Raw genomic sequence first — 57,671 nt, forward strand, 5'->3', positions numbered from 1 at the left:
CTTTGGAAGATATGTCGTTTTCGCAAGACCCTGCCATCAATATCAAACTGAAGGAATCTGCCAAGAGTCGTCTGGTAGGAACGCTGAAAGCAGGTGGCGGTATGGAGCAGAAGAAAGGGGAGCAGTTTGGTAAGCTGAATGTCTGGGAAGGCGAGATGTCGTTGATGCGCTTTGCCAAGAAAGCCCAGTCGCTCAATACCTTCAAGAGTAATAATATAGGTACGGATGTAACCGGTGAAGGCAATCTCCTCTTTTCGGATGATGGCACTGGAGCGATGAGAAATTCTTATAATCTGAAAGATTACGTGAATGTTACGCCCGACCAGCTGACGGATATTTCAGACAGCCGTGTGCGTAAGAACCAGACTCATGTTTTCACAACCAATAATCTCTGGGTATTAGGCAAAAATACAGATTTGTCTTCTCAGATTGTCTATACCCACGACCGTCTTCTTTCTTCTTCATTCAGTAATACCCAGTATTTCCTGAATGATTCAACCATTTATGATGTAGAGGATGAACAGGCAAAGCAGAAGCAGAACAGATTGGTTGCCGACTTTACGCTGACTTCGAATGGCGAAAAGTCGTATGTTGCCAATCAGCTTTCCACCGACCTGGCTTGGAATGATGTCATGATGGACATTGCCGGCTCTTATCCTAATCATCAGCAGGTCAAGATGCCGAAATATAAAGTATCGGACAAGCTGGAACTGTTGCATCGGAGTGGTAAGCGAACTTATACCTTTAACACGTATAATGCTTATATGGTGAATCCGCACTCTCTGTCTGTTGATAATTCGCAGCAAACGGCTTATCAAAGTGTTCGTTCGGCAGCATTCTTCAGTCATACCAATACTTCGCTCGGCTTTTTCCTCAAGCCTTTTACCGTAATGATGAAGGTAGGCTTGCAGGTATTGAGCAGAACGATGAAGAGTCATCTGGAGGGAGTACCTGATTCCCTGGGTAATATGCGCAATCAGTTGGGCATGACCTTCTTCCGTGCCTATGCATCGCCGGAGGCTGAGTATAACCAGGGTGGCTGGCATATCCGTTTTCAGATGCCTATCACCTTTACACCTTATTATTATAATGATAAGTTGATGGGAGCGAAAGAGAACGCCAGCAAGACACTGGTTGCTCCTCAACTCAGCGTGAGCTATTTCCTTACAGCCCGTTTGCAGGCTACGCTTTCCGGTGGAATCGCTCAGCGGGAAGTGGATGAACAGAATTTCTATCAGTGACTGCTGATGCGTGATTACCGTAATCTTTATACGGGTTTCGTGGATTATACCGCCGACAAGAGCAAGCATGTTTCCTTCAACATCAACTATAAGCGTCCTCTTGCTACCATCTTTGCCAATGCCTACATCCGCAAGAGCTGGTCTGACAGTCATCTTACGGTGGCTCGTGATTTTGTGGGTGATTATATCATCAACTCCTATTTCTCCAACAGCAGCAGTTCTGAAAACCTGATGGCTGGTGGAAAGGTAAGTAAGGGATTGGGATTCATGCATGGACTCGTTAGCGTAGGTTTTGATTATCTGAGGTTTGATGGCTTCCTGCGTCAGAACGATTCTCCTTCAGCCTATTCATCTGATAACTATATGTTGTCGGCAAAATGGAGTGGTCGTCCTGTGGATTGGTTCAATTTCACCTATGAGCTGAACTGGGATAAGGATAAGATGGTATTGAAGAATTTGGGTTTCGATTCTTCCTCTACCAATCTTGCCCAGAATCTCACTTTCAACTTCCAGCCATTGAAGTCATGGTTCATCAAGTTGCATGGAGAGCATTATCGCAATCAGATAGCAGATCATCAGCACAAGAATCTTACTCTTGCCGATGCATCTACCAGTTATGGCTTCAGAAATGGTATGGAGTTGAGCCTGACTGCGCTTAATCTTTTCAATCAGCGCACCTACGGCTATACTGTTTATTCTGGGTTGACCCGTACGAGCAAGGAGTATCAGTTGCGAGGTAGGACAATACTGATGTCTATATTCTTTCATTTTTGATGATGGAGGCAACAGTTCTGCCGTTTCTGAAAAGAATTTCCGGTAGATTTGGTTAAATATCAAAAATTATAAATGTAATTGTAATAAGAGTATTTATAATTTTTGTACCTTTGTACCCAAACGAAGAAAAAAGAATCAATGAGCAAAGGAAAATTAGCTAAGTTTGCGGATATGGAACGTTTTGAGAACGTGTTCCAGTATCCATATAGTGTTGTAGATGACGTGCCTTTCGATATGAAGGGCAAGTGGCGTGAGATGTATTTCCACAATGATAATCCTATCGTGCTGGAGTTGGGATGCGGCAAGGGTGAATATACCGTGGAACTTGCCAAGCTCTATCCAGAGATGAACTTCATCGGTGTGGATATCAAGGGCGCACGAATGTGGACCGGTGCCAAGAAGGCGATAGAGGAAGGACAGAAGAACGTGGCTTTCCTCCGTACCAACATCGAGATTATCGACCGCTTCTTTGCCGAGGATGAGGTGCAGGAAATCTGGCTCACCTTCTCTGACCCGCAGATGAAGAACCCTCGCAAGCGTCTTACATCTACTTACTTCATGAACCGTTATCGCCACTTCCTCGTGGATGGCGGTATCATCCATCTGAAGACGGACTCCAACTTCCTCTTCACCTATACTACTTATATGGTGGATGGCAACCATCTGCCTGTACTCTTCCGCACCGAGGACCTCTATCATCAGGAGGGTATCGATGAGGAAACACGTAAGATTCTCTCTATTCAGACCTATTATGAGAGTATGTGGATAGAGCGTGGCTTGAACATCAAGTATCAGAAGTTTGCCTTGCCACGTGAGGGTGAGCTGGTGGAACCTGATATTGAGATTCCGCTGGATGATTATCGCAGTTATCGCCGTGATAAGCGAAGCTCAAAGGATACAGCGAAGTAGATTCCTACAATGATTTGAATAAGCTTCCGCAATGCTTTGAATGCCTTTCCTCAAGCGTTATTGGCGTTTGAAGAATGTATCATAAGTATCTGAAAGAAGTAACTGAAGTTGTTCGAAGATACAATAGAAGTTGTTGGAACAGTAAGTATCTCGAAGCGCACAACAGTTGATATGCGGTCGCACATCAGCTGTTGTGCGCTTGTGTTTCAGCTGTTGTGCATGCGTAGAACAGCTGTTGTGCGGTTTTTTAATGGCAATTCTTATTGATTGTCTTTATTAATCAAGTTGACTACCACTTTTACCATTACATCTTTTTCCTCAGTTCTGCTTTCTGCAATCATCAGTGTCAGGGCAACGAGTGTGTTGTCGGCAATTCTCTTATGTCCATTTTCTGCATACAGAATGCCATTCTTCTCCATAAACCAAAGAAAAAGCATGGCCGCAATTCTCTTGTTGCCATCGCTGAATGAATGGTTTTTTACGACAAGGTAGAGCAGCATGGCTGCTTTTTCCTCTACCGAAGCGTAGAGTTCTTCACCGCCGAAGGTTTGGTAAATCTGACCTATGCTGCTCTTGAATGAATCATCCTTCTCATTGGCAAACCATTTACTGCCTCCAAACTTTTCTTTCAAAGCATTGATGGCTTCCATTGCATTTTCGTAGGTGGCATGGAACGGTTCGGCTTGAGTCGTCTTGTCTATGAGTAATGTCTGATAATCATATTTGTCGAGAGTATCCAGGGCATAAACATAGTCACTGATGACATTGAACAGTCCGTTATATTCACCTTCTGAAACCTGATCTTGTAATGTAATCGCACGTGACATCAAACGAACCACTTCTTTCAGTTCGTTGTAATTGTCTAGGCGTTTCTGGTTGATGGCATAGCCCTTGATAATGTATTGCTTCAAGATAGAGGTTGCCCAACGGCGGAAAGAGGTCGCATTTTTGCTATTCACTCTGTACCCTACCGAAATAATCATGTCAAGATTATAATAAGGAATATCACGAATGATTTGTCTCTTACCCTCAAAACGAACCTGTGCATTTTTTGCACAAGTTGACTTTTCGTCTAGTTCTTGACTCTTGTAAATGTTGCGAATGTGTCGTGTAACAGATGTTCTGTCAACAGCAAACAACTCTGCCATTTGGCTTTGTGTAAGCCAAACGGTATCATTCTCTAATTTTACATTCAGCTCTATGTTGCCCTCTGGGGAACGATAGATTTCGATGGAAGAATTTCTCTGCTCCATACCTTTCATTATTTAAATGTCCTTACCCTAGTACCCAACTTTTGGATAATTCGGCAAAGATACGATAATTGTTTGATTCCTACAAGGTTTTCTAGTATTTTTTTCTTCTTTTTGATGAAAATTGCGAAAGATTGAAATGGTTTTGTTTTAAGGAAAGTATCCGTTCTTGCGGGTTACTTTCTTGCCGTTATCGGCAAAAAATAGGGAGGATAATCGCTTTTTTCGTTGTTTCCTTGCCGTTATCGGCAAAAAGTGTTATATTTGCAGTCGAAATACAAATGTAAACTTGCCGATAAAATATGGATTATATATCAGTGAAAGAGTTTGCGCAGAAGTATGGGGTATCAGAACGAACTGCGCGTAATTATTGTGCTTCCGGGAAAATAGAGGGAGTAGTGTTGGTGGGAAAGACATGGAATATTCCTGCCGATGCAACCTTGCCTATGCGTAAATCCAAGAAACAACAGGTTTCTCCACTTCTTTCTATCCTTCGGGAACAGAAGGATATGAAGCTGAAAGGAGGCATTTATCATCGTACTCAAATAGATTTAACCTATAATTCCAATCATATCGAAGGAAGCAGGTTGTCGCATGAGCAGACCCGTTTTATTTTTGAAACCAATACGATAGGCATTACAGACCAAAGTGTAAGGGTGGATGATATCATTGAGACAACCAATCACTTCAGGTGTATCGATTTGATTATCGAACAGGCTGATGAGAAGTTGACCGAAGAGTTCATCAAGAAACTTCATCTTATTCTCAAGTCAGGAACTTCTGATAGCACAAAAGATTGGTTTATGGTGGGAGATTACAAGCGCTTTCCAAATGAAGTGGGGGGCATTGATACTTGTGAACCGAAAATGGTACACAAGGAGATGGTAAGATTGCTGAAGGAGTATAATGCCAAGAAAGAAAAAAAACTGGAGGATATTATCGATTTCCATCAGCGCTTTGAGTCTATTCATCCTTTCCAAGATGGTAATGGAAGAGTGGGGCGACTGATTATGTTCAAGGAGTGCCTAAGCAATGGTATCGTTCCGTTTATCATCACAGATGAATTGAAGATGTTTTATTATAGAGGATTGCATGAGTGGAATCACATTAAAGGTTATCTGATGGATACTTGTCTTACTGCACAGGACTTCTATAAGCGTCTGCTCGATTACTTCCAGATTAAATATCAGGACTAGTCTTAGGCTAGGGATATGTATAGTATGTTATTCTCTTGCTATATCTTTTGTTAAATCCGGGAATAATCTTGTTGAATTCAAGAAGAAAAAGGTGGAAATGCTTGGCGTTTCCACCTTATTTTATTAAATTTGCAGCAAGTTTTTGAAGAAATGCTGTAACTTCTGAGTACTGCATGAACCTGATGAAACGACTAACAGAACAGAAAAGTAATAACTAAATAAACGACAAAATGATGAACTGCAAGAAATTGGCTCTTACCATTGCGGCTGGAGCGGTAGCAACAACAATGATGGCGCAGTCAGCACCTCAGCTGAATGCCAACAACATCGACGAAGTAATCAAGGCGATGACCTTGGAAGAGAAAGCCCAAATCTTGGTGGGCGGTGGTAACGATGGATTCGTGGGCAGTGGCGCTATGCTCGGACACCAGAAGAAGTTCGTGCCGGGTGCTGCGGGTACTACTGTAGCCATCCCTCGTCTCGGCATTCCTACAACTGTTCAGTGTGATGGGCCTGCCGGTGTTCATATCGATGCTCATCGCGAAGGTGACAGCCGTAGCTACTTTGCTACCGGTTTCCCTATCGGAACCTGTCTGGCTTCTACCTGGAACACCGACCTGGTGCGCAAGGTGGGCGAGGCTATCGGTAACGAAACCCTGGAGTATGGCTGTGATGTTGTGCTCGGACCGGGTATGAACCTGCATCGCAATCCGCTCTGTGGCCGTAACTTTGAGTATTATTCAGAAGACCCAATCGTAACGGGTCTTATCGGAACTGCCTTTGTACAGGGTGTACAGAGCCAGGGCGTGGGTGTAAGTGCCAAGCACTTTGCCGTGAACTCTCAGGAAACTGACCGTACCAAGGTGGATGAGCGATTGAGCCAGCGTGCTCTCCGTGAGTTGTATCTGAAAGGTTTTGAGATGATGGTTCGCAAGAGCAATCCTTGGACTATCATGTCTGCCTATAATAAGATTAACGGTGTTTATGCCCAGGGCAACAAGGGCCTCCTTACTGATATTCTCCGCAACGATTGGGGATATAAGGGAATCGTGGAGACCGACTGGATTGGTAAGCGTGCCGACCTTCCTCTGGAACAGGAAGTTGAGGCTGGCAACGACCTGATGATGCCAGGTTATCCAGCACAGGTGCAGGATATTGTTGATGCCGTAAAGAATGGCAAGCTGGATATCAAGGATGTGGACCGCAATGTTCGCCGTATGCTCGAATATATCGTGAAGACTCCTCGATTCAAGGGATATAAATATAGTGGTGAGCCAGACTTGAAGGCTCATGCAGCCATCACCCGTCAGAGTTCTACCGAGGGTATGGTACTTCTGAAGAATGATGCCGCTCTTCCTATCCAGGGCTTGAAGACCGTGGCGCTCTTTGGTGTCAACTCTTACGACTTCATGTCGGGTGGTCTTGGCAGTGGAGCCGTTAATGTAGGCTATTCTGTAGATATGGTTACCGGTTTGAAGAATATCGGTGTGGCAACTACTCCTCAGCTTACAGAAATCTATCAGAATTATGTGAAGTATGCCAAGGCTAAGTTGAAGGCAGACAAGAATCCGATGATGTGGTTCCTGGATCAGGGTCAGCCTAAGCTCGATGAAATCGAGATTACCGAGCGTTGTGTGGCAAGCGAGGAGCCAAAGGCAGACGCAGCCATCATCACCATCGGCCGTCAGGCAGGTGAGGGAATGGATCGCCAGATCAATGGTGAGTTCAACCTCAGTCAGATAGAGCAGGATATGATTTTCCGTGTATCTGATGCTTTCCATGCCAAGGGCAAGAAGGTGATTGTCATCATCAACTCTGGTTCTGTGATGGAGACTGCCAGTTGGAGAGACCGTGTGGATGCTATTCTCGTAGCTTGGCAGCCAGGTATCGAGGGCGGTAACTCTGTTGCTGATATCTTGACCGGTAAGGTGAATCCATCAGGTAAGTTGACCATGACCTGGCCTATCGCTGCTATCGATCATCCATCTACTGCCAACTTCGCCATGGATTACGATATGTACACCTATAAGAATCTGCAGGATTGGAGCAAGGGTAATATCAAGGGTTACGACTATAGCAACCATGAGGAGGATATCTATGTAGGTTATCGCTACTTTGATACCTTCAAGAAGAATGTGGCTTATCCATTCGGTTATGGTTTGAGCTATACTACCTTCGAGTTTGGCAAGCCATCTGTTAAGGCTAAAGGCAACAATATCGAGGTAAGCGTAACCATCAAGAACACTGGTAAGGTTGCCGGCAAGGAAGTTGCTGAGGTTTATGTCACCGCTCCAAAGGGCGCTTACGAGAAGCCAGCCAAGGAACTCAAGACCTTCGGCAAGACCAAGTTGCTGAATCCAGGTGAGAGCCAGACTTTGAAGATGACCCTCGAAAAGCGCGATCTTGCCAGCTTCGATGAGGCCAACAGCCAGTGGAAGGTAGATGCAGGTAACTATCTCTTCAAGGTAGGTAGTGATGTAGAGAACATCAAGGGTACTGCTACATTGAAGGTGGCAGAATACACCGAGAAGACAAGCAATGCCTGCGCTCCTAAGGTTCAGTTGAACTATCTGAAGCAGAATAAATAATTTTTTCCGCAATTAAGGATTGTGTGTTAATAAGAAAGCCTATCACTTGATTGATTGTCAAGTGATAGGCTTTTTACTAATTAGGAATCCCATTAACGACTAAGTTTACTTTGGCGTTGGATGGTATTTTCGGTTTAACCTTGATAAAGTAACATAAAGGTAATGCCATTTCATTGTGCATGCCGCATTCACAGTAAACAGTAATATTATTGTTGTCTTCTGTATATTCTATTTTCTGAGGTTTGATGCTTGTATAATAACAATATGAAATTATACTATAATTTGAAAAGTCGCCTTCAAGTTCCTTGTTTAGGGTACTTTCCCAGGTGACCAGGTATTGTTGTATGTAATTCTTTAACTCTTCCTTGCTGTTAATAACAGTTTCTGGTGTACTTAAATCTCTGTAGTGGGTCGTTTCGTACACCCCTGTAATTCTGTAATCTTCTTCATCACTGCTACAACTTGTCAGACAAAAAATGGCAATGATTGCGAAAAGTGTGGATAATGTTCGTTTCATATGCTTTGTTATTTAAAAATTATTGCAAATATATCATTTATTTCATAAGAATGTATCTTTTTGTGATGTTTTTTAAGGAAAATTATATTTTTATTTATAATTATAGTATTGCGTTAATAAGGTTCTAGAAATCTGTACCCCTATAGGAATCTGGAAGATTGGAGAAAGGGGCAATATCAAGGGAACTGCTACATTGAAGGTGGCAGAATATACGGAGAAGACAAGAAGACTGGCAAAACACCAACAGAATGGCGCATAGAATGCCCCTAAAAGTGCTTATAATAGCCCAAAAGTTGTTTTTTTTAGGACTTTTGGGCTGTTATAAGCACTTTTTTATTATCTTTGCACGCAAAAAGCAATAAAATATGTTGATAGGAAGAGAACAAGAGCAAGAGATGCTGCATAAAGCTTACGAGTCAGATAGCTCACAGTTTGTTGCAGTGTATGGTAGAAGACGTGTGGGCAAGACCTATCTAGTCAGAGAGTGTTTTGCGGATAAATTCGTTTTTCAACATTCTGGTGTTGCAAAAGCAAGTACAAAATTGCAATTGCGTTATTTTAAGGAGTCGCTACTAAAGAGCGGATTCCCAAAGGCTCGTTTGCCCAAAGATTGGATAGAGGCTTTTTCGATGTTGGAGCAATTGATAGAGCAATCAGAAGCTGAGAAGAAAGTAGTTTTCATAGATGAAATACCTTGGATGGATACTCCTCGCTCAAATTTCATTACAGCATTGGAATACTTTTGGAATAGTTTTGCCTCTGCACGCAAGGATGTCCTTTTGATTGTTTGTGGCTCTGCTACATCCTGGATTATTAATAAGGTGTTGAAAAATCATGGCGGTTTGCATAATAGAGTAAACCTCCGTATATCTTTACAACCTTTCACTTTGCACGAATGTGAACTGTATGCCAAAAGCATCGGTATGCGCACAACCCGTTATGAATTGCTGGAATATTATATGGTATTGGGTGGTGTTGCTTTCTATTGGTCTTTGTTGGACAAAGGAAAGAGCGTGGCTCAAAATATAGATAGCCTATTGTTCTCAATAACAGGTCAACTACACAATGAGTTTAACGAGTTGTATGATTCTTTGTTCAACAATCCTGAACCTTACCTGAAAGTTATCAACGTCTTGGGAACCATCAAGGTGGGAATGCCTCGTACAGAACTGCTAGAAAAGATAGGATTGTCGAGTGGTGCCAATATCACTCGAATTCTTGACGACTTGGAAGCATGTGGCTTCATCCGTAAATACAATGCTTTTGGCAAGAAGCGGAATGATACTATTTATCAGCTGATAGACAACTTCACATTGTTCTACTTCAAGTTTATGAAAGACAATAAAGGTGGCGATGAGCATTTCTGGTCGCATAGTTATTTGTCGCCTGTGAGATACACATGGGTTGGCTTGGCGTTTGAGCGAGTATGTATGCAACATGTAAATCAAATCAAGCACAAGTTAGGCATTAGTGGTGTCTTGACAAGTGTTTCTTCCTGGTCTGTCAAAGATGACCCTGTTTATGGTCAAGGTGCGCAAATTGACCTGTTGATAGAACGTGCAGATAATGTAGTGAATGTTTGCGAGATTAAGTTCTCGCAAGATAAATATGTCATTAGTCAGGACTATAGTCGGAATTTAGCACATAAGATAGAGCGTTTCTTGCAGACCACGAAGACCAGAAAGACTTTGCATCTCACAATGATAACAGTAAATGGTCTTGCTCATAATGAGTATTGGGGGATGGTGCAGAGCGAAGTCGTGGCAGATGACTTGTTTCATGAATAAAAAAAACGGCAAAATACCAACAGAATGGCTGTTTTTTCTATAAGGTTAAAAGATAGCGTGATTTTACAAAAAAGTGGCGATATCTTTTACCACAATTAATCTGTAAAGATATCTCTTTGTAGATTTCTCGGCATCTCTTTTCCTATCCTCAAAAGCAAAGAACTCCCGTCTCTTTTCTGAGATGGGAGTTCTTGTTTAGAAGGAATACTGGGCGGAAATCATCAGTTCGCGAGGGCGAAGATAATAGCTGTCAGTCAATGTACTGATGCCGCTATAGATGGTTTCCATATAGTTCTTCTTGTTGAAAAGGTTTCGAAGCTCTGCAGAAAGGCGGAGCTTTTTCATTCTCCAAACTGCCGATGCATCGCCAAGGAGGGTGTTTAGGTGGTTGCCCTCTTGCAGTTCATTGCGATAATGTACGAGCGAGAAGGAGAGGTCTACATGGCTGATGGTAGCGGTGGCAGATACGCTTTGACGCCAATTAAATAACGATGAGTTCGCCATTTTTTGACGTTTCGAGTTGTAAAAAGAGAATTCTCCCTCATAGCTAAAGGCACACCAGGACGGCGAGAAGTCGATGCTAGGCTTCACAGTATAGTTGTCGGCGGTGTAGCTGATGGCTTTGCCGCTGCTGTATTGCTCACCCTTGCTGTAGTTGTAACTGCCCTCCAGGCGGGTCTTCAGATGAAGGTCGTAGAAACCCTTGGAGATATAGAGCGAACCTCCGATGTTGTTGCTCTTGCTGTCCTGCTTATATAATGAGGTATAGTATTTGCCATCCACGATGCGTAGGTCGGATGCCGTGTTCATCCAGTTTTTGCTGGCATTGACCGATGCGCTGAAGAAGATTTCCTTGATAGGGCGCTTGTAGTCGTAACTCAACTTACCATAAAGAGAGCGGGTTATCGGAATGATGTCGCTCGAAGTGTACCAAGAGCGATAACTTTTGCGATATTGCTTTATGGCGTAGTTGGTGGCATTGCCTGTTCCTGTACTGTATCCTGTGTAGATAGTCAACTCTCTACGGAAATCCAATTTCTTATATAAGTAAAGGTAGGGTGATATGGTAAGTAGAGTTTTCTGTGGATAGGTGAAGCGTTCCCAGATGAAATCGGGAGAGAACGACATACGGAACGTCTCGGTCTTGTATTGCCAGTAAGGGGTGAACTTCCCTGTGATGTTAAGGCTGTTTTTGCCGATTTCATCGTGGCTGTTTCCGATGAATCCGTTGTTTTTGCCGATTTTATCGCTTCTTTCCTGATATTTCGCATAGATGTTGTTGAGGTCGATACTCATTCTATATTCCTGTGTCCAGTGGAAGCGATTCCTCATCCACTGTAAGGCGTGGGCAGTATGCCAAAGGTTGGTGCGGATACGATTGCGGTCGTCATTAACGTAAAGGTCTGCCACACCATGGTGATAGTCGGCAGTGCTGCGCCAAGAGAGTTGGCTTTTCTTGAAGACGAAGAGGCGGTAGATACTTGCCGAGAGGTCGAGCTTTGGGATGCGGACACGTTGGGTAAGCGTGTCGTTGATGTTTGACAAACCATCGTTTTGTGCTGCGCTGAGGCTGATGCTCTCGTTGCCATAATGCTCAGCCTTGTTTACCTTGTTCTCCCATTGCAGATTGAAGGCATCGCTGATCATCGTCTTGTGGTTGTGCTCCGTGGTAACTGTGGGAGCTTCGCCGCCGAGGTCGTAGATACTCATGTTCTCTCGCTCTTGTCTGGTTACCGTACGAAGATAGTTGGCTTCTATGCGAGTCTCTGCATCGTCCTTGTTCTTCTTGATATGGTTGATGGAGTATTTTTGCGAGGTGTTGAAGCGCAGGCGTTCTTCATCGATAGGAGCGTCAAGCGATGGTACTGATATCCATGATGGAAGGGAGGCAGGAGCCAGACGATTGCTGTAAGATGCAAGTTGGTTAAGTGCATAGCCGAGATTTTTGCCTGTTCTGTCGTATTCTGCATCATACATCATCTGTTTCTTCTTGCCAATTTGCATGATATTGATGCTTCCGCCTACGTGGGACGGATGCCCTACGAGCATGTAAGGCTTGAGGGTGGGCATCAGTTTGTCGCGAGCACTATCTTTCAGGGCGATGTTCATCGCTACATTATCTGTAAAGGTCTTGTTCTGGAGCGCCTTGATAGGCTGGTCATGCTCGATGACTTCGGCCTTTTTCACATCTTTTGCCTTGATGTTTTCTTCTAGCTGGTTGTATTTGCCACCAGTCAGGTCGAGTCCTTCCACGGTGAATCTATTGATAGGTTTACCATTGTAATTGATACGGCCATTCTTCTCTATATCCACGCCTGGCAGCTTTTTCAATACATCCTTCAGACTGTTGTCTCGTTCGTTGGCAAAGCGGGTGAGATCGAAAGATATGGTGTCTCGACCTGTGATGCGAGAGCCTTTCACCTGTACTTCCTTCAAGACAAAAGCTGTTGAAGCCATACTGATGATGGTTTCTTTTCCCGATGAAACCGCCGTTTTTTGCTTTTTATAGCCCATATAGGAAGCTTGCAGCATATCGCCAGTTTGCTTTTGTGCTATGGGAATCAGGAAAGTTCCGTCTTCCTTGCTGCGTGTAAACTTCAAGGGCTTTCCATTGCGCAGCAGAGTAACTGATACGTTGGCCAGGCGGTTGTGTGTAAGTGAATCTTCCACATAACCGCTAATCTTCTCTTGGGCAAACGCATGGCAAGCCATGAATAGAATGGTGAAAAGAACTATTATTTTCTTCATCTTTTTTTCTCTCTTTTCTATTTTACCTTAGACACTTATCTTGCTGATGTCTTTAAGACGTTTGTCTGGCAAAAAAGTAAACTGCTAATTATCTTTCAATCGGATTGTATGGCTCAGCACGCTTGGAATGCTTCAGGATATTTCCTTTTTCATCCTTGATCTTTACAATTGCAGCATACTTGGCATCTTGAAGCAGATAGCCGATAGGGTCGGCATAGTATTTTTTGTAAATGGAGGTCAATGATTTGCGGTCGATAGGCTCGAAAGTCTTACCTTTATAATAGATAGGTATGGAGCCTTTGCCTGTTGTGAGTCCTACAGCTGTAAATCCATAATCGTTCTCGGAGTCGTGAACCTTGAGAATCAATCCCGGCAGTCCGCTCAGCTTCCAGGGACCATTGTCAATAGGGATGTCTTCCGTGTACCATGCAATCCATGTTCTACCCTTAAACTTGGCAATAGCCTGGTGGCACTCGTAACCGCAGATGGAATCGATGCTGTCAGTGAGTTGCCAGTCTATCGGTTCCATCGGTTCAATGCACACATATCTGTCGGCTGCAAAGAAATCGAGATAGGCAGTCTTGCCCTGTTCTGGATAGTTCTTATATACTTTCCAATTAATCTGTCCGCCATTACCGGAGAAATTGACTGGTATTCCTTTTGCCATATTTGCGGAGATGGTAGAGTCTCTTTGGAATATCGGATAACTGTAGAATGCGGAATACTTGTTGCCAATCTGCAAGAGCATTTTCTCTTCGATGCGGCCAATGAGGGTGTCGGTCTTGGTATATTTCTTTTCGTAAATATACTCGGCATTATATACTACCTGATACTTTACCTGATCAATGGAATCTCCCATGCCAATGCTTGATTCATCGAACAGGTTTACTGTTTGAGCTTGGAGCATGCAAGCATATAATGCAAGCCATGCTATTAATAATACCTTTTTCATAATCTTCGTCTATTATTCATTATTTTATCTGTTTCTTTCGTTTTTGTGATGCAAAGGTACTGAGATCATCCGATGAAATCGATGATTTCTGTTACTGAGTTATTACTTTTGCTTCTTTTCGCCTATTATTATTTTATTACTCTTGCCTTTGTTTACGGATTTTTCAGTAACTTTGCCGTCAAAATTCAAAAGATTAGGAAAGTATGAACAGTAACAGTAAGCTGAAAATAGTATGGATGGTATGTGGAGTAGCAATCGCATTGTTGTTCTGCACGCAGGCTTATTGGCTCCATCTTCAATGTCAATATAGCTTAGACCAGCAGGTAGAGCAATTCAAGAGGGATTGTGATGAGGTGTTGGCGCAAGATTTGAAGAATAGGAAAAAACTGCAGGAGAATTCATCTACAAAAGGTAGAAGAGATACGGTTATGCTCAAGGTAGAAACTCAATTTGATATGAAGAAGGGATGTAGTCGTAATACGCTTTCTTTTTGGAACAATCATCGTTTTCTTGTCCGTTTGAATGATCCTGATCTTACGGGTGATGATGCTTATCTCATCATTAGCAGATATCTGGCTAATATAGGTAAGCATCCTTCCTTGGCTGCCTATCAAAGATTGCTGGATGATAAGGGATATGGAAAGATATCCTCTTTTCGACATCTGGATTATAAGACTGTCTTCCTGGATGCAAGATATGATGTCGAAGGTAGATGGTCACGTCTAGTGACAGTGAAATATCAGACGAACCCAATGTTTCGCCAAGGTATTTCCTTTCAGGTGCCCATTCCTATTACTCGAACGCTCAAAGCCATGATGTGGCAATTGATAGGAAGCATCTTTCTCTTTTTCATCTTGATAGAATGTCTGTATTATCTGGTTAAGACCATAGTCTTCCAGAAACGCATTGATGGCATTCGCCATGAGTTCCTGAAGAATATGATTTATGAGTTGAAGCAACCGAAAGAAGACGACAAAGGTGAAGAAACTGCTGTTTTTATCGGTTCCATAGCTTTCTACTATGCGCAGAATGAACTGCAATGTGGTAATTCCAGAGTAGTCATCACATCTCGTCAAGCTGAAATTCTGAAGCTTCTTGCCGAGAACCAGAACCAGCTTGTAGAGCGGGATTTCATACTGAATGAAGTATGGGGTGATGACTCATACTCCAATTCCCTTGCCCTGAACGTGCAGATTACCTATCTTCGCCGGGCATTGAACCTGGATGAAAAGGTAAGTATCGAAGCTGTCATCAAGAAGGGATATATCCTGCGAACCTGTTGATCTTGTTATCAACTCTCATCTTTTTAGAAAGGTGGGAGTTTTTTTATCTTAATTTATTTTGTCCTTCACCTATTTTGTTGTAACTTTGCAGTCGAAATTCGAATTTAAATTATTTTATGTAATTATGGCAAAAAAAGCTCTTTTAATGATTCTCGACGGATGGGGAATCGGTAAGCATGATAAGGGTGATGTTATCTTCAAGACTCCAACTCCTTATCTCGATTATTTGACAGCAGTTTCAGCACATTCTACTCTCCAGACTTGTGGCGAGGACGTTGGTCTTCCTAACGGTCAGATGGGTAACTCAGAGGTAGGTCACCTCAACATCGGTGCTGGTCGTGTGGTATATCAGGACCTCGTTAAGATTAACAAGGCTTGCGAGAGCGGTGACATCTTGAAGAATCAGGAGATCATCAACGCTTACAGCTATGCTCAGAAGACTGGTAAGAAGCTCCACTTGATGGGCTTGACTTCTACCGGTGGTGTTCACTCTTCTTTGGATCACCTCTTCAAGTTGATTGAGATTGGTAAGGAATATGGTTTGAAGGAGACATACGTTCACTGCTTCATGGATGGTCGTGATACAGACCCTAAGAGCGGTAAGGGCTTCATCGAGGAGGTTCAGGCTTGCTGCGACAAGAACGGTGCACATATCGCAAGCATCGTAGGTCGTTTCTATGCTATGGACCGTGACAAGCGCTGGAACCGTGTGAAGGAAGCATACGACTTGCTCGTTGAGGGTAAGGGTAAGCAGGCTGACGATATGGTGAAGGCAATGCAGGAGAGCTATGATGAGGACGTAACAGACGAGTTCATCAAGCCAATCAATAACTCTAAGGTTGACGGTACTATCCAGGAGGGTGATGTTGTTATCTTCATCAACTACCGTAACGACCGTGCCAAGGAGTTGACACAGGTATTGACTCAGCAGGATATGCCAGAGGAAGGCATGCACACCATCAAGGACTTGCAGTACTACTGTATGACTCCATACGATGCAAGCTTCCAGGGCGTTCACATCCTCTTCCCTAAGGAGAATGTAATGAACACCCTCGGTGAGTACTTGAGCGCACAGGGCAAGAAGCAGCTCCACACTGCAGAGACAGAGAAGTATGCTCACGTAACATTCTTCTTCAACGGTGGTCGTGAGACTCCATACGAGGGTGAGGACCGTATCCTGGTTCCTTCTCCAAAGGTGGCTACATACGACTTGAAGCCAGAGATGAGTGCTTACGAGGTAAAGGATAAGTTGGTGGGTGCTATTAACACACAGGAGTACGACTTCATCGTTGTAAACTTCGCTAATGGTGATATGGTAGGTCACACTGGTATCTACAACGCTATCGCTAAGGCTGTTCACGCTGTTGATAACTGTGTAAAGGACGTTATCGAGGCTGCCAAGGCTAACGATTATGAGGCTATCATCATTGCTGACCACGGTAATGCAGACCACGCTATCAACGAGGACGGTACACCAAACACCGCTCACTCTTTGAACCCAGTTCCATTCATCTACGTAACTGACAACAACTCAGCTACAGTTAAGGATGGCCGTTTGGCAGACGTTGCTCCTTCTATCCTCCACATCATGGGCTTGGAGCAGCCAGCTGATATGACTGGTGAGAACTTGATTTCTGACAACAAGTAAAAACGATTTTATATACCTCAAAAAAGTATCCTAAGATACTTGGCTAAGTATCTTAGGATACTTGCGTAAGTATCTTAAGATACTTTTGAATTTATATTAAGCATGAACGTAAAGATAGAAGAAAGTTGGAGACTGCATATAGGAGAAGAGTTCGACAAGCAGTATTTTGTTGACCTCACAAACTTCGTGAAAGAGGAATACCTGCGTACGCCCTGTTATCCTCCGGGCCGCTTGATTTTCAATGCCTTCAATCTCTGTCCTTTTGATGATGTGAAGGTAGTGATTATCGGACAGGACCCTTACCATGAGCCGGGTCAGGCGATGGGACTGAGTTTCTCTGTGCCGGACGGAATCACTTTCCCACCATCATTGATTAATATATTCAAGGAGATTCAGATGGATCTCGGCACTCCGATGCCAGCCACGGGCGATTTGACCCGCTGGGCAAAGCAGGGAGTCTTGTTGCTCAACGCCACCCTTACCGTTCGTGCCCATCAGGCAGCGAGCCATCAGCGCAAGGGCTGGGAGCAATTTACAGATGCAGCTATCCAGGCGCTCAGCAAGGATAAGGAACACCTGGTGTTTATCCTCTGGGGCGGTTATGCCCGAAGCAAGGCAAAGCTCATTGATACGAGCAAGCATCTGATATTGGAAAGCGTTCATCCTTCGCCATTATCAGCCAACAGAGGCGGATGGTTTGGCAATCATCATTTCTCCCGCTGCAATGCGTATCTGCAGCAGAATGGTATTTCGCCTATCCAATGGTAGGTACACCTAATTATATATAGCTATCCACCCATGGGTAGCTATCATTATTTAATATATCAAAGACATTTATTCATCTCAAGAAACATTATGAAGAAAGACGAACTGCGTATTCTGCAGGTGGGCAACGTATTGGTTTCACCTGATATTATCACCGAAAAATTCTGTTGCGACCTTGATGCCTGCAAGGGTGAGTGCTGCATCGAAGGCGATGCGGGAGCTCCTGTAACCCTGGATGAAATCATGGAGATAGAGGATGCGCTCGATGTGGTTTGGGATGATCTCTCGGCTTCTGCCCAGGCCATCATTGACAAGCAGGGCGTGGCTTATACCGATATTGAAGGCGATTTGGTGACGAGCATCGTGAATGGTAAGGATTGTGTGTTTACCTGCTACCAGGATTTGAAAGACCTGGGCGATGGACATACGATTCCGAATTGTTGTCTCTGTGCCTTGGAGCGTGCTTATCGCGAAGGAAAGTCGAAGTTCAAGAAGCCTATCTCTTGTGCTTTGTATCCAATCCGTGCCAAGGATTTCGGCAACGAGGTGTATGGCATCAACTATAACAAGTGGCGCATCTGCAAGGATGCCATCAAGAAGGGAGAGGAGTTGAATCTTCCTGTTTATAAATTCCTGGAGGGTCCGTTGGTAGAGAAGTTTGGCAAAGAATGGTATGATGAACTTTGCGAAGTAGCAGAGCAGTTGCTTGCCGATTTGGAAGATTAAATTCAGTTTAGTTTGAGACTTTGGAAGATATGATTTCCAAAGTCTTTTTTATTTGGTGCAACAAAGTCTTTTTGGCATAATGAAAAAAGAGATTTCGAATAGCTTGGTAGCTTATTCCGAAATCTCTAATCCTTCAATATTTACGATATTGCTTTTTTTGAATCTGCCATTCCATGTGAGGGTATAGATTCTTTGATTTTGAAATCTGAAGCGGAAGAAAGCCTGTTCATCCAATTCTCCGTTGCAAACGTATTGAAACCCATTGATGTTCAGTTTTTCTCCTCTGTGGGCCTCTCTGATGGTAATACGGATGGTGCCATAGAAGGGACGACCAAAGTCAATATTGTAGCCTAAAGAGTCGTTATAGGTACGAATGGGTTTGAGGATTTTTCCTAATTTATTCTCAGATTGACACACCTTGAATTCTTCTGTAGAAAGACTTCTGTCAATGTCCATGCTTCCTATAGGACGATGCCAACCATACGGTTGATACTCTTCTGTTTTCCAATCAATGATGTTGGTACGCGCATCAAAACGCTCACTTTCTCCTGAATAGCAATCCTTGGGTTGTCGACAGAGCCAGGAGCCATCAGTTTGGTGGTGGAAAGGAACGCTGTCCTGATCCCAACCGTATATCTCCAGTGAAAGCTGTTTGCCATGGCTAGGTTTGCCCTGAGGTGCATACCAGACAGCAATGACGTTGTCACCGGCTTTCAGATATCGGGTTATATCAAAAGTGCGTGATTGGAGTACATCATTCTTGATGCCTTCGAATTTTAAGCTTCCCGTTACGTTTCTTTCATTTATAAATATCTTGTAGTCGCCTGTACTGGCAACATTTGCGAATGCCTGTAGTGGGCGATGGGGCATGATATAGCTTTTTCTAAACCATACTTCTGCTGATTCATCGGGGAGTGGATATGAAATCCAATGGGTACCGAACTCTTGTGCATTGGAGCTCAGTACCCATAGTAATGAAAATATGAGAGAAGTTATATATCTCATTTATTTAATCAATTTTGTTTCTCCAGCCTTGAAGTTGAGGACTTTCTGCTTTCCGTTGTAGTTGACGGTCAGACTTCCTGCATTCTTGCTGGTAATAATAGCTTTCTTAACTTGTCCTTTATTCCATGATAGTGCAATCTCGTAATTGCCGCGAGCCTTGATACCCTTTATCTCTCCTGCAGACCATTCTTTAGGAAGGGCAGGGAGTAAATCCATCGTCTCGCCATCACATTGCATCAGCATCTCGCATACACCTGCTGTGCCACCGAAGTTGCCATCAATCTGGAATGGTGGATGGGCATCAAAGAGGTTAGGGTAGGTGCCACCGCTATGGTGCTTGCTATCCTTGTAAACTTCAGGGCTTACGTAGGTGAGCAGCTTGCGGTATATCTGGTAGGCCTTGTCGGCACGATGCAGGCGCGCCCAGAGGTTGATTCTCCAGCCAGTACTCCAGCCGGTGGAATTATCGCCCTTGATTTCAAGAGTCTTGGTTGCGGCAGCAGCAAGCTCCGGAGTCTTATCTACCGAAATCTGATGGAACGGATACAGTCCCAGCAGGTGTGACTGGTGGCGATGATGCCAATCCTGGTCTTCCCAATCGTGATACCACTCCATCAGATTGCCTCGCTTACCGATGTGGTAAGGGCGCAGGCGATTGAGGGCCGATTGCAACTGCTGCTGGTAATCGTTGTCGATACCCAGGGCTTTTGCTCCCTTGATGGTGTTCTTAAAGAGCTCGCGGATGATGGCGAGATCGGCGGTTCCGCCATAGAAACTGCTGCCGCGGTAGCCCTTATCGGTGATGTAATCTGCCTCTGGCGATGTGCAAGGGGCTGTAATCAGTTCGTTTGGATTGTGTGGATTCGGGATAAGCCACTCCAGTAGGAAGTCGGCAGCGCCCTTCATCAAAGGATAGGCTGTATTGCGAAGATATTCGGTATCTCGCGTATAGTCGTAGTGATCCCAAAGGGTTTCTACGAGCCAGGCTCCACCCATCGCCCAGTTGCTCCATTGTGGACTCTCGTTTCCGGTTCCCACAGGATTGCTCATCGCCCAGGCATCTGTGTTGTGTCCGGCGCACCATCCCTTATCGATGCCATAGAAGTGCTGGGCATTGTGTCGGCCTGTTACCGACATGCCTTCAACCAATCCGTCTACCGGGGCCACCAGTTCTGGGAGGTTGGTGACTTCTGCCGGCCAGTAATTCTCTTCCAGGTTGATGTTGATGGTATAGTTGCCGCGCCATGGCGAACGGAGGACTGGTGCCCAGAGTCCCTGCAGGTTGGCTGGCACGCCCTTGGTTCTACTGCTGCTGATGAGCAGGTATCTGCCATATTGGAAGTAGAGCTGTTCCAGATAAGGATTGCTCTCGTGGTTGTCGCTGTAGGCGAGCAACTGCTTGTCGGTAGGGCGGGTGGCATCATATTTGGCTCCTTTCAGGTTCAGGCTTACTCTGTCAAAGAGCTTCTTGTAGTCGGCGATGTGGCGCTGCTTGAATTCATCGTATGTAAAGTTGGCGAGATGCCAGGCATCATCGGCTACGTTCTCGATGTATGGAGCTCCTTCCTTCACGGGATGCTTGTCGAAGCCATTGTAACTCGTTTCGTTGATGAGATAGATGATAGCCTCGCTCACATCCTTCAGATGGAGAACTGAATCGCTTGCCCACACTTTTCCGTCGGTGTTCTTCACCTGAAGCATGGCACAGTAATGCGTACTGTTGGCTTCGTCACCGAGCACATGTCCCGTCATGGTGAGCTGTCCTCTAGATGCTTTCACCTGATGGGGAATGAGGGAGGTGAGGGAGATGTCGCTGTTGATGGCTCTCTTTTGGGAAGAACTCAGCTTGATGGCAATCATCTTATCGGGATGAGAAGCAAAATACTCTTTGGTATATTGAATGCCGTTGCGCCTGTAATGAACAGTAGCCAGAGAGTTGTCGAGGCTCAGTTCGCGGTAATAATCCGTAAACTCGCCCAGGTTGCAGTCTTTGATGTTGATCATGCCCAGCGGCTGATAGAACTCCGAGTTGTGACCTTGTACATAGTGCTGCAGGGAATCGGCAGTTTTGTAATCCTCTTTAAACAACGCCTCTCTGATTTTTGGAATCCACTTGAAGGCATCGCCACCTTCGTTGGGATTTACAGGAACGCCCGTCCAAAGGGTGATGTCATTGAGCTGGATAGAGTCATTATTGGCTCCACCATAAATTAGCGCACCCAGTTTGCCATTGCCTATCGGAAGTGACTCTTCGAAGGCGTATGCAGGTTTGTTGTACCACAATTTGTTGGGTTGCGGTATTTTGCTAACAGTTGCCGCCTGGCAGTTCAAAAGACCTGAGGCTGTTAGTGCAAGCGTAAAAAGCAGATGCTTCATAAATTCTGTTTTGTTAGTTGTTAAAATATGATGCTTGGAAGTGATGCCCATAGGATGAGCTTATCTAAAAAAGGGGGTAGACTCTTGCCTAGTCTGCCCCCAATATGTTCGTGTTAACTTTAAGCGTCGATATTGGCATAAGTAGCGTTCTGCTCAATGAACTCGCGACGTGGCTCCACATCATCGCCCATCAGCATAGAGAAAATCTCGTCAGCCTGAGCTGCATTATCGATAGTTACCTGCTTGAGCAAGCGGGTAGATGGGTCCATAGTGGTTTCCCAAAGCTGCTCTGGGTTCATCTCACCCAAACCTTTGTATCGCTGAGTGTGAATATTCTTGTCTTCCAACCCCTCGCCATACTTGTCGATGAATGCCTGGCGCTGCTGCTCTGTATAGCAATACTCGCTCACCTTGTTACGGTAAGTACACTTGTAGAGAGGTGGAGTAGCGATATACAGGTGACCTTCCTCGATAACCTTTGGCATGAAGCGATAGAACAAAGTCATAATCAATGTGTCGATGTGTGAACCATCGACGTCGGCATCGGTCATGATAATAATCTTGTCGTAACGCAGCTTGTCTGTGTTTGCCTCCTTGCTGTCTTCACCGTCTACACCGAAGCGAACTCCGATACTCTGGATAATGTTCATGACAGATTCAGCTTCGAATACTTTATGCCACTGAACCTTTTCTACGTTCAGAATCTTACCACGCAATGGGAGAATAGCCTGGCGGAAACGGTCGCGACCCTGCTTGGCTGAACCACCAGCGGAATCACCCTCGACAAGAAAAATCTCGCATTCCTTAGGATCCTTCATGGAACAGTCTGCAAGCTTACCAGGCAGACCACCACCTGTCATGAAGTTCTTGCGCTGTACGCTTTCACGTGCCTTGCGGGCTGCAATACGTGCAGTAGCAGCCAATACTACCTTCTCGCAGATGCGCTTAGCTTCGTCTGGATGCTCCTCCAGGTAATCAGCCAAAGCTTCATTTACCGCCTGCTGGACGGCTCCCTGAACCTCGCTGTTACCGAGCTTGGTCTTGGTCTGTCCCTCAAACTGAGGTTCTGCCACCTTGATAGAGATGACGGCTGTAAGACCCTCGCGGAAGTCCTCTGGTGCAATCTCTACCTTTGCCTTCTCTATTTGCTTAGAGATGGTCGGGTCGGCTTCTGCGTAAGCCTTCAGAGTACGAGTCAACGCCATGCGGAAACCAGTCAGATGGGTACCACCCTCAATGGTGTTGATGTTATTGACGTATGAGTGGATATTCTCTGAATAGTCTGTGTTGTACATCACAGCAATCTCGATAGGAATACCCTGCTTCTCGGTCTTCAGATAGATAACATCATCGAAGAGGTGAGTGCGGTGACGGTCTACGTAACGGACGAATTCCTTCAAACCATCCTTGGCATGGAATACCTCCTCCTTGGTCTTACCTTCCTCGTCAGGGCGCAAATCTTTCAAGGTAATCTTGATGCCTGCATTAAGGAAAGCTAACTCGCGCATACGGTTGGCGATGATATCCCATTTGTAGACGGTGTGAGTAAAGATGGTTGGATCTGGCCAGAACTGCTGGCGTGTACCGCGCTTGTTGGTTTCACCTACCACCTTAACCGGATAGAGAGGCTTACCCTTCTCATATTCCTGCTGGTAGATTTTGCCGCCACGGAACACCTGTGACAACATGTGGGTAGAAAGTGCATTCACACAACTTACACCCACACCATGCAAACCACCGGAAACTTTGTAAGAACCCTTGTCGAACTTACCACCTGCGTGAAGCACGGTCATTACGACTTCAAGGGCTGATTTATGTAGCTTCGCGTGCATATCCACAGGGATACCACGTCCATTATCTTCTACAGTGATAGAGTTGTCTTCGTTGATGGTAACTTCAATGTCTGTACAGTAGCCAGCCATTGCTTCATCAATAGAGTTGTCAACAGTTTCGTTGACCAAGTGGTGAAGACCTTTTTCAGAGATGTCACCAATGTACATCGCTGGGCGCTTGCGAACAGCTTCCAAGCCTTCAAGGACCTGAATGTTACTCGCAGAGTAATTATTTGCGTTGTTTTGATTATCTGCCATTTTAGTATTGTCTTATTTCTGTGCAAAGATACTAAAAAAAGCTGAGATACAGAAGGTTTTCTTTGTGAAAAATAGCGAAAAAAGAGATAAAAACAGAAGTTTTTTGAGAAGTGTAAGAAATAGCTGGAAAAAGTGCGGAAAACGTTGTGCTTACGATAGCAAAATGATAGGTAGATAGAGCGGTGAAATAGATGGGGAATCGTGAAAATGTTAAGGTGGTGATAAAAAGAATAAGGCTGCCACCCTTCTTGAAGGATTGCAGCCTTATTTATTTTTTGCTTCGACTTATAAGTTAGGCCAACTTAGCGATGTGCTGTGTAAGACCAGACTTCAAGTTTGCAGCCTTGTTCTCGTGGATAACGTTGATCTTAGCCAACTTGTCTAAAAGCTTCTGAACTGTAGGATAGAGCTTTACAGCCTCTTCCTTGTCAGACATGTTGCGCAACTTGCGGACAGCATTGCGCATAGTCTTTGCATAATACTTATTGTGCAAAGCCTTCTTCTTGTCCTGACGGATTCTCTTGATTGATGATTTATGATTTGCCATCTTCTTTTTTTATGTTATTTTTTTATATTCTTGTTATTTGTAGTCCCTAGCAGAGTCGAACTGCTCTTTAGAGAATGAAAATCTCTCGTCCTAACCGATAGACGAAGGGACCATCGCTGTTTTGCGGGTGCAAAGTTACTACTTTTATTTGATTCCTGCAAATTTTTTACTGAAAATTTTCTCTAAATGCGCTTTTTTTTGTAATTTTGCCCTGTTTTTTAGTATATTTGACAAAATGGAAGTTAAAACCAGGGCAATCGTGTTGCAAACTATCAAGTATGGGGATGCTCAACTTATCGTGGATTTTTTCACAGAAAAGTTGGGTAGACTGTCTTTTATGGTCCGTATCCCTAAGTCTTCTAAGGGAAGGTTGAAGCGTCAGTTGTTTCAGCCCTTGATGTTATTGCAATTGGAATTTGATTATCGTCCCAAGTCTAATCTTCAACGTATCCGGGAGGCTTCCATCGGTTATGCCTTTATTGATATTCCTTTCTCTCCTTACAAATTGGCTATTTCCATGTTCTTGGCTGAGTTGTTGTCTTATACCACGAAAAATGAGCAAGCCAATGCCTCGCTATATCTCTTTATGCAGGATAGTATTGAATGGCTGGATAGAGTGGAGGGGAGTTTTTCCAACTTTCATATTGTCTTTATGATTCGCCTGACTTTCTTTTTAGGTTTTTCGCCTAATATTGAAAGTGGAATGAGCGGTGATTATTTTGATTTGGTTGATGGATGTTTTGTATCCTATGTTCCTACGCACGTACATTATTTAAATAGGGAGGATTCTTTGCGGTTGGTTGCCCTGCTTCGTTTGGAGTATAAAACAATGCACCTCTACACAATGTCTCGTATGGAAAGAAACAGATGTGTAGAGGTGATTCTGGAATATTTTAAACTTCATGTTCCTGGTTTCCCGGAAATGAGGAGTTTTTCAGTTCTCAAAGAGCTGTTCGCTTAGTTGTCAACGGTTATTGCTTAAGCAAAACTGATGACTCCCTGTACAGCTGCTGCATCTCCGTTGTTATCGTCTTTAGGTTCTGTATTGCCTGAAGCGATGTTTCGGATTTCTTCGAGGGTCTGGCGTGTACGCTTATAGGTAGGTGTATTTTCTACCTGCAGGATAACGTCTTCGTTGTCAAGATCTTCCTGGCGGAACAGGAAGATGTGAGGATGGCGTTTGTACTGTGTTGTATTACCGTCAGAACCGTAATAGCGCTTACGTCTGTCTTCTCTTTCAGCTCTCTTTTCTTCTTCCTCAGCAAGTCGACGTGATTCTTCTTCTGTATGTTTCTTGAGATGGCGGTTCATGCCTTCTACATCCTCGAGACCGAATCCTGTTGCCAAAACGGTAACCTTAACCCTGCTACCCAATTCTGGGTCGATGGCCAATCCCCATTTCAATTCGAAGTCGTCTCCAAACTTCTCCATGAAATCGTTGACGTCGTTCATCTCGTCCATTGTCAAGCCAGGATTGTCCTTCTTTTCGCTGGCAAAAGCTATGCTCAAAAGGATTTTCTTAGAGTTGAATACATCATTATCATTGAGCAATGGTGAATTCAATGCATCTTCGATGGCCTTCTTGACACGACCTTCTCCCTCACCATAACCTGTACTCATGATAGCAACGCCACCATCTTTCAATACAGTCTTCACATCGTTGAAGTCAAGGTTGATAAGTCCGTGAACGGTAATGATTTCAGCGATACTCTTGGCAGCAACACTCAATGTATCATCGGCTTTACCGAATGCATCGAGTACAGCGAGGTCTGGATAAATCTGGCGGAGACGCTCGTTGTTGATAACCAGCAATGCATCTACATGTTTAGACATTTCCTCAACGCCATCGAGAGCCTGGTCGATTTTCTTAGGACCCTCAAAGCGGAAAGGAATGGTAACGATACCTACAGTAAGAATACCCAGTTCCTTACTTACTCTGGCGATGACTGGAGCAGCACCGGTACCGGTACCACCACCCATTCCGGCAGTGATAAATGCCATTTTAGTACCATCGTTGAGCATATTCTTGATGTCTTCCAATGTCTCTTCTGCTGCTTGGCGGGCTTTTGCAGGCTTGTTGCCGGCTCCAAGTCCTTCTTTTCCTAACTGCAGGTGTACAGGTACAGGGGAATCGTTGAGTGCTTGATTGTCTGTATTACAGAGCACAAAACTCACATCGTGAATGCCTTCTCGATACATATGGTTTACAGCGTTACCGCCGCCACCACCAACACCAATCACCTTGATGATGCTGTTTTCTTTCTCTGGCTCACCAAAGTCGAGAATATGTGGTGAATTGTTATTATCTAGCATAGTTGTATAATCTTAATATTATTTATTGTAATAGTCACTCTTTTTATTCTTCCTCAGAGATGGTGTCCTTAACGAAGCTCTTGATGCCTCTCATCATCTTGTGGAGGAGGCTGTTTTCTTTTCTTTCTTTTGCCTGTTTAGCAGCTTCTTCTTCTGCAGCCTTTCTTGCTTCTTCCTCTTCCAACTCTTTCTTGCGCTTGGCTTCTTCCTCTGCCTTCTGTTTTTCTGCAGCGGTTAGGACAACACCCGTACCTACAGTTTCGTTTGGATTTCTTGGTGTCTTATGCAAGTCATTGACAGGTGTCGTCTCTGCATTGGTGAAGAGATCTGTACCAATTTCGTTGCCTGCACAATTCATGTTACCCTTAGCCAACAATCCCAATACAGTATTCATCATACCGTTGTGATTGGTAATCTTTGGGTCTTTTGAGTTCACGGTCTGGCTGACAAATTTAGCAATGCGAATCTTTTCGATATGGGTATGTGTCTTGAATACCTTATCGATTTCAGGCATGTTGCTGCCGCCGCCAGTCAGAATAATACCGCCCATCAGCTTGTCAGAGTACTCTACAGGAACCTGGAACCAGGCGTTCTCTACAATTTCCTCAACACGAGCCTCTACGATTTCGATAAACTTCTTGCTTTCTACGTATCGGTCTCGGTCTATCTGATAGTTGAGGGTAGGGTCAATATTACTGATGTCTGTATATGCTTTGGCATATTTCAATTTCATGTTTTCAGCATCAGTCTCTTCTATCTGCAGGCATGTAAGGTCCTTTGTAATGTTGCTGCTACCCAATGGGATGACAGACAAGTGACGGAGGATACCTTTATAATATACAGAGACCGTTGTTGTGTCGGCACCTAAATCTACCAACATACATCCAGCGCGTTTTTCCGAGTCGTTGAGAACGCTGTCAGCCATAGCCAAAGGTGCGAGATACATCTCAGCGATAGGGATGTTGGCATTTTCGAAGCATGTATTGATGTTATTGTAGAAATTCTTGCGCCAAAGAATGTTCAGGAAGATACCTTCCAGATGGTTGCACTGTATGCCGACTGGGTCAGTCTGGAATTGGTTATCTATTTTATATTCTTGTGTTGCTGCATCTAAAATCTCCTGATCAGGGTATGTCATGTTGCGGTTTACGTCCATGATTTCGTTGATCATTTCCTGAGATATGATGGAGTTGCCTGGCAAGTCTTTTACGATCACATTCTTGATGCTTCGTATTGATCGTCCTCCTACGCCCACATAAACTTGAGCAATATCTTGCTTCAAGATATTCTTCAATTTCTTGATGATGCTTGTTAGGCACTGGCAGGTCTTGTCGATGTTGTAGATGACTCCCTTTCTGATGCAAGAAGATGAGTTCTCCTCGACGATAGCAAGTACGGTAATGCTACCATCTAAATTCTTCTGACCTGCTATACCTGTCATCTTGGATGAACCAAGTTCGATAGCTACAATAAATTCCTTTGGCATAGTTCTTATATTATCTTTTCTGTTTCAATTTTAAATTAGCTATTGTGATGCTTTGTGCAAATAATCTGGTTGTCGAACTCGATGTTTATATATGAGTACTTGTTCCAACCTGCTTGTGAGAGGCCATACTTGTAGAATTTCTCCAACCTATCCATCTTTTTCTTGACGAATTCATTGATGTTTTCTTCTCTCTTGTCAATGTGATTGGTCTCCGGCAAGCAGCCTAGATATACAATGTGGTTGCCCACTCGTGGCACTAGCTCAATGCCTCTGTCGGGCAGTACATTTATCTGTTCTATCTGGTTTCTCCACAATTCACTAGTCATCAGAGCCTTGCTTAGTAATGAGATGTATTTCTTGGCAAACCACTTGTTGATATACCCGGTAGCGATGATGATATCGCTGGTATAGTTGGTGTTGGGCATAATCTGATAGTGATCATCTATGTAATAATCTTCATTGTTGATGCTCTTGATTCTTACGATTGGCATGCGTTGGGTGAGGTAGATATCTACCAGACCTTCTTGGGTCTTATAGCATTCTGCCGTCTTTACGAAAGGACTGGTCTTCAACGATTCTTCTATCTTTCTGGCATTCACGTCGTTCAGTGGTTTTGCCAGCGGATAGAGCTTGTTTATCTCCAGTCGTTTCTTGATTTCCTTCGCATTCAGAAAACCATTGGTCATCTCGTCTTGTATGTTGATGTTCACCTTAGTGCATACCAGGTTTGCTTCATCAGGTTTGTTAAACTTGGTGAAGGCAAACACTAGATATGTACCTATGATAAGGTCTAGTGTGATGATTGTGATTTTCTTCCAATTGATATGCATTTATTTTCTTATGTTATGGATATGCATTTATTTCTTTTCAAGAATCTCTGTAATTTGTGGTACGTAGTTGTCTAAGTCGCCAGCTCCTAATACAACAAGTACATCGAAATCCCTGTTCTTTACCAAGTCAAGTACATCTTCCTTGTGAATCATGCTCTTTTCAACACCAGGCTTCAAGTTGTCGTAAATCAACTTGGAAGTTACTCCTGGAATTGGCTGTTCGCGAGCAGGATAGATATCGCAGAGTATCACTTCGTCAAGAAGACTCAAACTATTGGCAAAGTCCTTGTAGAAGTCACGGGTGCGCGTATAGAGGTGTGGCTGGAAGATAGCCGTAATCTTGCGATCTTTGTAAAGCTCACGAATACTCTTGGCGCTCTGGTAAATCTCCTTTGGGTGATGAGCGTAGTCTGAGAGGAATACAAGCTTGTCGTTCTTGATCTTGAAGTCGAAGCGGCGATCCACTCCACCGTAGGTCTTCATGCCGTAACGAAGCTCATCGGCCGTGCAGCCGTTCAACTGCGCCATAGCCATGGCAGCCACACCGTTTGTGATGTTGATTGGCACAGGCTGACCAAGTTCTACGCCTGTTACGTTCTCGATAGGAGAGATGAAATCGAATGTGATTCCGCCATTCTCTATCTTGATGTTTTCTGCGTGGAAGTCGCCTTCGTCCTGACTGTATTCATATATCTTGACGCCGTTCTGTACGTGCTGCTTCATTTCCAGATTCTTGTGGATGATAAGCGCACCGCCGGGCTGAATCAATTCTGTATAGTGGCGGAAACTTTCAAGATAAGCCTCCTTGGTGCCATAAATATCCAGGTGGTCAGGGTCTGTAGATGTGATGACGCTCATCCATGGACGTAACCAATGGAAGCTGCGGTCGAATTCATCTGCCTCGATTACTACGTAGTCGCTCTTGTCGGAGAGGATGTAGTTGGTGCCGTAGTTCTTTGAGATACCTCCCAGAAAGGCATTGCAGTCAACGTGACTCTGGTGCATGATATGGGCACACATGGTAGAAGTTGATGTCTTGCCGTGAGTACCTGCTACGCACAATCCTTTGTGAGTACGTGTCAATGTTCCTAAAACCTGTGCACGCTTCTCGATGGTGAAGTTGTTCTCATGGAAGAAAACCAGTTCCTTGTGTTCTGCTGGAATAGCTGGTGTATAGACGACCAATGTAGTCTTGGCATCCTTGCAAGCTTCAGGAATCAGGTCTACGTTTTCCTCATAGTGGATGAGCATTCCCTCTTTCTCCAACTCATGAGTCAGATTGGATGGAGTCTTGTCATATCCTGCTACTACCAACTTCTTGTTGAGGAAGTATCTTGCAATGGCACTCATACCTATGCCACCTGCTCCTACAAAATAAACTGCTTTAATATCTTTGATTTCCATTACTTTGTTGCTAATTTGATGACTTCGTCGGCGATGACGTCGGCTGAGTTCTTTAATCCTAATTTCTTAATATTCTCACAGAGTGAAGCGAGCTTGGCTTCGTCCTTCACTGTTTCAACGGCTTTCTTCAGCAATACCTCAGGTGCGTCTGCGTCCTTGACGTAGATGGCAGCATCCTTGTTGACCAATGCCATGGCATTCTTGGTCTGGTGATCTTCTGCTACGTTAGGGCTTGGAACCAGGATGACGGCTTTGCCGATGAGGCAGAACTCGCTGATGCTGCTTGCCCCGGCACGGCTGATAACCAGGTCGGCTGCCTTGTAAGCTGCGCCCATGTCGCTGATGAAGTCTGTTACCTTGAGCATAGGCAATTCCTTACCTTTAAGTTGCTCCATGATAGCAGCATTGTAGTATTTACCAGTCTGCCAGATGAACTGTACACCGCTTTCCTTCACCAGGTCGAGGTGCTGAAGTATGCTCTCGTTAATGGTTCTGGCTCCGAGGCTACCACCTACGAGCAGGATGGTCTTCTTTTCCGGATCGAGTCCGAATTGCTTTCTAGCCTCTTCCTTGCTGATAGTAGAATCAAGTACATTCTGTCGGACTGGGTTACCCGTCATAATAATCTTGTCGGCAGGGAAGAAACGCTCCATTCCTTCGTAAGCCACGCATATCTTTTCAGCCTTTTTAGCCAAAAGCTTATTGGTGACACCTGCGTATGAGTTCTGTTCCTGAATGAGACAAGGAATACCTTTGCTGGCGCAAACATTGAGAGTTGGTCCACTGGCATAACCGCCTACTCCCACAGCTGCCATTGGCTTGAAGTTCTTGATGATGTTCTTAGCCATGTGCTGACTTTTCCATATCTTGAAGAGTACAGCGACATTTTTGAGCAGATGCTTTCTGTCGAAGCCGCAGATTGGCAATCCTTTAATTTCATAACCTGCAGCAGGAACACGCTGCATTTCCATTCTGCCGAGTGCTCCTACGAACAAAATTTTAGCATCAGGGCGTTTCGCCTTGATGGCATTTGCGATGGATACAGCAGGGAATATATGACCACCTGTACCGCCTCCGCTTATGATAATTCTTAGTTCATTATTCATATCCATTCTAGTTTGCTGACCCGAAGGTCATAAATCCAACGCAAAGGTAAGCAAAAAAATCCATTTAATGGCATTTTTTGCTTAATTAATTATACTTTTTTTTATGCAACAGCTATTTTGTCAGAATTTGGCATGTTTTGAGCCCCTTCTTTCTTTTTTGCAGTACGGCTGATGCTCAGAATGATGCCAAGATATAGACAGTTGATAACGGTGGATGTTCCACCTCGGCTGATAAGTGGCAGAGGCTGTCCGGTTACCGGTGCAAGCCCCACTGCTACAAGCATGTTGAACAAAGCCTGTATTACCAGCAATATCGCCAGTCCCATGCATAGGAATGCCGGGAAATTATTCTCGCATCTGTTTGCTATTCTTCCTGCTCTGAACAGTAGGAAGATATAGAGCAGAGCCACGAAGATGGCTCCTTCTATACCCATTTCTTCGATGATGATGGCATAGATGAAGTCAGAGTAGGCTTGCGATAGAAAATCTCGTTCTACAGAGTTGCCCGGTCCGTTTCCTGCGATGTTGGAAGAGGCGATGGCGATGTTGGCATGTGCCACCTGAGCATCCTTGTCCAGGTCTACATCCTCCGGTGCAATCGTTTTGGAACTTGTCCATTTATCGATACGTGCCTTCCAGGTGTCGGCTCTATGGAACAGCTTGTCTACTACGCCCGTTTCTTCCTTTTCGTCTTGCACAACCTTCTCTGTAAGAGAATTTTCCGGCTTAGCCGTATCGCCCTTGTCTTTACCTACTATCATGATGCTGGCAAAGATAATACAGATGGCTATAAGTGCAGTTCCCACCAGCTTGCCTATCTGCCGCATTGGTACTCTGCCTATGATCATCATGCATAAGATGGTGAAACATAGCAGCATGGCGGTAGAGAGGTTTTCCAGTCCGATGAGAGTGACGAAAATACCGGAGACAATCAGAATGTATTTGAACGCTCTTTTTTCGGCTCCATGTTCTGTCTGCATTGCACTCAGAATCTGTGCTACGGCTAGGACGACGGCTCCTTTGGCTATCTCTGATGGCTGGAAATTGATACCTGCCAGACTTATCCATCTGGAAGCACCGTTGGTAGACTGACCTGCCACGAGCACCCAGAGGAGTAAGATGAAGGATAGGCCTAGCATGAACGGCGTCACAATCTTGAAGAACTTACACTTCACCTTGAGCATACATATCATGGTAAGCAAGCCGAGTCCCAGCAGACCTATATGTCTGATGACAGGTGCCATATAGTTGCCGGTCTTATATGTCAAAGAGCTGGAGGCAGAATATACCTCTATGATACTTATCATGCAAAGGAAGAAGAATATCATCCAGATAACCTTGTCTCCCTTGAATATGTTGCCTATGGTTTTATTGTTCATTTCCTAATTGTCCTATCTCTAAATTCCTGCAAAATAAAAAGTTATTCTCCGATAGCTCTTGCCAATGCCTTGAACTGCTCGCCACGGTCTTCCATGTTCTTGAACAGGTCGAAGCTGGCGCAGCATGGGCTGAGCAATACGGTATCGCCTGGCTTTGCCAGTTCCTGGCAGGCTGCCACGCAGTCTTTCATGCTGTGGGTGTCGCGGACTGGGATGCCGAGTGCATCGAAGTTGTCGTGCAACTTCTGGTTGTCAGCTCCCAGGTATACGATACCTGTGCATTTCTCCTTCACCAGGTCCTTGATCTGGTTGTAATCATTTCCCTTGTCCTTACCACCGATGATGAGGATGGTAGGGGTGGTCATGCTCTCCAGTGCATACCAGCAGGCATCCACGTTGGTTGCCTTTGAGTCGTTCACATAGTAGACGCCCTGGAACTTGCCCACCTTCTCCAGACGATGCTCTACGCCAGGGAAGTCACTGAGCCCCTTGTGCAGGGTTTCATGGTCGATGCCCACGATGTTGCAAGCCAGACCAGCAGCCAGACTGTTGTAGATGTTGTGCTTGCCGCGGAGGCTCATGTCAGCCTGTGGCATTTCGAAGGTTGATGGGAAGTTGAGCTTGTACTTGCCGTCTTCGATGTAGCCCACGCAACCCTCCTCCTTGAACTCAGAGAATGGGCAGAGGTGTGACTTGAGGTTGTACTTAGCCAACTCCTTAGTAACGATAGGGTCGTCGTTCCAGAAGATGAAGCTGTCTTCCTCTGTCTGGTTCTGTGTGATGCGCATCTTGGCATCGGTATAGTTCTGCATCTTGAACTCATAGCGGTCCAGATGGTCTGGAGTGATGTTGAGCAGGATAGCCACGTTGGCACGGAACTCATACATGTTGTCGAGCTGGAAACTGCTCAGCTCGATGACATAATACTTGTGAGGAGTCTCTGCCACCTGAAGTGCCAGACTCTTTCCAATGTTGCCAGCCAAGCCTACATCATAGCCAGCCGACTTGATGATGTGATATATCAGAGAAGTTGTGGTAGTCTTGCCGTTGCTGCCGGTGATGCAGATCATCTTGGCGTCGGTATAACGACCGGCAAACTCTATTTCGCTGATGATAGGAGTGCCTTTCGCCATCAGTTTCTGAATCATAGGTGCTTCCTTAGGAATACCCGGACTCTTGATGACCTCATCGGCATCTAAGATTTTCTCTTCAGTGTGATGACCCTCTTCCCACTCGATATTGTGGTCGTCCATCAACTTCTTGTAGTTGTCCTTGATCTTCGACATATCAGATACAAAGACTTCAAATCCCTCTTTCTTGGCCAGCACGGCAGCACCTGCTCCGCTCTCGCCAGCTCCTAAAATTACAATTTTACTCATTGTTTTTGTTTTTATCTGTTCAGGCTGATAAGAGCCCGTGTATTATCTAATCTTCAATGTGATGATGGTCAATGCCGCCAGGATGATGGTCACAATCCAGAAACGGATGGTAATTTTCGACTCGTGGTAGCAGTTGCGAGGCTTCTTCCACAGGTACTTGCACTCAGGGTCCAGCTGGCTGTCCTGCGTACGGAAGTTGTCATGGATAGGAGTGCGCTTGAAGATGCGCTGCTTGATGCCCTTGCGCTTACCCAGCTTGTAGTAATAAACCTGCATCATTACGCTGAGGCTTTCTACGAAGAAGATACCGCAGAGAATAGGCAACATCAGCTCCTTGTGGATGATGATGGCACCCACGGCGATGATACCGCCGATGGTCAATGAACCGGTATCGCCCATGAAAACCTGAGCTGGGTAGGCATTGTACCAGAGGAAGCCGATGAGGGCTCCGATGAAGGCGCAGAAGAATACCACCAGTTCCTCAGAACCAGGGATATACATGATGTTGAGGTAGGCGGCAAACTCGATGTGCGAAGACACATACGCAAGTATGCCTAGTGCCACACCTATGATGGCAGAGTTGCCGGCGCACATTCCGTCCATACCATCGTTGAGGTTGGCACCGTTTGAAACTGCGGTCACTACGAAGATGGTCATGATGACGAAGAGAATCCAGCCTGCTGCTACCTTGTACTTACCGCAGAAACTGGTGATGCTGGAATAGTCCAGGTTGTGTCCCTTGACGAATGGAATGGTGGTCTTCAGCGATTTTCTTGCTTCCGTACGATGCTTTACCACCGTTTCCTGTCCTTGTTGCTCGATGGCGAGGTTCTCGTTCATCTTTACATCCGGTGAAGACCAGAGCACCAGACCCACGATGAGTCCGATACCTATCTGGCCTACAATCTTATATTTACCCTTCAAGCCCTCCTTGTCACGCTTGAAAATCTTGATGAAGTCGTCCATGCCACCGAGGAAACCGAGCCATACAGTGGTGATAATCATCAGGATAAGGTAGATGTTGCGCAATCTTCCGAGCAGCAATACCGGTACGAGAATGGCCAGGATGATGATGACGCCACCCATGGAAGGTACGCCGATTTTCTTTACGCCGAACGGGTCGATGCTGGCGTCGCGTTGAGTCTCTGTGATTTGCTTGCTTTTGAGATACTTGATGAATTTCTCTCCGAACCAGGCAGAAATAACCAGTGACAATATCAGTGCGAGCAGGGCACGGAACGAGATGTAACCCCACATGTGAGAACCTGAGATGCCCCACTGTTCCAGAAATCTAAAAAGATAGTATAACATTGTTCTTTTCTTTTTTTCTAATTGATGATGTTACTACTTGTTGATACCGAAGATTTCGCGAATCACTTCCTTGTCATCAAAGTGGTGCTTCACGCCCTTAATCTCCTGATAGTCTTCATGTCCCTTGCCGGCAACGAGGATTACGTCGCCCTTCTTTGCCATCATGCAGGCTGTGCGGATGGCTTCCTTGCGGTCTACGATGCTGATTACCTTCTTCATCTGCTGGGCATTGAGTCCGGCAAGCATGTCGTTGATGATGTCCTGTGGCTCTTCGAAACGTGGGTTGTCGCTGGTGATGATTACCTTATCGCTCTGCTTTACAGCCTCCTGTGCCATCAATGGGCGCTTGCCCTTGTCACGGTTTCCACCGGCACCGCATACGGTGATTACTTCGCCGCCCTTGCCGTCGAGTACCTCGTGGATGGCGTTCAATACGTTCTCTAGTGCATCTGGTGTATGGGCATAGTCAACGATGGTTGTATAGCCTTCTGGTGACTGGATAGGCTCCAGACGTCCGTTCACGCTGTGGAGGGTGCTCATCACTACGAGTACATCCTCTGGCTTCTTGCCGAGCATGATGGCTGCACCGTAAACGGCGAGCAGGTTGCTCACGTTGAACTTACCGATAAACTGTACGCCAACTTCTCTGCCGTCTATCTCCAGATACATGCCGCCGAAGTGGCACTCCAGGATTCTTGCCTTGAAGTCTGCCATGGAGCGGGTAGAGTAGGTCTTCACGGTAGCCTTGGTGTTCTGCACCATGATCATGCCGTTCTTGTCGTCCGCATTGGTGATGGCGAAGGCAGTCTTAGGCAGACCGTCGAAGAATGCCTTCTTGGCATTGCGGTAGTTCTCGAATGTCTTGTGATAGTCCAGATGGTCACGGGTCAGGTTGGTGAACAGACCACCGGCAAACTGCAGACCACCGATACGCTTCTGAGCGATGGCGTGGGATGAGCATTCCATGAACGCATATTCGCAGCCTGCCTCTACCATCTTGCCCAGGAGCATGTTCAGCTCGATAGGGTCTGGAGTAGTATGGTCAGCAGGGATAGCTTCGTCTTCGATGTAGTTGCATACGGTAGAGAGCAAGCCACATTTATGACCGAACTTGCGGAACATATTATATAATAAGGTGGCGATGGTGGTTTTTCCATTGGTACCAGTAACGCCAACCAATTTCAGCTTTCTCGATGGGTCGCCATAGAAGAGAGTAGCCACTTTTCCTACAGCGTCTTCGGTAGATTCTACCTGAATGTAAGTTACGCCCTCTGTCTTGTCCTCAGGCATATCCTCGCACAATACCGACTTGGCACCGAGCTCTATCGCCTTAGGAATAAACTTGTGTCCATCTACCTGTGTACCCTTCATGGCAACAAACAGGTGACCTTCCTTAATCTTTCGAGAGTCGATGTTAATGCCCGACACCTCTACTTCTGCATCGCCGATAATCTGAACCGGCTGGATGTTTTTGAGCAATTCTTGTAACTTCATATAATGTTTTTTGTTTTATTACACCTTATTATATATAATAGAGCAGAGCCGCACCCTGATGGTGCAGCCATGTTCCCATGTTTCTTTATTCCAGATAAATGGCGCAAACCATGCCTTTCTTCACTGGCAATCCTGGCGCAAGAGTTTGTTTGACGACCTTGCCTCTACCATATATCTTGGTCTTGATGCCTCGGCTTTCCATCATGAAGATGGCATCTCTGGCTCCCATGTCGCTTACGTCTGGTACCGCTCTTTTGCTATATTGCTTTTCTTTGATCATTCGTATGCTCCGGCTGCCTGCGTGTTCGGTTCTTCCCCATATAGGATTGCCGTTGGCATAACTGCCCGACCAGTTTACGTTGGTCTTGATGCCCAGATGGGTCAGGACATAGTCGGCTGCCAGGATGTTGCCGTCCTTTACGTCTGGTACGAATACGGATGCTGAGTCTTTGGCATCTTTCACGTCGAGTTTCAGGCTCTGTGCCATGATACCTTCGGCAATGTCGTGGAACACCTTACCGCTCATGCTGCCTCCTGATGCTGGAAGACCTGATTTCTGGATGCAGACGATGCAGCTGTAGCGAGGATTGTCGGCAGGGAAATATCCTGCGAAACTTACCAGATAGTTGGTTCCTCCAGCCTTATAACCTCCGGCTCCCTTTGAAACCTGTGCCGTACCTGTCTTGCCGGCTACCTTGAAGTTTGGCGATCCTGCCTTTCTTCCGAGACCCACGCTTACGACCTGCTCCAGGATAGTCTGCAGTTCCTTGATGCTTTTCTCCTTGGCTATCTGCGGGCGCATCACCTCCGGTGGAAATTCCATGATGGTTTCTCCGTTCTTTACTACCTTGCTCACAAATCGTGGACGCATCATCTTGCCATTGTTGGCGATGGTGTTGTAGAAGGTGAGGGTAGAGATAGGTGGCACCTGTGTCTCATATCCGATACTCATCCAAGGCAAAGAGGTCTTCGCCCAGTTGTCGTATTGTCCGTGACTGTTCTTGTGCGGCATTCTGATTCTCGCCGAAGTTGCTCCCACCAGTGGTATCTTCAGGTCGTCATGCAGACCCGTGCGATAGATTCCCTTCACGAATTTCTCCGGGTTGTTCCTGTAATGATCGTCTATGATGCGGCTCACACCGATGTTGGAACTGTACCACAGGGTCTGTGCCAGGGTCAGCATTCCATATCCGCCCTTGCGCCAGTTGTGGTCCTTCATGTCTCTGCCGTACATCGGCCAGACACCTCCTGCCGTCTCTACACGGTATGTAGTGTCAACCACTCCGTCGTCAAGTGCCACGAGGATAGAGGCAGGCTTGAACACCGAACCCGGTTCCAGCAGGTCGCTCACGGCATGGTTGTGTATCTCTCGATATTCGCCGTCGAAACATTTCTCCATGTTTACGATGGCCTTGATGTCGCCCGTAGGCACATCCATCACGATGGCTACACCCACGTTGGCATTGATTTCTTTCAATTCTTCTATCAGCGAGCGTTCTGCCAGGTCCTGCATGCTCACGTCGATGGTTGTCACGATATCAGCTCCGTCGATAGGAGGCGTATCGGTGATGTTCAGGAACTTGTCGCGCACCTTTCGGCGGTGTACGATGCCGTTGGTTCCGCGGAGGATGGAGTCATACGACAACTCCAGTCCGAATCTCGCCGTATCCTTGGCGCCAAACATGGCACCGATGGTACGTCCGGCTAAAGAGCCGTAGGTACGTGTTCGGGCATTGAATTCTTCCCAGTGGAAGCCTCCCTTGTTGGATTTCAGGCGAAAAACAGGAATGGCTTTAATCTCTGTGAATGTATTGTAGTCTACACGCTTGTCGTATACCGCCCAGTGTCGGCTTTCCTTGGCACGTCCTTCCGTGAGGTTACGCTTGAACTCCTCGATGCTTCTCTCCGGAAAGATTTTGTGGAGACAGAGGCAGATGGAGTCCTGCTTGGCATCCCAAAGAGAGTCGTTGTTGGCAATCTTCAGGGCCTTGAAGTCCATGAATACCTTGAATTCAGGCAGTGAACTTGCCATCAGCTGCCCGGTGCAGCTTAATATGTTGCCTCGGTTTGGCTTCACGGTCACTGAGTCTTTCTTCTGTCGCTCAGCCACCTTCAGCCAGTAGTCGCGCTTGGCAGTCATGATGTAGAATGACTTGGCGATGACAGCCAGCGCCAGGAGTGACATCACGATGGCGATGGCGCTGAAGCGGGGCATTACTTTCTTATGGTCGAATTTACTCATTCTTCTGGAACGTTAATAATGTATGGAGGTTGGGTCGCAATGTGCAAGGTGCTGTCCTTGTTGGTCTTCAACATGTCGAGTACGTTGCTCTCGCGGCTTTTCTCTGTTATCTGGCTGCTGGCTGACAAGGCTTTATACTTGGTCTCCTGCAACTCTGTCTGTAGTTTGTCTAACTCGATGATATCATTCTGGATGCTATATCGGTTAGAGATATAGATGATGATGAAGAACACGACGAGTATGACGAGCCATATCTGCCGGCGGATAATCTGAGTGGTCAGGATGTCGCCACCCAGAATCTTGCGCAGCGTGAAGTTGGAAGAGCCGGAAACCTCCTCTTCGATGGCCTGCTTTGCTATCGCCTCCTTGAGTGACTCCTGCGGTTCTTCTACCTTGGCATTGTCTGCTTTCTGTTCTATATCCTTGTTTACTTCGTTATTCATTTCTTTTCTGCTATTCTTAGTTTGGCACTTCTGCTTCTTGGGTTTCTTTCCTGCTCCTCATCGTCAGGTATGATCACCTTGTTGTTGATGAGTTTGAAAGGGGTTTCTATTCTTCCGAAGAAGTCCTGTTCCACCTTGCCCTCCGGGTTTCCTGCCTTCATCATGTTCTTCACGATGCGGTCTTCCAGCGAGTGATAGGTGATGACAGAGAGTCTTCCGCCTGGTTTCAGCAGTTCGGTAGCAGAACGTAGCATTTCCTTCAGGGCGTCCATTTCGTGGTTCACCTCGATGCGTAGTGCCTGGAAGAGCTTAGCCATGTCTTTCTTTTCACGCTCTCTCTTGAAGAGCGGTTCCACGGCAGCCATGAAGTCTTTCGTGGTTTCTATCTTCTGTGCTGCTCTTGCCTTGACCAGGGCAGCTGCGATGCGGCGTGCATTCTTCAGCTCTCCGTAGAGATAGAAGAGGTCGGCAAGGGCTGCTTCGTCATATTCGTTGACGATGTCGGCAGCAGTTTTGCCGGCACGCTTGTTCATGCGCATGTCTAAAGGGGAATCGAAGCGGAAAGAGAAACCACGGCTCTCGTCATCGAAGTGGTGGCTTGACACGCCGAGGTCTGCCAGGAGTCCGTCCAGCCCGTCTACTCCATAATAGCGCATCCAGTTCTTCAGATATCTGAAGTTGGAACATACGAAGGTGAAGTTGGGGTTGGCTACCACGTTGCGCTCCGCATCGGCATCTTGGTCGAAGCTGTAGAGATGGGCTCCCTCGCTGAGTCGCGATAGGATTTCACGGGAGTGTCCGCCTCCGCCGAAGGTTACGTCTACATAGATTCCGCCAGGTTGAATATTCAACCCGTCAACGCTCTCCTTGAGGAGCACTGGTACGTGGTATGTTTCTGCTGTCTTTATCATATTTCCTTATTTATTACGCACATGTACATATTTAATGTAAAATCGGGTTCAAAGGTACACAAAATTCCCCACATTCACTCTATTTTAACCTACAAATTTTATTAAAGGGGATAAAAAACTTGCTTTTAGTCAAATTTCGCCTTCTCGGGATGAATCCTGGTTGGATGTATGAAAACGGCTGAAAATGCCCGGATTTCTCTCCTTAGGAACCGAAAAAGTAGCAAATTTGCTTGTTTTTGATAAATTTTCGTAAAAAATGGCACGTATTTGAAAAAGTTGAGTTATTTTTGCACCTACTTATATAAGTTTACTTGACATGAGCATTTCTATAGAGAAAACGATAGACATAGATAAGATACTGAAGAGCAAGATGGGAAGCAAGGCAAAATACGTTCCGCGATTCCTCGTTTCCTGGCTCAAGAAGATTGTTCACGAGGACGAGGTCAACAAGTTCTTGTGGGAAAGTCGTAACCTTTCGGGAACGGAATGGCTCACCGAATGCGTACGTTATCTGAAGATGGATGTGGAAATCGTGGGACAGGAAAACTTGCCCGACAAGAATGACGGCAAGCTCTATACCTTCGTTTCCAATCATCCGTTGGGAGGACAGGACGGAGTATGTCTCGGTTCCATCATCGGACAGCATTATGACGGCAAGTTCCGTTACCTGGTCAACGACCTCCTGCTCAATCTCCCTGGCTTGAAGCCTGTCAGCATCGGAATCAACAAGACCGGCCGACAGAGCCGCGACTTCCCTCGCATGGTAGAGGCTGGTTTCCAGAGCGATTGCCACATGCTGATGTTCCCTGCCGGCTTGAACAGCCGCAAGCAGGAAGACGGAACCATCCGTGACCTGCCTTGGAAAAAGACGTTCATCTCCAAGAGTGTGGAGTATCATCGTGATGTTGTGCCTATCCACTTTGGCGGGCGCAACTCTGAGCGATTCTATCGCATAGCCCGTTTCAGCGACAAGCATCTGCCGTTCAATCTCGCCATGCTCTTCTTGGTAGACGAGATGTATAAGAACGTGGGCAAGCATTTCCGTATTGCGATTGGCAAGCCGATTCCATGGCAGACTTTCGACCACAGCAAGTCGGCTACCGAGTGGGCGCAGTATGTGAAGGATAGTGTTTATAAACTGTAAAGTTAGTAGTATCAAGTAGAAAATTGTAGAAATCATATCGTAATTATATAGAATATATAGAGAAGAGTAGTATGGAAGAAGAAATCATCCAACCGATTGATAAGGAGCTGCTTAAGAGCGAACTGACTCCCGAAAAGCAACTTCGAATGACAAACAAGAGCCACAATGAGATTTACATTGTGACAGCCAATGATTCGCCTAATGTCTTGAAAGAGATTGGACGTTTGCGTGAAATCGCTTTCCGTGAAGCGGGAGGTGGTACTGGTAAGTCGATGGACCTTGATGAATTCGATTTTGGTGACAACTGCTACAAGCAGCTCATCGTTTGGAATCCGGAGGCTGATGAGATTATCGGTGGTTACCGTTATCTCCTGGGCAAAGACTGGCAGCTCGACGAGAAGGGCCAGCCTAAGCTAGCCACCAGTCACATGTTCCATTTCTCAGACAAGTTCCTGAAGGAATACATGCCTTATACGGTAGAGTTGGGCCGTTCGTTTGTATCATTGGAATATCAGAATGTGCGCACCAACACCAAGAGCATCTTTGCCCTTGATAATCTGTGGGATGGTTTGGGCGCCTTGACGGTTCTCTATCCGGAAGTGAAGTATTTCTTCGGCAAGATGACGATGTATCCATCTTACATCCGTCGTGGCCGCGACATGATTCTCTATTTCCTGAAGAAGCACTTCGATGACAAGGAAAACCTCGTCATTCCGATGAAGCCATTGAAGTTGGAGACTCCTGAGAGTGAGCTTGCTGCCATCTTTACGGAAGATGATTTCCGTGCTGACTATCGCATTCTGAATCATGAGATTCGCCAGCTCGGTTTCAATATTCCTCCTCTGGTAAATGCCTACATGAACCTCAGTCCTACCATGAAGCTCTTTGGTACAGCCATCAATTATGGCTTCGGCGATGTAGAGGAGACGGGCATTCTCATTGCCGTGGATGAAATTCTGGAGGAGAAGCGTATCCGCCACATCAACAGCTTTATTGAGGAACATCCTGAGGCGCTGAAGATTACAAGCGGTGCCAACAAGATTTTCTACAAGGAAAAAGAATAGTATTTTACTCTTCACTCTTCACAGATGTGGTTTAACGGTCTATTAGTTAGGTAGTTATAGCGGTGAAGAGTGGAGACTCACTCTTCACCACTCTTCACCCATATTATTTTAGAGGAAAGAATATCAGAGAGGCAATGGTTCCGTCATCAATGAAGACTAGGCTTTGTCATCAATGAAGACCAGGCCCTGTCATCAATGAAGACCAGATCTTGGAATAAATGATAGCTGAACCTCGCGATAAGTGAAGAGTGGTGAAGAGTGGTGAAGAGTGAACCACCACTCTTCACCGCCCACACCCCCAGTGTTTATAGGGGTTTCAGCCGATTTGGTGAAGAGTGAAGAGTAAAAACGAAAGTAGGTTTTATACCAGCAGAAACAACTCTTACAGCAGCAGGAATACAGCCTGCAAACGGTTGTGGTAGACCTGTCAAAAACTTTCTCCCGACGTATCTTTTTGTGTCTGGTTACGGCAAAAAGTTGCCCGCCAAGGGGCAATAATTTGCCATAGTAAGATAAACTTTTCTCTGTGCACGCCTACCTGTACTAGCTCCTTATACGATAGGCAGGCTGATGCCGTTTATCTTCTGATAGATATCTAAGGCATAGATGTCTGTCATGCCGCTGATGTAATCCAATACAGCCATGATTCTCTCTTCCAGATTCTCGTTCTCTATGTCGTACTGACTGCTTACCCGGCGCAGGAGCTGCTTGGAATAGAAACGGGACGGGTTGACGGCTGCTTCGACGAAAACCTCCATCAGGGTAGCCATGATTTGATAACCCGAAAGTTCGATGTCGAGCACCGGCTTGCTTTGGTAAATCTTAGAGTAGGAGATCTTCTCGCATTCCTTGTATGCCTTTTTCTGGCGCTCGGAAATGCGGTCGATGAGACTACCTTCGAATGTTCCGGCTAGGATTTCCTCCTCGTGAGCCAGGAAGGCTGCCACACATTCGTTTTCCAGTTTTCCGATAACGCTGGCTCTCATGTAAACCACTTTCTCGTTTTCGTCAGTCAGTTCTTCGTCGATGATTCGCTGGCGTATCTTCTGCTGGATATCTTCATCGAAGAAACTCAGCAGCAGGTGCTCCGTCTCAGCATAGGAAAGAATCTTGAGCTTGTGGGAGTCTTCGATGTCCATGATTTCGTAGCAGATGTCATCGGCAGCTTCTACCATATAAACAAGTGGATGTCGGGCGTATTTGAGGGGCTCACCCGGTGCAGACTTGCAGGAAATGCCCAATTCATCGGCAATTTTCCTGTAAGATTCCGCTTCGGAAGCAAAAAAGCCGAATTTTCCGTGATTCCCGGCAAGACTGCTGGCAAACGGATATTTCACGATGGATGCAAGCATGGAATAGGTCATCACGAAGCCACCCTGACGGCGTCCCTTGAAACGGTGGGTCAGGATTCTGAAGGCATTTGCGTTACCTTCGAAATGCGTGATGTCATCCCAGAACTCCGATGAAACCATTGATTTTATCTTCAGTCCCGGTCCTTCGCTGAAGAAAGTCTGGATGGCTTTCTCGCCGGAATGACCGAAAGGAGGATTGCCCAGATCATGAGCCAGACAGGCTGCACTTACGATGGTTCCTATCTCTTCTACGAGCGTATCCTTCAGGTCAGGCTGTTTCTGGATGACCCGTCGGGATATGTCGTTACCTATCGACATGCCCACACTAGCCACCTCCAGACTGTGGGTGAGGCGGTTGTGGACGAAGATGCTGCCCGGAAGAGGGAAGACCTGCGTCTTGTTCTGCAACCGGCGGAATGCCGAAGAGAATATGAGACGGTCGTAATCGCGCTTGAATTCAGAGCGGTCATCGTGGCGCTCTGCATGCTTGTGTTCCTGTCCGAAACGCTTGTTTGAAATGAGTTGTTTCCATTCCATAATCCGTTGATTCTTATATTTTAATATTGCACATTTATCGTTCTGTAGCGCAAAAATACAGGAATCTGCGCATAATTCAAAATAAAAATAGATAAATTATATCATTTTTACTTATAAAATGCGATTATTCGCCTAAAAAGCAGTATTTTTGCAGAAAAATAGAAAAATATGCTGAAAGTACAGATTATCAATAAGGGGCATCAGCCTCTCCCTGCGTTTGCCACACCTCAGAGTGCGGGCATGGATTTGCGTGCTAATATCGATGAGGCTATCGTGCTTCATCCTATGGAGCGTAGACTCGTTCCTACGGGGCTTTTCATGGCATTGCCGGCTGGTTATGAAGCGCAGATAAGACCTCGCAGCGGACTGGCACTGAAGCATGGCATTACCGTGCTCAATACGCCGGGTACCATCGATGCCGACTATAGAGGCGAAATCATGGTGCTGCTCATCAACTTCTCACAGCAGGACTTCGTCATCAATGACGGCGAGCGCATTGCACAAATGGTGCTTGCCAAGCATGAACAATGCGACTTCATCGAGGTAGAAGAACTCGACGAGACAGAGAGAGGCGCTGGTGGCTATGGTCATACGGGAGTAAAATAAAAAGAAAGGAATCGAATCGTGAAATTCAGTTTGAGAAATACTGCTATCTGGATGGTCGTGGGGCTGATAGGCTCTGCGGCTTTGCCGTCTATGGCCCGTAAGGTAAAAGTGAAACACGTGGCGCAGCAGGCGGTAGCGGTGAAGGACTCGCTCAGTCCTAACGACCGCAAGCGTTTTGAATACTTCTTCCTGGAAGCGGGAAGGCAACATGCAGCCAACAACTATTCTGCTGCGATGGACCTCTTTGAGCATGCCCGACAGATAGATCCGAATGCCGCAGAGACATACTTCTATCTCTCGATGTATCACTCTCAACTGAAGCAAGATTCGCTCGCCCTTCACTATATGGAGAAGGCAATACAGCTGGCTCCGGAAAACCAGACCTATGCCGAGAATCTTGCCCAGCATTATATCGGCAAGCAGCAGTATGACAAGGCGATAGATGCCTACGAAGACCTCTATGCCCGCAATCATGGCAATACCGATGCCCTGCATATCCTGGTGCAGCTGTATCAGCAGCAGAAGAACTTCCCGATGATGCTGAAGACCATTTCGCGTCTGGAAACCGAGGAGGGTGAGAGCGAGCAGTATACGCTTTCCAAGATGCGCATCTACGAAATGATGGACGACAAGAAGGCTGCCTATAAGGAATTGAAGTCGCTGGTAGATGCCCATCCGCTCGACATGGTTTACAAGACGATGCTGGGCAACTGGCTCATGCAGCATCACCGCCAGAAGGAAGCCTTCAAGATGTTTACGGATGTGCTGAAGGAGGAGCCGGAGAATTCCTATGCCCAGATGTCGCTCTACGACTATTACAAGGCAACCCAGCAGGAAGACCAGGCTCATCAGATGCTGGATAAAATACTGCTCAGTCCGAAGACGGATCTGGAAACCAAGGTGATGATGTTCCGTTCGTTTATCCAGGACAATGAGACCCATGGTGGCGATTCCACCCAGGTGGTGGCGCTCTTCGACAAGGTGCTCGATGTGCCGCAGCCATCGGCTGATGTAGCAGAAATGCGTGCTGCCTATATGAGTCTGAAGAAGATGCCGGACAGCATCATCGGCAAGGCTTACGAGAAGGTGCTTGCCATCGCACCGGACAATGTCAATGCCAGACTGCAGCTGGTGCAGCTGCTCTGGAATCAGAAAGATTATACATCGGTAATCGCCCAGAGCAAGGCGGCTCATGCGTATAATCCGGAAGAAATGGTGTTCTATTACTTCGGTGGAATGGCGCATTATCAGAAAAATGATGAGGATGCGGCGCTCCATGAATTCCGTCAGGGCGTGGCACAGGTAAGAGCCGATGCTTCTCCTGACCTGGTTTCTGATCTCTATGCCGTCATGGGCGACATCCTTTACAAGAAGAAGGACAAGCAGGCGGCTTATGCGGCTTACGACTCCTGTCTGCAATGGAAGGATGACAATGTGATGGCGCTGAACAACTATGCTTATTACATGAGCGAGGAAGGCATCGACCTGCATAAGGCAGAATCGATGAGCTATAAGACCGTGAAGGCGGAACCTAACAACGGCACTTATCTGGATACCTATGCATGGATCCTGTTCAAGGAAGAGCGCTATGCCGATGCCAAGACTTATATCGATGCTGCTCTCAAGAACTGCGATTCTACCGAGAATAACAGTACGATATTGGAACATGCCGGCGACATCTATGCCATGAACGGAATGATAGATGACGCCATGAAATACTGGAAGCAGGCGCTGGACGGCGATGGACAGAATGCCGTCCTGAAATGGAAAATAAACAATAGACAATATATTACCGAGGATGAACTGCTGCGTCGTAACAGACCGGCAAAGAAGGAATCGGTAACGAAGAAAATCATTAAGAAAGGTAGAAAGAGATGAAAAAGAATAAATGGATGTTGATGGGTGCCGGAGCTGCCATGATGCTGATGGCTGCTTGCGGAACCAGCAGACAGGTACAGGGAACCGGCAAGGTTGATGCCGGCAAGCAACAGACATCTGTCAAGGCAGACGAGCAGGGTGAAAGCTTCAGCCAGCGTGCTTTCCTGCAGATGGTTTCGGATAATCAGGTCTACGCCAAGGATATTGTGGGCAAGATGGATTTCACTATCCTGATGGGAGACAAGGAAGTGAGCGTTCCTGCCAAGTTGAGCATGCGCAAGGACCAGCTGGTGCGTATCCAGATCTTCATGCCTTTCCTGGGCAGTGAGTTGGGGCGTCTCGAGTTTGCTCCTGATTATGTGTTGATTCTGGACCGTTATCACAAGCAGTATGTCAAGGCAGACTATACGCAGGTGGATTTCCTGAAGAAGCAGGGCATCTCGTTCTATACCTTGCAGGCGTTGTTCTGGAATCAGCTGATTCTGCCGGGCGAAAAGGAGGTGACCAAGTCAAACCTCAAGAAGTTTGACGTCAACCTGAATGCTGCCGGCAACGAGGTTCCGGTAACCGTCAAGAATGGCTATATGACCTATGCCTGGAATACCAGCCGCGAGAACGGGCGCATCACATCGGCTGATGTCAACTATCAGAGCTCGCAGCATGGCACATCCCGTCTGCATGTAGACTACAGCAAGTTCAAGAGTGTGGGCGTGAAGATGTTTCCGGCAACACAGGTGATGTCGTTTATGACTACTGCAACCCAGAAGAAGCAGGAAATGAAACTTATCCTCAATCTCAACGAGGTGAAGACAGATAGTAACTGGAGTACTCAGACCGAAATTTCAAAGAAATACAAGCAGGTTTCGCCTGAAGAAGCACTTCGCAAAATTATGAGTATCTGATGAAACGTATCCTATTATTAATGATGGCTCTGGTTTTCTCGCTGGCTCCCTATGCCCAGAAACAGGTGCAGAAGAAGCGACTGGTAAGAAAGACCGCAGTGGCTGCCAAGCCTCAGCACAGAAATAAAAGACCGGTGAAGCATTCTGCCCCTACAAGGGCAGAACGCAAGGCGGCTACCTACAGCAATGCTTCTATCCGAGGATTGCAGGGACAGCGTGCGTCTATCCAGAAGAAAATCAGGGAGCAGGAACAGGCACTCCGCAGGAATCAGGCAGATGTGAAGAAGCGACTGGAAGACCTGATGATATTGAACGGTGAGATAGACCAGAGTCAGAAGAAGATTGATGGCATCCAGAAGGATATTCATCATATCGACGGAAATATCGGTATCCTGCAGGCGCAGCTGAAAACCCTTCAGCAGCAGTTGCAGGACAGAAAGAACAAGTATATCCGCTCCATGAGATATATGAGCCGTCATCATACGGTACAGGACAAGCTGATGTTCATCTTCAGTGCCAAAAATCTTACCCAGATGTATCGCCGACTTTCCTTCATCCGCCAGTATTCTTCCTATCAGAAGGTGCAGGGCGAGGCTGTAAAGGCAAAGCAGAAGCAGGTGAACGAGAAGCATGTGCAGCTGCAAAACGTAAAGGGACACAAGAACACCTTATTATATAAGGGCAAGCAGGAGAAGACTGCACTCGAAGGCAAGCAGACCCAACAGCAGGAGATGGTACACGGACTGCAGAAGCAGCAGAAGACCATTCAGGCTGTCATTGCTGACCAGCGTCAGAAGGATGCGGCAATCAATGCCCAGATTGACCGCTTGATTGCCCAGGAAGTAGCCAAGGCTCGTGCCCGTGCTGCTGCCGAGGCTAAGAAGAAGGCTGCTGCAGCTGCTGCCGCCAAGAAACGTGCTGAGGAATTGGCGCGTAAGAAGGCTGCTGCCGAGGCTGCTGCAAGAGAGAATGCACGTCGTATTGCTGAGGCGAAGGCTCGTGAAGCTGCTGCCGAGGCGGCAAGAAGAAAGGCTGCCGAAGAGGCAAGGCTGGCTGCTGAGGCTGCAAGAAAGGCTCAGGAAGAAGCGGCTGCTCAGGCTGAAGCGAAGGCTAAGGCCAAGGCGCAGGCTAAGGCGCGTGCTGCTGCCGAGGCTGCCCAGCGTGCTGCAGCAGAACAGGCTGCACGTCAGGCTGCTGCTGAACAGGCGGCAAGAAAGGCTGAAGCTGAACGAAGGGCTGCTGAGTTGAAGGCTAAGGCGGACGAGGAGCGCCAGGCTCGTGAGATTGCTGCTGCCAAGAAGGAGGCGCAGGAGGCGGCTACCTTGAGTTCGGTAGACCGTATGCTGAGTGGCGGATTCGAGGCAAACCGTGGTCGTCTGCCAATGCCTATCAGCGGCGGTTATCGCATCGTCAGCCACTTCGGACAGTATAATGTACAGGGTTTGAAGGGCGTAACGCTCGACAATAAGGGTATCAACATTCAGGGCAAGCCGGGTTGTGTGGCTCGCAGCATCTACGATGGTGAGGTGAGTGCCGTATTCGGATACGGTGGCATGTGGAATGTACTGGTCCGTCATGGTGCCTACATCTCGGTATATTGTAACCTGAAATCGGTCAGCGTTCATAAGGGTCAGAAGGTAAGTACCCGTCAGGCATTGGGTGCCGTGGGTTCTGACAATATCCTCCAGTTCCAGCTTCGCAAGGAGACTGCCAAGCTCAATCCTGAGGCTTGGTTGGGAAGATAAAGAAAAAGTTTACCCTTTTGAGAATTGATTACTTCTTAAGGGGAAGCTTTATAAAGAGGAAACCCTCTTAGATGGTTGCTCCATCTAAGAGGGTTTCGTATTTTGAAATGGCATCGCGAATCTCGCTTATTTTGATAAATTCATCGGCTGAATGGGAACGGGAAGACTCGCCAGGACCCAGTTTGAACGAAGGGAAGTGCATCAGAGCCTGGTCGCTGAGGGTAGGACTGCCGAATGGCTTCATGCCCATCGCTACACATTTCCTGATAAGAGGATGCGCCGGGTCGATACGGGATGACTTCAGGCGGAAACTGTGGGCCTTTACCTCGCTCTTCAGGTGCTGGCAGATAAACTCGTAAACCTCCTCGTTGTCGTAAAACTCGTTGGTGCGGATATCCACAAGCATCGTACACTTATCCGGAATCACATTATGCTGGGTTCCGGCATTCACTACGGTAAGCGTCATCTTGGTAGGTCCCAGGAATTCGCTTACCTTCTCAAACTTATAGTCACGAATCCATCGCATATCATCCAATGCCTCGTAGATAGCGTTTACTCCCTCGTTGCGGGCAGCATGACCGCTCTTTCCGTGAGCAATCACATCCAGTACCATCAGTCCCTTTTCGGCAACAGCCGGGTTCATGCCGGTAGGTTCACCTACGATGGCAAGGTCGATATGCGGAAGCAAAGGCAGGGCACGGGTAATGCCATCCTTTCCCGACACCTCTTCTTCGGCGGATGCCAGATAGATAAGATTATACTGCTGAGGCTTTGCGGTCAGCATTCTGAATATCTGGAGGAGCGAACAGAGTCCGCCGCCGCAATCGTTGCTGCCCAAGCCGTAAAGTACACCATCTTCTACATCCGGTGAAAACGGGTTGCGTGTCCATGAAGCCACAGGCTTCACGGTATCGATGTGAGCGTTGAGCAGCAGGGTAGGTCGGCTCTCATCGTAATGAGGGTCGATAATCCAGATGTTGTTCGCCTCACGATGAGGTTCGAAACCATATTTGCGGATGGTCTGCTCCATGATGTCGGCAGCCTCCTTCTCGTTTCTGCTTACAGATGGGGTGGCGATGAGCTTTTTCAGCAAATCCACGGCATCGCTTACATATTCTTCTTGTAGCATCATAATCTCCCTATTTTTTGTTTTTTTCTGCAAAAAAAATGCAAACGAGGACAATGAAAGTTTACTTTCAAATTGTCGAGTGCAGCTTTTTTTCTGCAAAGATACGAAAAAAAGAGCAGATAAAGTGGAAAAAATATCTTTTTATTTTGTGTTCTTAACAAATTCTATTATCTTTGCATCAGAATATAAATATAAGCTTATGCAAATTAATAGTCATCTTTCGGTACTGATTCACGACCTAGCTAAGAAATGGGGAGATAAGCCAGCGCTTACCTTCAGAAAGTTTGGTAGTGACCAGTGGCAAACGGTTTCATTTAATCTCTTCTCGCTAAGAGTGAAACAAGTGAGCAACGCCCTCCTGAATCTTGGGGCTAAACCTCTTGACAAAATCGCTGTCTTCTCGCAGAACTGTGTGCATTATCTGTACACCGACTTCGGTGCGTACGGTATCAGAGTTACCTCTGTGCCTTTCTATGCCAACAGCAGCGAGCAGCAGATTCAATATATGATCAATGATGCGCAGATTCGCTTCCTCTTTGTTGGCGAACAGGAGCAGTATGACAAGGCTCATCGTATCTTTGCCCTCTGTCCATCTCTGGAACGTATCATCATCTTCGATTCAAGCGTGCGCATCAGTACCCACGACCCGGCAGCCCTCTATTTCAAGGACTTCCTGAAGCTGGGAGAGAATCTCCCTCGTCAGACGGAGGTAGAGGAACTCTACAAGCAGGCAAGTATGGATGACTTGGCTAATATCCTCTATACCAGTGGAACAACTGGAGATAGCAAGGGCGTGATGCTGACCTATAGCCAGTATTATGCTGCTTTGAAGGCAAACAATGAGTGCATTCCTGTTACCGAAAAGGACCGTGTCATTGATTTCCTTCCATTCACCCATATCTTTGAGCGTGGATGGGCATATCTCTGCTTGAGCGAAGGTGCCGAACTCATCATCAATACTTATCCTCATGAAATTCAGGAGAGTATGCGAGAGATGCATCCTACCTGTATGTGTAGTGTGCCACGTTTTTGGGAGAAGGTTTATATCGCTGTAAAGGCTAAGATGGATGATGCCGGTCCTATCCAGAAGAAGCTCTTCTACCATGCCTTGGCGGTAGGTAAGAAACGTAACATCGAGTATATTGCCAACTGCAAGCGTCCTCCTTTGGCTCTGGAGTTGGAATATAGAATTATCAACAAGACTGTCCTGAGCATGGTTCGCAAGCAGTTGGGCTTGGAAAAACCGAATATCTTCCCTACAGCGGGTGCTTATGTAAGTCCGGAAGTAGAGGAATTTGTACATGCCATCGGTATCAATATGGTGGTGGGTTATGGTTTGACCGAGAGCCTTGCCACCGTATCTTGCGATCATCTCGACAAGAAACGCAGTCTGGGTTCGGTGGGTCGTCCGATCTCCTGCATTCAGGTAAAGATAGGTGAGGATAATGAGGTGCTCCTCAAAGGTCCTACCATCACTCCGGGATATTATCATCGTGATACCACCAATGCGAAGGCATTCGACAAGGATGGATTCTTCCATACCGGTGATGCCGGCTACTTGAAGGATGGCGAGCTTTATCTCACCGAGCGTATCAAGGACCTGTTCAAGACATCGAATGGTAAATATATCGCTCCGCAGCAGGTAGAATCGTTGCTCCTGGTAGATAAGTTTATCGATCAGGTGGCTGTTATTGCCGACCAGCGCAAGTTCGTTTCTGCCCTCGTCGTTCCAGAGTTCCGTCTCGTGGAGGACTGGGCACGTGAGCATCATATCGCCTTCACCTGCCGTGAAGATTTGTGTGCCAACGAAAAGGTGCAGAAGATGTTGATGGACCGTATTCAGATTCTCCAGCAGCATCTGGCTTATTATGAGCAGATCAAACGCATCACTCTCCTGGCTCACCACTTCTCAATGGAGTCGGGCGAGTTGACCAATACCTTGAAGATTCGCCGCCCTATCATCAACAAGAACTATAAGGCGGAGATTGACAAGATGTATGAGGAGTAATGGTTTTACTTTGAACTTTGGATTTTGAACTTTGAACTTTATGATAACTCTTTATGATGATGACTCTTATCATATAGTTGGAGGGGATAAAGATGAAGTTCAAAGTAAACATAAAGTTCAAAGTTCAAAATTCAAAGTTCAAAGTTAATGATTACAGCTGACCAGTTGAAAGATGTGATGGACAGAGCTGACGCTCTGCATCACTATCTCAATATAGACCAGAAGAAAGTAGAATTTGAAGAGGAGCAGCTCCGTACCCAGGCTCCTGACTTTTGGGAAGACCCGAAGTATGCTCAGGAGCAGATGAAGAAGGTGAAAGGTATCCAGAAGTGGCTCGACGGTTATAAGACTGTACGTCTTTATGCCGATGAGTTGAAGCTGGCGTTCGACTTCTATAAAGATGAAATGGTAACCGAGGAAGAGGTGGATGCCGATTATGCCAAGGCAATCAAAGCCATCGAAGACCTGGAGTTGAAGAACATGCTTCGCCAGAAGGAAGATCCGATGGACTGCGTACTCAAGATCAATTCCGGTGCCGGTGGTACCGAGAGCCAGGACTGGGCGCAGATGCTGATGCGTATGTATATGCGCTGGGCTGAGGCTCATGGCTACAAGGTAACCATCACCGATATGCAGGAAGGTGATGAGGCTGGTATCAAGAGCGTTACCATGACCATCGAGGGCGGCGAGTACGCTTATGGTTATCTGAAGAGCGAGAACGGTGTGCACCGTCTGGTGCGTGTTTCTCCTTTCAATGCCCAGGGCAAGCGAATGACCAGTTTCGCCAGTGTCTTCGTAACTCCGCTGGTAGATGATACCATCGAGGTGTATGTTGACCCAGCCAAACTTTCCTGGGATACCTTCCGTTCGAGTGGTGCCGGTGGTCAGAATGTGAATAAGGTTGAATCCGGTGTCCGTCTGCGTTATTGGTATACCGACCCTGATACAGGTGAGGAAGAAGAAATCCTCATCGAGAATACCGAGACCCGTGACCAGCCAAAGAACCGTGCCAAGGCTCTGTTGCTCTTGAAGAGTCAACTCTACGACCGCGCCATGAAGAAGCGTCTGGAAGCTAAGGCTAAGATTGAGGCCGGCAAGAAGAAGATAGAGTGGGGAAGCCAGATTAGAAGTTATGTCTTCGACGACCGTCGTGTGAAAGATCATCGTACCAACTATCAGACATCGGATGTTGATGGCGTGATGGATGGTAAGATAGATGATTTCATCAAGGCATACCTGATGGAGTTCCCTACGAATGATGAAGAACAATAATAACCTAAAAAATATATAACTATGGGTGGAAATAAAGATTTAAGAAGAGCTAAGCATGAAGCTTACCAGAAAAAACAGGCTGCAAAAGCAGACAAAGTAGTGAAATGGATTTTTGGAGGATTGATCATCTTGGGTATCCTCTTCATGATTTATACAATGTGGCTTTCAGCTTAAAGTTAAAGGTATAAGAAAATGAGTGGATTGGAAATAGAAAGAAAATTCCTCGTTAAGAAGGGCGACGCTTATAAAAGCGCCGCCTTTTCTTCTAGTCATATTCAGCAGGGGTATATTCCGGCTGAAGGGGCTACGGTGAGAGTTCGCACGAGAGACGAGAAGGCTTATCTCACGATTAAAGGTAAGTCGGTAAACGGTGGTATGACCCGTTATGAATTTGAAAAGGAAATAACCATGGACGAGGCGCAGCATCTTCTGCAACTCTGTCAGGGGGGAGTCATCGATAAGCGCCGCTATCTTGTCAAGAGTGGAGACCATACCTTCGAAGTAGATGAATTCTACGGTGATAATGAAGGTTTGGTGATGGCAGAAGTGGAACTGGGAAGTGAGACGGAAGAATATGAGAAGCCTGACTTCATCGGAATGGAGGTAACGGGTGATAAACGCTTCTACAATTCTCATCTTCTTGGAAATCCTTTCTCGAAATGGCGTGATACTTTGCCGGAAGAATATCGTTAGAAGAGCATTTTAAAGCCTTTTTCTCTTGAAAATGTACGAAAAGTTGCATAAATATTACTAATTTTATATTTTTGCTTTCAAATGTTGCATATATCTCGGAATTATTTTATAATTTTGCAGGCTGTTATACGAAAAGTTAATGAAATTAGTAAGAAAGAAATAGAAAATGGCAGAATCAAATAGAGGAAGTTTTGGTAGCAAGATAGGAATGATCCTTGCTACTGCAGGTGGCGCCGTAGGTTTGGGTAACGTATGGCGCTTCCCTTATATGGCTGGTCAGGAAGGTGGCGCAGCCTTTATCTTGGTTTATATCGGATGCGTACTTCTGTTGGGCATCCCTTGTATGATTTCGGAGTTTATCATCGGCCGTCATGGTGCTTCCAATACGGCTCGTGCCTATACCAAGCTCGCCAACGGAACGGCCTGGAAGTGGGTGGGCTACCTGGAGGTACTCACGGGCTTCCTGATTACCGGTTACTATGCGGTGGTTTCGGGCTGGTGCCTGCAGTATGTGTATGCCAGCATCATGGGCGAACTGCATGGCGACCCAACCTTCGTGGCTAATTACTTCAAGGAGTTTTCTGCCGATCCTATCCGTCCGGTGATGTGGACGGTGGCAATCTTCCTGATTTGTCACTTTGTGATTATCCATGGTGTGCGCGGAGGAATCGAGAAGGCATCCAAGGTGATGATGCCGCTTCTGTTCATCCTGCTTCTCATTATCGTGGTGTCTTCCTGTCTGTTGCCGGATGCGGGAAAGGGTATCGAGTTCCTGCTGAAACCTGATTTCGGAAAGGTGGATAGGAATGTATTCCTCAATGCTTTGGGACAGTCGTTCTATTCCATGAGCATTGGTATGGGTTGTATCTGTACGTATGCATCTTATTTCAGCCGACAGACCAATCTCCTGAAATCTGCGATTCAGATTTCTGCCATCGACTTGATGGTAGCGGTATTGGCAGGATTGATGATTTTCCCTGCAGCTTTCTCGGTGGGTATCTCTCCGGATAGTGGTCCGTCGCTTATCTTCATCACCTTGCCGAATGTCTTCAACGAGGCGTTTGCATCGATGCCGGTATTGGGATGGATTATCTCGCTGATGTTCTACGTGCTTCTTTCTGTGGCTGCGTTGACATCGCTGATGTCGCTCCACGAGGTGAATACTTCTTTCTTCTATGAGGAGTTGAAGATTGACAGAAAGAAGGGTGCCATGATTGTTACGGTATCTTGTGCCATCATTGGTGCATTCTGTTCACTCTCTTTGGGAGCTACGGATAAACTGTCGTTCTGTGGTAAGACTTTGTTCGATTGGTTTGACTTCGTAACGGGACAGTTGTTCCTTCCTACGGGAGGTCTTCTCACCTGTTTGTTCCTGGGCTGGTATGTTCCTAAGAAGGTGGTGAAGGATGAGTTTACTAACTGGGGAACCTTGAAGGGACAGGTATTTCATGTCTATCTCTTCCTGATCAAGTTCGTTTGCCCTGTCCTCATCTTCCTGGTATTCCTAAACCAGTTTGGAGTCTTCGGATAAGCAATTCGCCCAGGACGGTGCCCTGGGAATCAAAGGAAATTAGTCATGCGCCCTGTAAAGGCAAAAGCATAAAAATATAAGAAACAATGGAGAGTAGAGGAAATTTCGGAAGTAAATTGGGCGTCATTCTCGCCACGGCAGGTTCTGCAGTAGGTTTGGGAAATGTTTGGCGCTTTCCTTATATGGCAGGTCAGAATGGAGGTGCCGCCTTCATCCTTATCTATCTGTTTTGTATCATCCTGTTGGGTTTGCCTGGCATGATGAGCGAGTTTATTATTGGTCGCCATTCGGCTTCCAATGCAGCGCGGGCTTATAGTAATTTGGGTAAGAACAAGGCTTGGGGAACCGTAGGCTTGATGGGTGTCATCACCTCCATGATTATCCTTGGCTTCTATGCCGTGGTGGCAGGCTGGTGTCTGCAATATCTCTATGCCAGCATCATGGGTGGTGTGCATGGCGATCCGGAGTATGTGAAGACCTACTTCCAGACGTTTGCTTCCGATCCTATTCGTCCTACCTTATGGGCTGTAGGTTTCATCCTGCTTACTCATGCAGTGGTGGTAAGAGGTGTTCGTAATGGTATCGAGAAAGCTTCCAAGATATTGATGCCGCTGCTTTTCGTGCTGCTGGTTGTCATCGTAATAGCTTCCTGTTCTTTGCCGGGAGCAATGAAGGGCGTGCAGTTTCTGTTTCATCCTGATTTTTCAAAGGTTGATGAGAACGTATTGCTCGAAGCCTTGGGGCAGGCTTTCTTCTCTTTGAGTTTGGGTACGGCTTGTCTGTGTACATACGCATCTTACTTCAGCCGCCAGACCAATCTCTTGAAATCGGCAAGTCAGATAGTTGTTATCGACACGCTTATTGCAGTATTGGCAGGCTTGATGATATTCCCGGCAGCCTTCTCGGTAGGTGTGCAGCCTGATAGTGGTCCGTCACTCATCTTCATCACTTTGCCTAATGTGTTCCAGCAGGCATTTGGCGATATGCCGGTGGTGAGCTACATCATTTCAGTATTGTTCTATGCATTGTTGGTATTGGCAGCTTTGACCTCTACGATTTCCATGCACGAGATTGGTACGGCGATGATTTATGAGGAACGCAAGATTACCC

Annotated in this window: 45 protein-coding genes (2 of these 45 cut by a window edge); 23 read left to right on the top strand and 22 right to left on the bottom strand. The window is 46.2% G+C overall.

Features of this window, described 5'->3' with window-relative positions; translation table 11 throughout:
- The 3 genes from F7D73_RS09225 to trmB all read left to right on the top strand — a co-directional run.
- A protein-coding gene (locus F7D73_RS09225; protein ID WP_153124122.1) for a carboxypeptidase-like regulatory domain-containing protein crosses the window boundary here: on the top strand, positions 1 to 1,241 show its 3' portion. 622 nt of this gene lie to the left of the window's left edge; the window shows 1,241 of its 1,863 coding nt (coding positions 623-1,863); its start codon lies beyond the left edge, outside the window; the stop codon is at positions 1,239 to 1,241.
- A 6-nt stretch (positions 1,242 to 1,247) separates the two neighbouring features.
- On the top strand, positions 1,248 to 2,015 hold the full coding sequence (locus F7D73_RS09230) for a hypothetical protein (protein ID WP_153124124.1): 768 nt from the start codon (positions 1,248 to 1,250) through the stop codon (positions 2,013 to 2,015).
- Between the two features lie 138 nt (positions 2,016 to 2,153).
- On the top strand, positions 2,154 to 2,924 hold the full coding sequence (gene trmB, locus F7D73_RS09235; RefSeq protein WP_022121261.1) for a tRNA (guanosine(46)-N7)-methyltransferase TrmB: 771 nt from the start codon (positions 2,154 to 2,156) through the stop codon (positions 2,922 to 2,924).
- Between the two features lie 260 nt (positions 2,925 to 3,184).
- Here the strand turns inward: trmB and rhuM are convergent, their stop codons facing one another.
- Positions 3,185 to 4,186: a virulence protein RhuM/Fic/DOC family protein gene (gene rhuM, locus F7D73_RS09240; RefSeq protein ID WP_144154584.1), complete on the bottom strand. Its 1,002-nt coding sequence runs from the start codon at positions 4,184 to 4,186 to the stop codon at positions 3,185 to 3,187.
- 290 nt (positions 4,187 to 4,476) lie between these two features.
- On the opposite strand from rhuM, the gene F7D73_RS09245 reads away from it, so the two are divergent.
- Together F7D73_RS09245 and F7D73_RS09250 are read left to right on the top strand one after the other, a co-directional pair.
- Positions 4,477 to 5,370 carry a DNA-binding protein gene (locus F7D73_RS09245; RefSeq protein WP_153124125.1) on the top strand — a complete coding sequence of 298 codons (894 nt, stop codon included), beginning with the start codon at positions 4,477 to 4,479 and terminating at the stop codon, positions 5,368 to 5,370.
- Positions 5,371 to 5,603: 233 nt separating this feature from the next.
- Positions 5,604 to 7,958 carry a beta-glucosidase gene (locus tag F7D73_RS09250; RefSeq protein ID WP_153124205.1) on the top strand — a complete coding sequence of 785 codons (2,355 nt, stop codon included), beginning with the start codon at positions 5,604 to 5,606 and terminating at the stop codon, positions 7,956 to 7,958.
- Between the two features lie 76 nt (positions 7,959 to 8,034).
- Here the strand turns inward: F7D73_RS09250 and F7D73_RS09255 are convergent, their stop codons facing one another.
- Positions 8,035 to 8,475 (bottom strand): hypothetical protein, encoded by a 441-nt coding sequence (locus F7D73_RS09255; RefSeq protein ID WP_153124127.1) that lies wholly within the window; start codon positions 8,473 to 8,475, stop codon positions 8,035 to 8,037.
- Positions 8,476 to 8,840: 365 nt separating this feature from the next.
- Between F7D73_RS09255 and F7D73_RS09260 the strand changes: the two genes are divergently transcribed.
- Positions 8,841 to 10,262 carry an AAA family ATPase gene (locus F7D73_RS09260; protein ID WP_153124129.1) on the top strand — a complete coding sequence of 474 codons (1,422 nt, stop codon included), beginning with the start codon at positions 8,841 to 8,843 and terminating at the stop codon, positions 10,260 to 10,262.
- Between the two features lie 195 nt (positions 10,263 to 10,457).
- Here the strand turns inward: F7D73_RS09260 and F7D73_RS09265 are convergent, their stop codons facing one another.
- On the bottom strand, positions 10,458 to 13,010 hold the full coding sequence (locus F7D73_RS09265; RefSeq protein WP_153124130.1) for a TonB-dependent receptor: 2,553 nt from the start codon (positions 13,008 to 13,010) through the stop codon (positions 10,458 to 10,460).
- 88 nt (positions 13,011 to 13,098) lie between these two features.
- Positions 13,099 to 13,962: a GLPGLI family protein gene (locus F7D73_RS09270; RefSeq protein WP_153124132.1), complete on the bottom strand. Its 864-nt coding sequence runs from the start codon at positions 13,960 to 13,962 to the stop codon at positions 13,099 to 13,101.
- A gap of 203 nt (positions 13,963 to 14,165) precedes the next feature.
- Here F7D73_RS09270 and F7D73_RS16430 point away from each other — a divergent pair, with 203 nt between their 5' ends.
- The 4 genes from F7D73_RS16430 (at position 14,166) to F7D73_RS09290 (ending at position 18,384) form a co-directional block, all read left to right on the top strand.
- Entirely contained in the window at positions 14,166 to 15,245 is a 1,080-nt protein-coding gene (locus F7D73_RS16430) for a winged helix-turn-helix domain-containing protein (RefSeq protein ID WP_437182311.1), read from the top strand.
- A 124-nt stretch (positions 15,246 to 15,369) separates the two neighbouring features.
- Positions 15,370 to 16,893, top strand: a complete 1,524-nt coding sequence (gpmI, locus tag F7D73_RS09280) for a 2,3-bisphosphoglycerate-independent phosphoglycerate mutase (RefSeq protein ID WP_117587081.1) — start codon at positions 15,370 to 15,372, stop codon at positions 16,891 to 16,893.
- A 102-nt stretch (positions 16,894 to 16,995) separates the two neighbouring features.
- On the top strand, positions 16,996 to 17,661 hold the full coding sequence (locus F7D73_RS09285) for a uracil-DNA glycosylase (RefSeq protein ID WP_153124134.1): 666 nt from the start codon (positions 16,996 to 16,998) through the stop codon (positions 17,659 to 17,661).
- An 87-nt stretch (positions 17,662 to 17,748) separates the two neighbouring features.
- Positions 17,749 to 18,384, top strand: coding sequence for a DUF3109 family protein (locus F7D73_RS09290; protein ID WP_153124136.1), 636 nt, complete (start codon positions 17,749 to 17,751; stop codon positions 18,382 to 18,384).
- 111 nt (positions 18,385 to 18,495) lie between these two features.
- Here the strand turns inward: F7D73_RS09290 and F7D73_RS09295 are convergent, their stop codons facing one another.
- From F7D73_RS09295 to rpsT, 4 genes are all read right to left on the bottom strand, one after another.
- Positions 18,496 to 19,254: an alpha-L-rhamnosidase N-terminal domain-containing protein gene (locus tag F7D73_RS09295; RefSeq protein WP_194256886.1), complete on the bottom strand. Its 759-nt coding sequence runs from the start codon at positions 19,252 to 19,254 to the stop codon at positions 18,496 to 18,498.
- Between the two features lie 135 nt (positions 19,255 to 19,389).
- Positions 19,390 to 21,765: a glycoside hydrolase family 95 protein gene (locus F7D73_RS09300; protein ID WP_153124140.1), complete on the bottom strand. Its 2,376-nt coding sequence runs from the start codon at positions 21,763 to 21,765 to the stop codon at positions 19,390 to 19,392.
- 119 nt (positions 21,766 to 21,884) lie between these two features.
- Positions 21,885 to 23,855: a DNA topoisomerase (ATP-hydrolyzing) subunit B gene (gyrB, locus tag F7D73_RS09305; protein WP_153124142.1), complete on the bottom strand. Its 1,971-nt coding sequence runs from the start codon at positions 23,853 to 23,855 to the stop codon at positions 21,885 to 21,887.
- A gap of 292 nt (positions 23,856 to 24,147) precedes the next feature.
- The gene (rpsT, locus tag F7D73_RS09310; protein WP_153124144.1) at positions 24,148 to 24,402 is read right to left on the bottom strand and encodes a 30S ribosomal protein S20; all 255 of its coding nucleotides are present in this window, start codon (positions 24,400 to 24,402) and stop codon (positions 24,148 to 24,150) included.
- A gap of 235 nt (positions 24,403 to 24,637) precedes the next feature.
- On the opposite strand from rpsT, the gene recO reads away from it, so the two are divergent.
- Positions 24,638 to 25,363 (top strand): DNA repair protein RecO, encoded by a 726-nt coding sequence (recO, locus tag F7D73_RS09315; RefSeq protein ID WP_153124146.1) that lies wholly within the window; start codon positions 24,638 to 24,640, stop codon positions 25,361 to 25,363.
- Positions 25,364 to 25,380: 17 nt separating this feature from the next.
- Here recO and ftsZ read toward each other — a convergent pair whose 3' ends face one another.
- The 12 genes from ftsZ to rsmH form a co-directional block, all read right to left on the bottom strand.
- Complete coding sequence (gene ftsZ / locus F7D73_RS09320; protein ID WP_153124148.1) at positions 25,381 to 26,715, bottom strand: cell division protein FtsZ; 1,335 nt, start codon at positions 26,713 to 26,715, stop codon at positions 25,381 to 25,383.
- A gap of 43 nt (positions 26,716 to 26,758) precedes the next feature.
- On the bottom strand, positions 26,759 to 28,201 hold the full coding sequence (gene ftsA / locus F7D73_RS09325; protein ID WP_153124150.1) for a cell division protein FtsA: 1,443 nt from the start codon (positions 28,199 to 28,201) through the stop codon (positions 26,759 to 26,761).
- Positions 28,202 to 28,236: 35 nt separating this feature from the next.
- Positions 28,237 to 29,031, bottom strand: a complete 795-nt coding sequence (locus F7D73_RS09330) for a cell division protein FtsQ (protein ID WP_153124152.1) — start codon at positions 29,029 to 29,031, stop codon at positions 28,237 to 28,239.
- Positions 29,032 to 29,058: 27 nt separating this feature from the next.
- Positions 29,059 to 30,435, bottom strand: coding sequence for a UDP-N-acetylmuramate--L-alanine ligase (murC, locus tag F7D73_RS09335; protein WP_153124155.1), 1,377 nt, complete (start codon positions 30,433 to 30,435; stop codon positions 29,059 to 29,061).
- Positions 30,435 to 31,541, bottom strand: a complete 1,107-nt coding sequence (gene murG, locus F7D73_RS09340) for an undecaprenyldiphospho-muramoylpentapeptide beta-N-acetylglucosaminyltransferase (RefSeq protein ID WP_153124156.1) — start codon at positions 31,539 to 31,541, stop codon at positions 30,435 to 30,437. The genes murC and murG overlap by 1 nt, the downstream gene beginning before the upstream one ends.
- Before the next feature lie 101 nt (positions 31,542 to 31,642).
- Positions 31,643 to 32,920, bottom strand: a complete 1,278-nt coding sequence (locus F7D73_RS09345; protein ID WP_153124158.1) for an FtsW/RodA/SpoVE family cell cycle protein — start codon at positions 32,918 to 32,920, stop codon at positions 31,643 to 31,645.
- 41 nt (positions 32,921 to 32,961) lie between these two features.
- Positions 32,962 to 34,299, bottom strand: a complete 1,338-nt coding sequence (gene murD, locus F7D73_RS09350) for a UDP-N-acetylmuramoyl-L-alanine--D-glutamate ligase (RefSeq protein ID WP_153124160.1) — start codon at positions 34,297 to 34,299, stop codon at positions 32,962 to 32,964.
- Positions 34,300 to 34,341: 42 nt separating this feature from the next.
- Entirely contained in the window at positions 34,342 to 35,610 is a 1,269-nt protein-coding gene (gene mraY, locus F7D73_RS09355; RefSeq protein ID WP_153124161.1) for a phospho-N-acetylmuramoyl-pentapeptide-transferase, read from the bottom strand.
- 33 nt (positions 35,611 to 35,643) lie between these two features.
- Entirely contained in the window at positions 35,644 to 37,104 is a 1,461-nt protein-coding gene (locus F7D73_RS09360; RefSeq protein WP_153124163.1) for a UDP-N-acetylmuramoyl-L-alanyl-D-glutamate--2,6-diaminopimelate ligase, read from the bottom strand.
- A gap of 85 nt (positions 37,105 to 37,189) precedes the next feature.
- On the bottom strand, positions 37,190 to 39,346 hold the full coding sequence (locus F7D73_RS09365) for a penicillin-binding protein (RefSeq protein ID WP_153124165.1): 2,157 nt from the start codon (positions 39,344 to 39,346) through the stop codon (positions 37,190 to 37,192).
- Positions 39,343 to 39,789: an FtsL-like putative cell division protein gene (locus F7D73_RS09370; RefSeq protein WP_153124167.1), complete on the bottom strand. Its 447-nt coding sequence runs from the start codon at positions 39,787 to 39,789 to the stop codon at positions 39,343 to 39,345. Before F7D73_RS09370 ends, F7D73_RS09365 begins: the two co-directional genes overlap by 4 nt.
- A complete protein-coding gene (gene rsmH / locus F7D73_RS09375; protein WP_153124169.1) occupies positions 39,786 to 40,700 on the bottom strand; it encodes a 16S rRNA (cytosine(1402)-N(4))-methyltransferase RsmH in 915 nt (304 codons plus the stop codon). The genes F7D73_RS09370 and rsmH overlap by 4 nt, the downstream gene beginning before the upstream one ends.
- 316 nt (positions 40,701 to 41,016) lie before the next feature.
- Here rsmH and F7D73_RS09380 point away from each other — a divergent pair, with 316 nt between their 5' ends.
- Positions 41,017 to 41,844 carry a glycerol acyltransferase gene (locus tag F7D73_RS09380; protein ID WP_153124171.1) on the top strand — a complete coding sequence of 276 codons (828 nt, stop codon included), beginning with the start codon at positions 41,017 to 41,019 and terminating at the stop codon, positions 41,842 to 41,844.
- Positions 41,845 to 41,915: 71 nt separating this feature from the next.
- Entirely contained in the window at positions 41,916 to 42,908 is a 993-nt protein-coding gene (locus F7D73_RS09385) for a GNAT family N-acetyltransferase (protein WP_153124173.1), read from the top strand.
- 551 nt (positions 42,909 to 43,459) lie between these two features.
- Here the strand turns inward: F7D73_RS09385 and F7D73_RS09390 are convergent.
- Positions 43,460 to 44,797 carry a deoxyguanosinetriphosphate triphosphohydrolase gene (locus F7D73_RS09390; RefSeq protein ID WP_153124175.1) on the bottom strand — a complete coding sequence of 446 codons (1,338 nt, stop codon included), beginning with the start codon at positions 44,795 to 44,797 and terminating at the stop codon, positions 43,460 to 43,462.
- A 168-nt stretch (positions 44,798 to 44,965) separates the two neighbouring features.
- Between F7D73_RS09390 and dut the strand changes: the two genes are divergently transcribed.
- The 4 genes from dut to F7D73_RS09410 are packed head-to-tail and all read left to right on the top strand — an operon-like array spanning position 44,966 to position 49,928.
- Positions 44,966 to 45,403 (top strand): dUTP diphosphatase, encoded by a 438-nt coding sequence (dut, locus tag F7D73_RS09395; RefSeq protein WP_089544075.1) that lies wholly within the window; start codon positions 44,966 to 44,968, stop codon positions 45,401 to 45,403.
- Between the two features lie 18 nt (positions 45,404 to 45,421).
- A complete protein-coding gene (locus F7D73_RS09400; protein WP_367383711.1) occupies positions 45,422 to 47,281 on the top strand; it encodes a tetratricopeptide repeat protein in 1,860 nt (619 codons plus the stop codon).
- Positions 47,278 to 48,183, top strand: coding sequence for a DUF4292 domain-containing protein (locus F7D73_RS09405; RefSeq protein WP_153124176.1), 906 nt, complete (start codon positions 47,278 to 47,280; stop codon positions 48,181 to 48,183). The genes F7D73_RS09400 and F7D73_RS09405 overlap by 4 nt, the downstream gene beginning before the upstream one ends.
- Positions 48,183 to 49,928, top strand: coding sequence for a murein hydrolase activator EnvC family protein (locus F7D73_RS09410; protein WP_153124178.1), 1,746 nt, complete (start codon positions 48,183 to 48,185; stop codon positions 49,926 to 49,928). Before F7D73_RS09405 ends, F7D73_RS09410 begins: the two co-directional genes overlap by 1 nt.
- Before the next feature lie 67 nt (positions 49,929 to 49,995).
- Here the strand turns inward: F7D73_RS09410 and F7D73_RS09415 are convergent, their stop codons facing one another.
- On the bottom strand, positions 49,996 to 51,060 hold the full coding sequence (locus F7D73_RS09415) for a M20 family metallo-hydrolase (protein WP_153124180.1): 1,065 nt from the start codon (positions 51,058 to 51,060) through the stop codon (positions 49,996 to 49,998).
- A gap of 196 nt (positions 51,061 to 51,256) precedes the next feature.
- Here F7D73_RS09415 and F7D73_RS09420 point away from each other — a divergent pair, with 196 nt between their 5' ends.
- From F7D73_RS09420 to F7D73_RS09440, 6 genes are all read left to right on the top strand, one after another.
- Entirely contained in the window at positions 51,257 to 53,065 is a 1,809-nt protein-coding gene (locus F7D73_RS09420; protein WP_153124181.1) for an AMP-dependent synthetase/ligase, read from the top strand.
- A 147-nt stretch (positions 53,066 to 53,212) separates the two neighbouring features.
- Positions 53,213 to 54,337, top strand: a complete 1,125-nt coding sequence (gene prfB, locus F7D73_RS09425) for a peptide chain release factor 2 (protein WP_153124182.1) — start codon at positions 53,213 to 53,215, stop codon at positions 54,335 to 54,337.
- A gap of 21 nt (positions 54,338 to 54,358) precedes the next feature.
- Positions 54,359 to 54,511: a hypothetical protein gene (locus F7D73_RS16055; protein ID WP_194256887.1), complete on the top strand. Its 153-nt coding sequence runs from the start codon at positions 54,359 to 54,361 to the stop codon at positions 54,509 to 54,511.
- A gap of 18 nt (positions 54,512 to 54,529) precedes the next feature.
- Positions 54,530 to 55,030, top strand: coding sequence for a CYTH domain-containing protein (locus F7D73_RS09430; protein ID WP_153124183.1), 501 nt, complete (start codon positions 54,530 to 54,532; stop codon positions 55,028 to 55,030).
- Between the two features lie 166 nt (positions 55,031 to 55,196).
- Entirely contained in the window at positions 55,197 to 56,561 is a 1,365-nt protein-coding gene (locus F7D73_RS09435) for a sodium-dependent transporter (RefSeq protein ID WP_153124185.1), read from the top strand.
- 86 nt (positions 56,562 to 56,647) lie between these two features.
- Positions 56,648 to 57,671 carry the 5' portion of a sodium-dependent transporter gene (locus tag F7D73_RS09440; RefSeq protein WP_153124187.1) on the top strand. The gene runs 332 nt beyond the window's last position, so 1,024 of the gene's 1,356 nt are visible here — the first part of the coding sequence; the start codon lies at positions 56,648 to 56,650; its stop codon lies off the right edge, out of view.

This window comes from Segatella copri, from assembly GCF_009494395.1.
Taxonomy (GTDB): Bacteria; Bacteroidota; Bacteroidia; order Bacteroidales; family Bacteroidaceae; genus Prevotella.

Bases quoted from the DNA above. Each gene is read 5' to 3' on its own strand.
- F7D73_RS09290 (WP_153124136.1), top strand. From the start codon at position 17,749: ATGAAGAAAGACGAACTGCGTATTCTGCAGGTGGGCAACGTATTGGTT.
- murC (WP_153124155.1), bottom strand. From the start codon at position 30,435: ATGGAAATCAAAGATATTAAAGCAGTTTATTTTGTAGGAGCAGGTGGC.
- F7D73_RS09360 (WP_153124163.1), bottom strand. From the start codon at position 37,104: ATGAAGTTACAAGAATTGCTCAAAAACATCCAGCCGGTTCAGATTATC.
- F7D73_RS09420 (WP_153124181.1), top strand. From the start codon at position 51,257: ATGCAAATTAATAGTCATCTTTCGGTACTGATTCACGACCTAGCTAAG.
- F7D73_RS09300 (WP_153124140.1), bottom strand. From the start codon at position 21,765: ATGAAGCATCTGCTTTTTACGCTTGCACTAACAGCCTCAGGTCTTTTG.
- F7D73_RS16055 (WP_194256887.1), top strand. From the start codon at position 54,359: ATGGGTGGAAATAAAGATTTAAGAAGAGCTAAGCATGAAGCTTACCAG.
- F7D73_RS09385 (WP_153124173.1), top strand. From the start codon at position 41,916: ATGGAAGAAGAAATCATCCAACCGATTGATAAGGAGCTGCTTAAGAGC.
- F7D73_RS09365 (WP_153124165.1), bottom strand. From the start codon at position 39,346: ATGAGTAAATTCGACCATAAGAAAGTAATGCCCCGCTTCAGCGCCATC.
- gyrB (WP_153124142.1), bottom strand. From the start codon at position 23,855: ATGGCAGATAATCAAAACAACGCAAATAATTACTCTGCGAGTAACATT.
- murD (WP_153124160.1), bottom strand. From the start codon at position 34,299: ATGAGTAAAATTGTAATTTTAGGAGCTGGCGAGAGCGGAGCAGGTGCT.
- gpmI (WP_117587081.1), top strand. From the start codon at position 15,370: ATGGCAAAAAAAGCTCTTTTAATGATTCTCGACGGATGGGGAATCGGT.
- F7D73_RS16430 (WP_437182311.1), top strand. From the start codon at position 14,166: ATGAACAGTAACAGTAAGCTGAAAATAGTATGGATGGTATGTGGAGTA.
- F7D73_RS09270 (WP_153124132.1), bottom strand. From the start codon at position 13,962: ATGAAAAAGGTATTATTAATAGCATGGCTTGCATTATATGCTTGCATG.
- murG (WP_153124156.1), bottom strand. From the start codon at position 31,541: ATGAATAATGAACTAAGAATTATCATAAGCGGAGGCGGTACAGGTGGT.
- F7D73_RS09265 (WP_153124130.1), bottom strand. From the start codon at position 13,010: ATGAAGAAAATAATAGTTCTTTTCACCATTCTATTCATGGCTTGCCAT.
- rhuM (WP_144154584.1), bottom strand. From the start codon at position 4,186: ATGAAAGGTATGGAGCAGAGAAATTCTTCCATCGAAATCTATCGTTCC.
- ftsZ (WP_153124148.1), bottom strand. From the start codon at position 26,715: ATGCTAGATAATAACAATTCACCACATATTCTCGACTTTGGTGAGCCA.
- F7D73_RS09390 (WP_153124175.1), bottom strand. From the start codon at position 44,797: ATGGAATGGAAACAACTCATTTCAAACAAGCGTTTCGGACAGGAACAC.
- F7D73_RS09380 (WP_153124171.1), top strand. From the start codon at position 41,017: ATGAGCATTTCTATAGAGAAAACGATAGACATAGATAAGATACTGAAG.
- rpsT (WP_153124144.1), bottom strand. From the start codon at position 24,402: ATGGCAAATCATAAATCATCAATCAAGAGAATCCGTCAGGACAAGAAG.
- F7D73_RS09255 (WP_153124127.1), bottom strand. From the start codon at position 8,475: ATGAAACGAACATTATCCACACTTTTCGCAATCATTGCCATTTTTTGT.
- mraY (WP_153124161.1), bottom strand. From the start codon at position 35,610: ATGTTATACTATCTTTTTAGATTTCTGGAACAGTGGGGCATCTCAGGT.
- F7D73_RS09410 (WP_153124178.1), top strand. From the start codon at position 48,183: ATGAAACGTATCCTATTATTAATGATGGCTCTGGTTTTCTCGCTGGCT.
- trmB (WP_022121261.1), top strand. From the start codon at position 2,154: ATGAGCAAAGGAAAATTAGCTAAGTTTGCGGATATGGAACGTTTTGAG.
- F7D73_RS09430 (WP_153124183.1), top strand. From the start codon at position 54,530: ATGAGTGGATTGGAAATAGAAAGAAAATTCCTCGTTAAGAAGGGCGAC.
- F7D73_RS09285 (WP_153124134.1), top strand. From the start codon at position 16,996: ATGAACGTAAAGATAGAAGAAAGTTGGAGACTGCATATAGGAGAAGAG.
- prfB (WP_153124182.1), top strand. From the start codon at position 53,213: ATGATTACAGCTGACCAGTTGAAAGATGTGATGGACAGAGCTGACGCT.
- F7D73_RS09370 (WP_153124167.1), bottom strand. From the start codon at position 39,789: ATGAATAACGAAGTAAACAAGGATATAGAACAGAAAGCAGACAATGCC.
- F7D73_RS09345 (WP_153124158.1), bottom strand. From the start codon at position 32,920: ATGAACAATAAAACCATAGGCAACATATTCAAGGGAGACAAGGTTATC.
- F7D73_RS09295 (WP_194256886.1), bottom strand. From the start codon at position 19,254: ATGCCCCATCGCCCACTACAGGCATTCGCAAATGTTGCCAGTACAGGC.
- dut (WP_089544075.1), top strand. From the start codon at position 44,966: ATGCTGAAAGTACAGATTATCAATAAGGGGCATCAGCCTCTCCCTGCG.
- F7D73_RS09260 (WP_153124129.1), top strand. From the start codon at position 8,841: ATGTTGATAGGAAGAGAACAAGAGCAAGAGATGCTGCATAAAGCTTAC.
- F7D73_RS09435 (WP_153124185.1), top strand. From the start codon at position 55,197: ATGGCAGAATCAAATAGAGGAAGTTTTGGTAGCAAGATAGGAATGATC.
- F7D73_RS09405 (WP_153124176.1), top strand. From the start codon at position 47,278: ATGAAAAAGAATAAATGGATGTTGATGGGTGCCGGAGCTGCCATGATG.
- recO (WP_153124146.1), top strand. From the start codon at position 24,638: ATGGAAGTTAAAACCAGGGCAATCGTGTTGCAAACTATCAAGTATGGG.
- rsmH (WP_153124169.1), bottom strand. From the start codon at position 40,700: ATGATAAAGACAGCAGAAACATACCACGTACCAGTGCTCCTCAAGGAG.
- F7D73_RS09415 (WP_153124180.1), bottom strand. From the start codon at position 51,060: ATGATGCTACAAGAAGAATATGTAAGCGATGCCGTGGATTTGCTGAAA.
- ftsA (WP_153124150.1), bottom strand. From the start codon at position 28,201: ATGCCAAAGGAATTTATTGTAGCTATCGAACTTGGTTCATCCAAGATG.
- F7D73_RS09245 (WP_153124125.1), top strand. From the start codon at position 4,477: ATGGATTATATATCAGTGAAAGAGTTTGCGCAGAAGTATGGGGTATCA.
- F7D73_RS09330 (WP_153124152.1), bottom strand. From the start codon at position 29,031: ATGCATATCAATTGGAAGAAAATCACAATCATCACACTAGACCTTATC.
- F7D73_RS09250 (WP_153124205.1), top strand. From the start codon at position 5,604: ATGAACTGCAAGAAATTGGCTCTTACCATTGCGGCTGGAGCGGTAGCA.
- F7D73_RS09230 (WP_153124124.1), top strand. From the start codon at position 1,248: ATGCGTGATTACCGTAATCTTTATACGGGTTTCGTGGATTATACCGCC.